Annotated in this window: 43 protein-coding genes (2 of these 43 only partly in view); 22 read left to right on the forward strand and 21 right to left on the reverse strand. The window is 67.5% G+C overall.

Annotated elements, in window-relative coordinates; genetic code table 11:
- The 3 genes in view from BVG12_RS15000 to BVG12_RS15010 are tightly spaced (at most 10 nt apart) and all read left to right on the forward strand, a layout consistent with a single transcriptional unit that may run on beyond the window.
- Positions 1-890, forward strand: partial view of a glycoside hydrolase family 13 protein gene (locus BVG12_RS15000; RefSeq protein WP_075793096.1) — the 3' end only. Its footprint begins 967 nt before the window's first position; only the last 890 of its 1,857 coding nucleotides appear in the window; its start codon lies beyond the left edge, outside the window; it ends in the stop codon at positions 888-890.
- A gap of 10 nt (positions 891-900) precedes the next feature.
- The gene (locus BVG12_RS15005) at positions 901-3,831 is read left to right on the forward strand and encodes an alpha-L-rhamnosidase-related protein (protein ID WP_075793097.1); all 2,931 of its coding nucleotides are present in this window, start codon (positions 901-903) and stop codon (positions 3,829-3,831) included.
- Positions 3,828-4,904, forward strand: a complete 1,077-nt coding sequence (locus tag BVG12_RS15010) for an alpha/beta hydrolase (RefSeq protein WP_075793098.1) — start codon at positions 3,828-3,830, stop codon at positions 4,902-4,904. Before BVG12_RS15005 ends, BVG12_RS15010 begins: the two co-directional genes overlap by 4 nt.
- Positions 4,905-4,967: 63 nt before the next feature.
- Here BVG12_RS15010 and BVG12_RS15015 read toward each other — a convergent pair whose 3' ends face one another.
- The 4 genes from BVG12_RS15015 to BVG12_RS15030 all read right to left on the reverse strand — a co-directional run bounded on the left by BVG12_RS15015 (position 4,968) and on the right by BVG12_RS15030 (position 9,196).
- Positions 4,968-6,560: a methyl-accepting chemotaxis protein gene (locus BVG12_RS15015; RefSeq protein ID WP_307189115.1), complete on the reverse strand. Its 1,593-nt coding sequence runs from the start codon at positions 6,558-6,560 to the stop codon at positions 4,968-4,970.
- A gap of 162 nt (positions 6,561-6,722) precedes the next feature.
- Positions 6,723-7,247: a GNAT family N-acetyltransferase gene (locus BVG12_RS15020; protein ID WP_075793100.1), complete on the reverse strand. Its 525-nt coding sequence runs from the start codon at positions 7,245-7,247 to the stop codon at positions 6,723-6,725.
- A complete protein-coding gene (locus BVG12_RS15025; protein ID WP_179966269.1) occupies positions 7,247-7,729 on the reverse strand; it encodes a GNAT family N-acetyltransferase in 483 nt (160 codons plus the stop codon). The genes BVG12_RS15020 and BVG12_RS15025 overlap by 1 nt, the downstream gene beginning before the upstream one ends.
- A 177-nt stretch (positions 7,730-7,906) precedes the next feature.
- On the reverse strand, positions 7,907-9,196 hold the full coding sequence (locus tag BVG12_RS15030; protein ID WP_075793102.1) for an amidohydrolase family protein: 1,290 nt from the start codon (positions 9,194-9,196) through the stop codon (positions 7,907-7,909).
- A gap of 211 nt (positions 9,197-9,407) precedes the next feature.
- Between BVG12_RS15030 and BVG12_RS15035 the strand changes: the two genes are divergently transcribed.
- The 4 genes from BVG12_RS15035 (at position 9,408) to BVG12_RS15050 (ending at position 16,254) form a co-directional block, all read left to right on the forward strand.
- Positions 9,408-10,238, forward strand: coding sequence for a phasin family protein (locus BVG12_RS15035; RefSeq protein WP_075793103.1), 831 nt, complete (start codon positions 9,408-9,410; stop codon positions 10,236-10,238).
- Positions 10,239-10,449: 211 nt separating this feature from the next.
- Positions 10,450-12,201: an ABC transporter ATP-binding protein gene (locus tag BVG12_RS15040; protein WP_075793104.1), complete on the forward strand. Its 1,752-nt coding sequence runs from the start codon at positions 10,450-10,452 to the stop codon at positions 12,199-12,201.
- Positions 12,191-14,002, forward strand: coding sequence for an ABC transporter ATP-binding protein (locus tag BVG12_RS15045; protein ID WP_075793105.1), 1,812 nt, complete (start codon positions 12,191-12,193; stop codon positions 14,000-14,002). The genes BVG12_RS15040 and BVG12_RS15045 overlap by 11 nt, the downstream gene beginning before the upstream one ends.
- Before the next feature lie 269 nt (positions 14,003-14,271).
- A complete protein-coding gene (locus tag BVG12_RS15050; protein ID WP_229503883.1) occupies positions 14,272-16,254 on the forward strand; it encodes a diguanylate cyclase in 1,983 nt (660 codons plus the stop codon).
- Between the two features lie 40 nt (positions 16,255-16,294).
- Here BVG12_RS15050 and BVG12_RS15055 read toward each other — a convergent pair whose 3' ends face one another.
- From BVG12_RS15055 to BVG12_RS15070, 4 genes are all read right to left on the reverse strand, one after another.
- On the reverse strand, positions 16,295-16,648 hold the full coding sequence (locus tag BVG12_RS15055) for a hypothetical protein (RefSeq protein ID WP_156895647.1): 354 nt from the start codon (positions 16,646-16,648) through the stop codon (positions 16,295-16,297).
- Entirely contained in the window at positions 16,645-17,898 is a 1,254-nt protein-coding gene (locus BVG12_RS15060) for a cytochrome-c peroxidase (RefSeq protein ID WP_229503884.1), read from the reverse strand. The genes BVG12_RS15055 and BVG12_RS15060 overlap by 4 nt, the downstream gene beginning before the upstream one ends.
- Positions 17,888-19,297 (reverse strand): metallophosphoesterase family protein, encoded by a 1,410-nt coding sequence (locus tag BVG12_RS15065; RefSeq protein WP_075793107.1) that lies wholly within the window; start codon positions 19,295-19,297, stop codon positions 17,888-17,890. Before BVG12_RS15065 ends, BVG12_RS15060 begins: the two co-directional genes overlap by 11 nt.
- A 61-nt stretch (positions 19,298-19,358) precedes the next feature.
- The gene (locus BVG12_RS15070; RefSeq protein ID WP_075793108.1) at positions 19,359-20,246 is read right to left on the reverse strand and encodes a LysR family transcriptional regulator; all 888 of its coding nucleotides are present in this window, start codon (positions 20,244-20,246) and stop codon (positions 19,359-19,361) included.
- Between the two features lie 88 nt (positions 20,247-20,334).
- On the opposite strand from BVG12_RS15070, the gene BVG12_RS15075 reads away from it, so the two are divergent.
- From BVG12_RS15075 to BVG12_RS35140, 3 genes are all read left to right on the forward strand, one after another.
- Positions 20,335-20,772 carry a PACE efflux transporter gene (locus BVG12_RS15075; RefSeq protein WP_075793109.1) on the forward strand — a complete coding sequence of 146 codons (438 nt, stop codon included), beginning with the start codon at positions 20,335-20,337 and terminating at the stop codon, positions 20,770-20,772.
- A gap of 99 nt (positions 20,773-20,871) precedes the next feature.
- Positions 20,872-21,528 carry an FAD-binding protein gene (locus BVG12_RS35135; protein WP_229503885.1) on the forward strand — a complete coding sequence of 219 codons (657 nt, stop codon included), beginning with the start codon at positions 20,872-20,874 and terminating at the stop codon, positions 21,526-21,528.
- A 902-nt stretch (positions 21,529-22,430) separates the two neighbouring features.
- Entirely contained in the window at positions 22,431-22,646 is a 216-nt protein-coding gene (locus tag BVG12_RS35140; RefSeq protein WP_229503886.1) for a BBE domain-containing protein, read from the forward strand.
- A gap of 6 nt (positions 22,647-22,652) precedes the next feature.
- Here the strand turns inward: BVG12_RS35140 and BVG12_RS15085 are convergent, their stop codons facing one another.
- From BVG12_RS15085 to BVG12_RS15110, 6 genes are all read right to left on the reverse strand, one after another.
- The gene (locus BVG12_RS15085) at positions 22,653-23,507 is read right to left on the reverse strand and encodes a hypothetical protein (RefSeq protein WP_075793110.1); all 855 of its coding nucleotides are present in this window, start codon (positions 23,505-23,507) and stop codon (positions 22,653-22,655) included.
- A gap of 9 nt (positions 23,508-23,516) precedes the next feature.
- A complete protein-coding gene (locus BVG12_RS15090; protein WP_075793111.1) occupies positions 23,517-27,242 on the reverse strand; it encodes a tubulin-like doman-containing protein in 3,726 nt (1,241 codons plus the stop codon).
- An 18-nt stretch (positions 27,243-27,260) separates the two neighbouring features.
- Complete coding sequence (locus BVG12_RS15095; protein WP_229503887.1) at positions 27,261-27,767, reverse strand: hypothetical protein; 507 nt, start codon at positions 27,765-27,767, stop codon at positions 27,261-27,263.
- A gap of 5 nt (positions 27,768-27,772) precedes the next feature.
- Positions 27,773-29,263: a hypothetical protein gene (locus BVG12_RS15100; protein WP_229503888.1), complete on the reverse strand. Its 1,491-nt coding sequence runs from the start codon at positions 29,261-29,263 to the stop codon at positions 27,773-27,775.
- Positions 29,260-30,756 carry a hypothetical protein gene (locus tag BVG12_RS15105; RefSeq protein ID WP_075793113.1) on the reverse strand — a complete coding sequence of 499 codons (1,497 nt, stop codon included), beginning with the start codon at positions 30,754-30,756 and terminating at the stop codon, positions 29,260-29,262. Before BVG12_RS15105 ends, BVG12_RS15100 begins: the two co-directional genes overlap by 4 nt.
- Before the next feature lie 135 nt (positions 30,757-30,891).
- The gene (locus BVG12_RS15110; RefSeq protein WP_169926819.1) at positions 30,892-31,413 is read right to left on the reverse strand and encodes a DUF3828 domain-containing protein; all 522 of its coding nucleotides are present in this window, start codon (positions 31,411-31,413) and stop codon (positions 30,892-30,894) included.
- Between the two features lie 113 nt (positions 31,414-31,526).
- Between BVG12_RS15110 and BVG12_RS15115 the strand changes: the two genes are divergently transcribed.
- The 3 genes from BVG12_RS15115 (at position 31,527) to BVG12_RS15125 (ending at position 36,958) form a co-directional block, all read left to right on the forward strand.
- Positions 31,527-32,558 carry a M29 family metallopeptidase gene (locus BVG12_RS15115; protein ID WP_075793115.1) on the forward strand — a complete coding sequence of 344 codons (1,032 nt, stop codon included), beginning with the start codon at positions 31,527-31,529 and terminating at the stop codon, positions 32,556-32,558.
- Between the two features lie 84 nt (positions 32,559-32,642).
- Positions 32,643-36,044, forward strand: a complete 3,402-nt coding sequence (locus BVG12_RS15120) for a hybrid sensor histidine kinase/response regulator (RefSeq protein ID WP_075793116.1) — start codon at positions 32,643-32,645, stop codon at positions 36,042-36,044.
- A complete protein-coding gene (locus BVG12_RS15125) occupies positions 36,041-36,958 on the forward strand; it encodes a response regulator transcription factor (RefSeq protein WP_075793117.1) in 918 nt (305 codons plus the stop codon). The genes BVG12_RS15120 and BVG12_RS15125 overlap by 4 nt, the downstream gene beginning before the upstream one ends.
- Before the next feature lie 3 nt (positions 36,959-36,961).
- Here BVG12_RS15125 and urtE read toward each other — a convergent pair whose 3' ends face one another.
- The 6 genes from urtE to BVG12_RS15155 form a co-directional block, all read right to left on the reverse strand.
- Positions 36,962-37,660, reverse strand: coding sequence for an urea ABC transporter ATP-binding subunit UrtE (gene urtE / locus BVG12_RS15130; RefSeq protein ID WP_075793118.1), 699 nt, complete (start codon positions 37,658-37,660; stop codon positions 36,962-36,964).
- 2 nt (positions 37,661-37,662) lie between these two features.
- Complete coding sequence (urtD, locus tag BVG12_RS15135) at positions 37,663-38,451, reverse strand: urea ABC transporter ATP-binding protein UrtD (RefSeq protein ID WP_075793119.1); 789 nt, start codon at positions 38,449-38,451, stop codon at positions 37,663-37,665.
- A complete protein-coding gene (gene urtC / locus BVG12_RS15140; RefSeq protein WP_075793120.1) occupies positions 38,448-39,572 on the reverse strand; it encodes an urea ABC transporter permease subunit UrtC in 1,125 nt (374 codons plus the stop codon). Before urtC ends, urtD begins: the two co-directional genes overlap by 4 nt.
- Positions 39,569-41,176 carry an urea ABC transporter permease subunit UrtB gene (gene urtB, locus BVG12_RS15145; protein ID WP_075793121.1) on the reverse strand — a complete coding sequence of 536 codons (1,608 nt, stop codon included), beginning with the start codon at positions 41,174-41,176 and terminating at the stop codon, positions 39,569-39,571. The genes urtC and urtB overlap by 4 nt, the downstream gene beginning before the upstream one ends.
- Positions 41,177-41,248: 72 nt before the next feature.
- Entirely contained in the window at positions 41,249-42,505 is a 1,257-nt protein-coding gene (gene urtA / locus BVG12_RS15150) for an urea ABC transporter substrate-binding protein (RefSeq protein WP_075793122.1), read from the reverse strand.
- Positions 42,506-42,529: 24 nt separating this feature from the next.
- Positions 42,530-43,639, reverse strand: coding sequence for a porin (locus tag BVG12_RS15155; protein WP_075793123.1), 1,110 nt, complete (start codon positions 43,637-43,639; stop codon positions 42,530-42,532).
- A gap of 156 nt (positions 43,640-43,795) precedes the next feature.
- Here BVG12_RS15155 and BVG12_RS15160 point away from each other — a divergent pair, with 156 nt between their 5' ends.
- From BVG12_RS15160 to BVG12_RS15170, 3 genes are all read left to right on the forward strand, one after another.
- On the forward strand, positions 43,796-44,635 hold the full coding sequence (locus BVG12_RS15160) for a phytanoyl-CoA dioxygenase family protein (RefSeq protein WP_075793124.1): 840 nt from the start codon (positions 43,796-43,798) through the stop codon (positions 44,633-44,635).
- Positions 44,636-44,732: 97 nt separating this feature from the next.
- Entirely contained in the window at positions 44,733-45,602 is an 870-nt protein-coding gene (locus BVG12_RS15165) for an NmrA family NAD(P)-binding protein (protein WP_075793125.1), read from the forward strand.
- 209 nt (positions 45,603-45,811) lie between these two features.
- Positions 45,812-47,089, forward strand: a complete 1,278-nt coding sequence (locus BVG12_RS15170; RefSeq protein WP_075793126.1) for a glucan 1,4-alpha-maltotetraohydrolase domain-containing protein — start codon at positions 45,812-45,814, stop codon at positions 47,087-47,089.
- Positions 47,090-47,239: 150 nt separating this feature from the next.
- Here the strand turns inward: BVG12_RS15170 and BVG12_RS15175 are convergent, their stop codons facing one another.
- Positions 47,240-48,445: a GGDEF domain-containing protein gene (locus tag BVG12_RS15175; protein WP_075793127.1), complete on the reverse strand. Its 1,206-nt coding sequence runs from the start codon at positions 48,443-48,445 to the stop codon at positions 47,240-47,242.
- 143 nt (positions 48,446-48,588) lie between these two features.
- On the opposite strand from BVG12_RS15175, the gene lplT reads away from it, so the two are divergent.
- The 6 genes from lplT to BVG12_RS15205 form a co-directional block, all read left to right on the forward strand.
- Positions 48,589-49,803, forward strand: coding sequence for a lysophospholipid transporter LplT (gene lplT, locus BVG12_RS15180; RefSeq protein ID WP_075793128.1), 1,215 nt, complete (start codon positions 48,589-48,591; stop codon positions 49,801-49,803).
- A 174-nt stretch (positions 49,804-49,977) separates the two neighbouring features.
- The gene (locus BVG12_RS15185; RefSeq protein WP_075793129.1) at positions 49,978-52,368 is read left to right on the forward strand and encodes a M1 family metallopeptidase; all 2,391 of its coding nucleotides are present in this window, start codon (positions 49,978-49,980) and stop codon (positions 52,366-52,368) included.
- 71 nt (positions 52,369-52,439) lie between these two features.
- On the forward strand, positions 52,440-54,788 hold the full coding sequence (locus tag BVG12_RS15190; RefSeq protein ID WP_075793130.1) for a M1 family metallopeptidase: 2,349 nt from the start codon (positions 52,440-52,442) through the stop codon (positions 54,786-54,788).
- Positions 54,785-55,282, forward strand: a complete 498-nt coding sequence (locus BVG12_RS15195; protein ID WP_229503889.1) for a DUF6702 family protein — start codon at positions 54,785-54,787, stop codon at positions 55,280-55,282. Before BVG12_RS15190 ends, BVG12_RS15195 begins: the two co-directional genes overlap by 4 nt.
- On the forward strand, positions 55,282-57,270 hold the full coding sequence (locus tag BVG12_RS15200) for a TonB-dependent receptor (protein ID WP_075793131.1): 1,989 nt from the start codon (positions 55,282-55,284) through the stop codon (positions 57,268-57,270). The genes BVG12_RS15195 and BVG12_RS15200 overlap by 1 nt, the downstream gene beginning before the upstream one ends.
- Positions 57,271-57,317: 47 nt before the next feature.
- On the forward strand, positions 57,318-57,671 hold the beginning of the coding sequence (locus tag BVG12_RS15205) for a 2OG-Fe dioxygenase family protein (protein ID WP_075793132.1). 399 nt of this gene lie beyond the right edge of the window; only the first 354 of its 753 coding nucleotides appear in the window; its start codon is at positions 57,318-57,320; its stop codon lies off the right edge, out of view.

Genomic DNA, 57,671 nt, shown 5'->3' on the forward strand with positions numbered 1-57,671 from the left:
TCCAGAACAACATCTGGTGGACCGAGTATGCGGGCCTGTCCGGCCTGCGCATCGACACGTTCGGCTATTCGGACGGCGCCTTCCTCGCGCAATTCACGCACCGCCTGCTGGCCGAGTACCCGCACCTGACCATGGTGGGCGAGGAATGGAGCAAGTTACCGCCCGTCGTCGCGCACTGGCAGCGCGCCCCGACCTCGATGCCCAGCATGATGGACTTCCCGCTGACGGAAGCGATGCGCACGGCGCTGGCCGACAAGAACAACGGCAACACCTTCAACGACGTGTACGAGATGCTGTCGCTGGACACGCTCTACCCCGATCCGTCGAAGCTGGTGCTGTTCGAAGGGAACCACGACATGGCGCGCCTGTTCAGCGTCGTCGGCGAAGACGTCGCGCGCTGGAAGATGGACCTCGCCTTCGTGATGACGATGCCGCGCATCCCGCATTTCTACACGGGCGACGAACTCCTCATGACGAGCACCACCGACCGGCGCGACGACAGCAGCTACCGCCGCGACTTCCCCGGCGGCTGGGCCGGCGACAAGGTCAATGCGTTCACCGGCGCGGGCCTCACGCCGCGCCAGCGCGAGGCGCAGGACTTCGTGAAGAAGCTCGTCAACTGGCGCCGCGGCGCGGACGTCGTCCACCACGGGAAGCTGATGCAGTACGGGCCGGAGAACAATACGTGGGTCTACTTCCGTTACGACGGCCGCCACAAGATCATGGTCGCGTTCAATGCGAACGAGAAGGAGGCCGTGCTGCCCGCCGCGCGCTTCCATGAGATGCTCTCCGGCGTCGTGGCCGGGACCGATGTGCTGACGGGCCGCCGCCTTGACCTGAGCAAGGAAATCCGGTTGCCGGCGACGTCCGTCGTCATCCTCGATATTTAATGTTGGTGACATGAATAAACTTACGATCCTCGCAGCCGCCCTGTTCGCGCAATCCATGACCGCCATCGCAGCGGAGTCTCCGCCGCTGCGCTACGACATCTACGTGCGCGGCGCCTTCAACGGCTGGGGCACGGACAACGTCCTCGCCTACCAGGGCAAGGGCGTCTACCAGGCCGACATCCTCGTCAGCCCCGGCAACCACGCCTTTAAGATCGGTAGTAAAGACTGGGCCGCGGAATGGGTCGCGGATCCCGCGGCCAGCGTCACCGTCAAACCCGGCGACGCCTATCCGCTCGCGACCGGGGCGGGGCCGGAAGACTATCTGTTCACGAAGCGCACGGCCACGTTCCGCTTCCGCGTCGACGTGTCCGATCCCAAGCGTCCCGTGCTGACCGTGTCGCCAATCGAGACGCCGTCCGCCGCGCAGGCCGCGGACCCGCACGCGGGCGCGGGCGCGACGGCCGCGCTGACCTTCCCGACCTGGGACGGCAAGGAAGAAACGGCGCGCTTTTCCGTGCGCGACCCTATGGCGCTGCTGCGCAGCTATGCGCACTCGACGACGATGCAGTTGCGCGATCCCGGCCCGCAATCGACGACCTATGAAGAAGATGCGTCACTGCCCGTGGTCCGCAGCGGCAACCTCGCGTTCGACGCCCTGTTCGCGCTGGCCGGCCACGAGATGAAGCTGGATTCGGTCAAGGAGATCCGCGACGGGAACTACAACGGCGGCGCCGCGATCCCGTGCGACTGCTTCGAGACCGGAGAGAAGTGGCATTACGTGTGGACGCGCGACCTGTCGTACGCGGCGGACCTGGGCCTCGCCATGCTCGATCCTCAGCGCGTGCGCAACTCGCTGATGTTCAAACTGTCCGGCTGGCGCGCCGGGGTGACGAAAGCGCCGCACGTCGCGGGCAGCGCGGACGGCTTGCAGATCGTGCAGGACACGGGCAGCGGCGGCAGCTGGCCCGTCAGCACGGACCGCATCACGTGGACCTTCGCGGCCGAGCAAGTCTTGAACACACTGCCGGCGAACGAGCGCGCCGCATTCGCGGCCAAGGCGCTGCAGGCATTGTCGAACACGATCGAGAACGACCGCATCGCCGCGTTCGACCGCGCGGCGGGCCTGTACACGGGCGAGGAATCGTTCCTCGACTGGCGCGACCAGACGTACGCGAAGTGGATCCCGGACGACCTGGCATCGATGGCCAGCTCGAAGGCGCTGTCGACCAACGTCGGCCACTACAAGGCATTGACGGTGGCCGCGATGCTGGCGCGCGAACAGGGCGACAAGCAGCGCGCCGCGCGCTACGACGGCTGGGCGCGCGACCTGAAACACGCCATCAATGCACGCCTGTGGCTGCAGGATGCCGGCATGTACAGCAGCCTCACGGCCGCGCATTTCGACGGCGCGCCGATGCACAAGTTCGACTGGCTGGGCCAGTCGCTCGCGATCGTCACGGGCGTCGCCGACGGCGCCCGCGCACAATCGATCCTCGCCAGCTATCCGCACGGGACTATGGGCGCGCCCGTCATCTGGCCGCAGCAGCAGGACATGCCGGTCTACCACAACCGCGCGATGTGGCCGTTCGTCACGGCGTACGGCCTGCGCGCGGCTATTCTGGGACGCAACGTCGCCGTGGCCGATGCGGCCTACGACTCCCTGATGCGGGGCGCGGCGCTGAACCTGTCGAACATGGAAAACCTGGAATGGTTGTCCGGCCAGCCGCTGCTGCTGGACGAGGCGCATCCGAACCTGATCGGCCCCGTCATCAATTCCAAGCGCCAGCTGTGGTCCGTCGGCGCCTATCTCGGCATGGTGATCCGCGATGTGTTCGGCGTCTCCGCGACGCGCGACGGCATCGAGGTGCAGCCGTTCGTCACGGCCAGGCTGCGCGGCGGCGTGTTCGCGGCCGGCGACACCGTCGCGCTGTACAACCTGCGCCTGCAGGGCCGCGCCGTCGACGTCAAGCTGCACCTGCCGCCCGTGCCGGCCGGCGGCAGCAACGGCTATTACGCGGTCGAACGCATCCTCGTCGACGGCAAGCCGGCAGGCAGCAAGATTCCCTGGAGCGCGCTCGGCGAGCATAGCGACGTCGACGTCCGGCTGGGCAAGCTGGTGGCGGGCGACATGGCCATCCATCGCGTGAACGCCGATCCGTACGACGAGGCGCCGAGCGTATTCGGCCCGCGCGAGCCGCGCATCGAGACGCTCTCCCGCGCCGGCAGGGCCACGACCTTGACGATCGCGCCGGCCGACCGGCAGTCCGGCATCACCTACAACGTCTACCGCGACGGCAAGCTGGTCGCGTCAAGACTCCAAGCCGGCGCGTGGACGGACAGCACGGGCGGCGCCGCGTCGTGCTACGCCGTCGAAGCGCAATACACGGCATCGGGCAACCGCAGCCATCACAGCGTGCCACGCTGCGTGGACGCGGGCGTGGCGATCGCCGCGACGGACCCGCGCGTGCAGGCGGGCGTCGCGCTCGCGCCGGCCAATGCGCGTTTCGCCGAGCCGCATCTCGCCGACTGGGGCCAGCCGGCGGACCGCTTCACGGTGCGCGACGTGCGCGTGCCGGCGGCGGGCGATTACGCCGTACAGATCCGCTACCACAACGGCGCCAACCAGGTGAACCTGGGCATCAGTGGTGGCGTAAAATGGCTGGCGCTCAAGGATGAGTCGGGACGTATCGTCGCGCAAGGCGTCGTGCAACTGCCGCACGCGCGCATCGACAAGGCGAACACGCCGACCGTGTATTCGACCCCGCTGGCGGCGCGCCTGAAGGCGAACATGCCGTACCGGATCGAGATGAGCGATTTCTACAATATGAGCTATTTGGACAGCAACGCCACGTTCAGCGCGGCGGGCGGCGTCGACGGGCCGTCGAACCGCTTCGACATCTACGGCGTGCGGCTGCTGGCCACCCACGGAACGACACAATGAAACGAATCGCAATCGCCGCGGCAAGCCTGCTGCTGATGCAGGCGCAAGCCGGCGCCACCACCGTGCGCGTGCACTACGCCGCGGGCAAGGAAAGCATCCAGATCCGGGCCGACAAAGGCGCCGCCGGCTGGGCGCAGGGCGTGCCCGCCACGCCGGAGGGTGGCCCGCTGAACGTCTGGACCTTCACATGGCCGGACGCGCTGGGCGACATCCAGATGAAGCCCACGCTGGGCGCGGACAAGGTGTCGATCGGCGGCGTCTACAAGGTGCCCGCGGGCGCGACGCTCGACATCTATCCGTTCTTCGGTCCGCCGTTCGGCAAGGTGACGATCGTGAAGGACGTCGCGTCGCCGCAGCTGAACAACAAGCGCGCGCTGCGCATCTATCTGCCGCCCAGCTACGGTGAGAACGCGGCCAAGCGCTACCCCGTGCTGTACATGCACGACGGCCAGAACCTGTTCGATGCGAAGACGGCGTCGTACGGCGTCGAATGGGGAATCGACGAGACGGTCAACCGCCTCGTCGCGACGGGCGTCATGGACGAGGTGATCGTCGTCGGCATCGACAACACGCCGGACCGCATCCCCGAATACACGCCCTGCTGCGATCCGAAATACGGCGGCGGCAAACTGAATGCCTACGACGCGTTCATCGTGGAGACGGTGAAGCCCTACGTCGACCGCACATACCGCACGCTGCCCGGCAAAGACACGACGGCGATCATGGGTTCGTCGCTGGGCGGCCTGGCCTCCGTGCTGATCGCGCAGCGCCATCCGGACATCTTTTCGAAGGCGGCCGGCGTCTCCAGTTCGTTCTGGTGGAACGGCGGCGCGACGATCGCGAAACTGCCGGAGCGCGTGCCCGTGAAGTACTACATCGACGCCGGCACCCGCGACGACGGCCTGGACGATACGACCAAAATGCGCGACGCCATGCTGGCCAAGGGCTGGCGCGATGGCGAAGACCTGATGTTCTACAAGGCCGAGGGCGGGCGCCACAACGAGGCGTCGTGGGCTGCCCGCGTGGACAAGCCGCTCACGTGGTTCTTCCCGTGGGGCTCGACCAGGCAGTAGGGTGGGCGTCCCTGTACCCCCGCGCGACGTGCGCGGTTTATCCGCGCCAACCTGGTTGGACTCTTAAAACGTTTCCCAAGCCTCGGCGCGGGCCGGCGCCGCCAGCGTCTTGCGCACGGACGCGCGCGGCGCGGGCGGCGCATCGTCCGCCAGGCGGAACACGCCGACCGCCTCGGCCAGCGCCAGTGCCTGCTGCTGCAGGGCGTCCGCGGCGGCGGCCGCTTCTTCCACCAGCGCGGAATTCCGCTGCACGACCCCGTCCATCTGTCCCATCGCATCGTTGACCTGGGTGATGCCTTCGCTCTGGTGCGTGGCGGTGGCCGTGATCTCGGCGATGATGCCGGCCACGCGCTGCACGCTGTCCACTACATCCTGCATCGTGCCGCCGGCCTCGCCCACGAGGCGCGTGCCGGTCTGCACCTTCTCGACCGTGTCGCCGATGAGGGCCTTGATCTCCTTGGCCGCGCCGGCCGAGCGCTGGGCCAGACTGCGCACTTCGGACGCCACGACGGCGAAACCGCGTCCCTGCTCGCCGGCCCGCGCCGCTTCCACGGCAGCGTTGAGGGCAAGGATATTGGTCTGGAACGCGATGCCGTCGATGACGCCGATGATGTCGACGATCTTGTGCGAGGCCGCGTCGATCTCGCCCATCGTGCTGACCACCTGTGCCACGGCCGCGCCGCCGCGGGTGGCGACGCCCGACGCGTCGTCGGCCATGCGCTTGGCGCGGTCGGCGCTGTCGCGGCTGCTGCGCACCATCGACGTGAGCTGGTCCATCGACGCCGCGGTCTCCTCGACCGTGCTGGCCTGTTCCTCGGTGCGCGCGGCCAGATCCTGGTTCCCGAGGGCGATCTCGCTCGTGGCCGCCGAGATCGTGTCGGTACCGCTGCGCACACGCGCCACGATGCCGGCCAGGCTGTCCTGCATGTGCTTCAGCGCCTCCAGCAGCATGCCGATTTCGTCCTTGCGGTCGACGACGATGGGATGCGTGAGGTCACCCGCCGCGACGTTGCTTGCGATGGCCACGGCATCGTGCAACGGCCGCGTGATGCTGCGCGCCAGCCAGACCGTCACGCCGACGGCCACCAGCAGGACGGCCGCGAACGTGGCGACCGCCACGCGGCGCTCGGCCTGTTCGGCGGCTTCCTTTTCCTTGCGCATCGTGGCGATGGTCGTCTTCGCGTAATCCTGGATGCCGTCGACGATATCGTCGATCTGCTTCGTCGGCGCGCGGTCCATGCCCTTGACCTGGCGGTCGAGCAGTTTATAGCTCTCCGGATTGGCGCCGTCGTAGGTCTTCAGCGCGGCGTGATAGCGCTCGTCCAAGTCGCGCAGCGCCGCCTGGGCCTGGGCCACCTTATCCGTCGGCACGCCCTGCGCCGTCAGGGTCGCCGTGAGTTTATCGAACTCGGCCAGCGTCTTCGCCGCGCTCTTTTCGAAACCGTCCTGGTATTTCTTGAAATCGGCCGGATCGCTGCCACGGATCAGGATGTTCTTCCACTCCTGCACCTGGATCTTGAACTCGACCTGGGCGCTGCGCGCCGTGTCCGCCGCAAGGGCGAGCGACTCGACCTTGGCCAAGGCGGCGGACGCGCGCTCGTTGACGGCCGTCTGCGAACGCCAGCCATTCAGGCTGACGACAAGGATGGCGAGCAAGAAAAAACCGCCCAGCAAGCCCAAGCGTATCGAAATTCTCAAATTTACAAGTTTCATGGTGGTCGCAACTATCCCGGAGTGATAGTCGAATCATGACCAAAAGAAACCCGAAAACCAATCATCTTGTTACATTTCGTGAATATTCGTATCCACACAGCAACGTTATATGGTTTGTTCGATATCGAGACTGTACAAATTACTACCGGCGTCGTCCGGCACGAGGTGCACGAAGCGTTCGAAGCGCATGCCCATCTTGCGCAGCAGACCGTTCGACGCGGCATTGTTGGGCGAGGTGATGGCCAGGACGCGCTTGAGGCCCAGCCTCCTCGCGTGGTCCAGCACGGCCATGCCGGCTTCGTAGGCGTAGCCGCGGCCGCAGTAGGGCGCCAGGTAGGCATAGCCGATGTCGACGCCGTCCAGCGTCTCGCGCTTGATCAGGCCGCACATGCCGATCAACGTGCCGCTCCCCTTCAGCTCGACGACATAGAGCGAGTGGCCACGCGTTTCCTGCATCGCGATCGGGCCGTCGAGCAGGGCTTGCAGCGCCTCCTCGCGCGTGCGGATGCCGCGGTCGCCGATATGTTCGAGGAAGCCGGGATCGTTGACGAGCGCCAGGTAGAAATCGGCGTCGTCCGGGTGCGCGGTGCGCAGGCGCAGGCGCGGGGTCGCGAGAACTTGCCGCGACATCAGTCTTCCTCCGGCAGCGGCCAGCGCGCCGGGTCTTCCAGGAGCTTGTACATCACGTAGGCATCCACATAACCGAGGCGGCGGTGGCGGTAAGCCTTCGGCAATGTGCCGACGATGGAAAAGCCGAGCCGCTTCCACAAGTGGATCGCGGGATTGTTGGTGCTGACGACGAAGTTGAACTGCATGGCGAGGTAGCCCTGGCGCCGCGCCTCGCCGATGCTGTGCTCGCCGAGCAGGTTGCCGACGCCCACGCCCTGCGCGTTCGGACTCACCATATAGGACGCGTTCGCCACGTGCGCGCCGCGTCCCACGTGGTTCGGCTGCAGCTTGTACATTCCGAGAACGCGCTCCCCGCCACGCACGGCGACATACGTCGACGACTCGGGCGCGAACCAGTAGTCGTACGTTTCTTCGCGGCTCGTGCCGGCGTCCTGGGCATAGGTCTCGCCCTCGGTCGCGTGCGCCTGGAAAATGGTCCACATCGCATTGAAATCAGTTTCAGTAGCGGGACGAATCTGGATGTCTTTCACTGCGTGGCCTGCTGGATGTATCGAAAGCGCAAGATTCTACCTAAGGATTCGTCTGCACGGCTGCGAATCCGGTAACTGTGCGTAGAAAATTTCCGTTGAATAAAGGTAGGAAAGACTTTATGCCGTGGGTTACTGCCCGGCCCGTCTAGAAGTTCCCAAGCGGAAATCCACCGTGGCCGGCCGGTCCGGCAGATGCAGGGTGGCACGCGCGGGCGGCGCCTCGCTGACGACCTGGCCGGCACGCAACACGAGCCGGCGCGCCGCGCGCAGGCGGATCGCCTCGACCGGGTCGGCCGCGTCGAGCCAGACGAGGTCGGCGCGGCAGCCCGGCGCGATGCCATAGCCCTGCAGACCAAGGATGCGGGCGGGCGTCTCGGTGATTGCCTGGAAACACTGGCGCATCGCGGCCTGCCCCGTCATCTGCGCGACGTGCAGCCCCATGTGCGCCACTTCCAGCATGTCGCCGGAACCGAGGCCATACCATGGATCCATCACGCAATCGTGGCCGAACGCCACCGGCACGCCGGCCGCGAGCAGTTCCGGCACGCGCGTCATGCCGCGCCGCTTGGGATACGTGTCGTGGCGGCCCTGCAAGGTGATATTAATGAGGGGATTGGCGATCGCGGCCACGCCCGCTTCCGCGATCAACGGCAACAACTTGCTCACATAATAATTGTCCATCGAATGCATCGACGTCAGATGCGATCCGGCCACGCGGCCCTGCAAGCCGAAGCGCAAGGTCTCGGCGGCAAGGGTTTCGATGTGGCGCGACAATGGATCGTCGCTTTCGTCGCAATGCATGTCGACCATCAGGCCCTGCTCCGCCGCGAACTCGCACAGCAGGCGCACGGACTCGGCGCCGTCGGCCATCGTGCGCTCGAAATGCGGGATGCCGCCGACGACGTCCACGCCCATGCGGATCGCGCGCTTGAGGTTGGCGAGGGCCGTCGGACTGCGCAGCAGGCCGTCCTGCGGGAACGCGACGAGCTGCAGGTCGATGTAGGGCGCGACGCGGCCCTTGACGTCGAGCAGCGCTTCCACGGCCAGCAGGCGGTCGTCGCAGACGTCGACGTGGGTGCGGATGGCCAGCAGTCCGCGCGCGACGGCCCAGTCGCAATAGCGCAGCGCCCGGTCGACGAGCGCGTCCTGCGCCAATTGTGGCTTCAGTTCGCCCCACAGCGCGATGCCTTCGAGCAAGGTACCGGATTCGTTGACGCGCGGCAGGCCGTAGCTGAGCGTGGCATCCATGTGGAAATGGGCGTCGACGAAAGGCGGCGTCACGAGGTCCCCGCCCACGTCGATCTCGCGCGTGCCGCGCTGCGGCAAAGCAGGCTCGACAGCGGCAATGCGGGCACCGTCGATGGCGATGTCGACCCGGCGGCCGTCCGGCAGCGTGGCGTTGCGAAGGACGAGATCCATGCTGATGTCTCCTGATGGGTTGGAATCACATCAGATTACCACGATGTCTATTTTGTCAATGATCTATGTCAAAGGCTAATGCTGCATTGCAAGATTTCCTTATAAAAACAACATAAAATTCCCTTTTCATCCCGCATAAACACCTTTACACTCATCTTATTGCAGTGCGTCATAAACCATACGGTTATAACCTGAAAGACAAGGAACTCAGATGACTTCACTTTCCGAACAGTTGTCCGCCGTCCGCAAGTCCCAATGGGAAGCCCAACTCGACGTGTTCCGCGCCTTCAGCCAGCGCGCACTCGACAGTGCCGAACAGCTGATTGCACTCAACATGAAGACGTCGCGCGCTTCGGTCGAACAAGCCGCGGGAACGTTTAAGCAATTGCTCGAAGCGAATAATCCCCGTGATCTGTTCACGATCGGCACGACGGCCCAGGGCCAGTGGCAACAATTCTTTTCCTACGGCCGCGAACTGCTGGGCATCGCCGCCGGCAACCGCGAGCGCAGCTGGACCACGCCGGCCTCGCCCCTGCAACTGGTGCCCGCCGCGACGGCGAACGTCCCGACGTCCGTGCCGCAGATCCTGGAGCAGGCCGCCATCGCGACGGCCGATGCCACCACGGTGAGCACCGAGATCGCCCACGCCGCCGTCGACACGGGCGCCGCGCTGGCCGAAGCCGCGCTGGATGCGGGCAAGCAGACCGTGGCCCGCGCCACGGAGACCCCGGCCGCGCCGGCCGAACCCGTGACGATCACCGTGACCGAGGCGGTCGCCGCGGAACCGCCGGCACCCGCCCCCGATCCGGTCGAGACGGCCATCGCCGACGAGGTGCCGCGCGCCAAGGCCAAGCCGTTGGCCAAGGCCCTGAACGAGGTCGCGCCGAAGCCGGCCGCCGCCGAGCACCCGATCGCCTCCACCGTGCCGCTGGAAGCGGGTCCGCACGTCGACCTGCCGATCGTCACGCCGACCGAAAGCACGCCGCCGCTGCGCGTCGTGACGCAGGGCGGCAAGGGGTCGCGCACGCAGCGCAAGAAGTAAGACGCCGCGGCAAAAGGTAGGTGGGGTAATTGATGCCGGGGCATCAATTACGCGCCCACGCGTGACGCATGCATGATGCGGACGTCCGCGTGGGCACGTTCATTTGAGGCCCGGCCTCAAATGCCCCCAACGCATGAAAACGGCAAAAATAGTACAGTAGCGGGCTGCGGCCCGCTTTTTCTTTTTCACGCACAACAAGACAGGATCTTCAATGGGTTTGGCAAGGCTCATCGGCGGCTTCGTGCGCCGCCACTGGCGCTCCTATGCGTCGTCGGCGGTGATGCTGTTCGGCGTGGCCCTGTGCACCGTGCTCGTGCCGCGCAAGGTCGGCGCGATGATCGACGGCCTCGCGGCCCACCGTCTGGGCGGGCACGATCTCGTCATCCAGCTCTGCCAGCTGCTCGGGCTGGGCCTCGCGATCTACGGACTGCGCGTCGCGTGGCGCCTGCGCCTGTATTCGGCGTCGTACCGGCTCGGGGTCGAATTGCGCACGAAGCTGTACGACCGCCTGTCGGCACAGGGTCCGGCCTTTTTCCAGCGCCAGCGCACGGGCGACCTGATGGCGCTCGGCACCAACGACATCGACGCCATCGAGCAGGCCGCCGGCGAAGCGATGCTCGCCGGCTTCGACGGCACGCTGACCCTCGTCATGGTCCTGGGCATCATGTTCCTCGGCGTCGACTGGCGCCTGACCCTCATCGCCCTGCTGCCTTTCCCGTTGATGGCACTGGCGTTCAAGCGCATCTCGAGCCACATCCACACGGCGTCCACGGATTCGCTGAAGCGCTTCTCGGCCCTCAACGACCATGTGCAGGAAACGCTGTCCGGCGTGCGCACGCTGCGCGCGCTCGGCCTGGAACAACGCAGCGCCGACCAGTTCGCGCAACTGGCCGCGCACGCCGCCGAGGCGAGCCTGTCGGCGCAGAAGTGGGAAGCCGCGTACGAGCCGGCCGTCGGCCTCACGCTCACCGCCGCCACGGGCCTCACGCTGGGTCTCGGCGGCTATCTCGTGTGGCAGGGCCAGATCACGATCGGCAGCCTCACGAGCTTCACGATGTATCTGGGCCAGCTGATCTGGCCGATGTTCGCGGCGGGCTGGGTGCTGTCGCTGATCGAGCGCGGACGCGCCGCCCTCGCGCGCCTGCAGCCGCTGCTGGACGCGCCGCTCGCCGTCGACGACCACGGCACGCTCGAACATCTGGAACGCGGTCCGCTCGTGCTGGACCGCGTGCGCTTTTCCTACGGCGGCGACGCGCGCGCCGCGCTGGACGACGTCTCGCTGCGCCTGGAACCGGGCAAGACGCTGGGCCTCGTCGGCGCCACCGGCGCGGGCAAGTCGACCCTGCTGCGCGTGCTGCTGCGCCAGGCCACGCCGCAGCACGGCACGGTCACGTGGGGCGGCCACGCGCTCGACGAATACACGCTCGCGACCTTGCGCACGCACATCAGCTGGGTGCCGCAGGAATCGTTCCTGTTCTCCGCGTCGATCGCGGAAAACATCGCTCTCGGCCGGCCCGGCGCGTCGCGCGCGGAGATCGAGCACGCGGCGCGCATGGCCGCCATCCACGACGACATCCTGCGCTTCCCGGACGGCTACGACACGCCCGTCGGAGAAAAGGGCATCACCCTGTCGGGCGGGCAGCGCCAGCGCGTGGCGATCGCGCGCGCGCTGCTGGGCACAAGCGCCCTGCTGCTGCTCGACGACGCGCTGTCCGCCGTCGACACGGGCACGGAAACGAATATCCTCGACCACCTGGACGACGTGCGCCGCGAGCGCCCCGAGCTGTCGGCCATCATCGCGAGCCACCGCCTGTCGGCCGTCGTGAAGGCCGACCTGATCGTCGTGCTGCGCGAAGGCCGCATCGTCGAACGCGGCACGCACGACGAACTGCTCGCCCTGGACGGCTGGTACGCCAGCCAGTGGCGCTACCAGCAACTGGAGGCCAGCCTCGATGCCATCTGAGACCGACAACCCGACCGTCAAAAGCGTAAAAAAGAGTGTAAGCGCGGCCCAGGCGCGCCAGGCCGCGGGCCTGCTGCGCCGCGCCGCGCATCCGGACCGCGGCCACCTCGCGTGGGCGACCCTGTGGCTGATCCTGGCCGCCGCCCTGGAAGTGCTCGGCCCCCTGCTGGGCAAGAAGCTGATCGACGAGCACCTGCTGCCGCACCATCTGGACTGGACGCGCATGGCGTGGCTGCTGGCCGGCGTGGTCGTCACCGGCTGGGCCGCGTCGTGGCTGCGCTTCCTGCAGCTGGTGCGCCTGTCCGGCCTCGCGATGCGCGCCGTGCAGCGCCTGCGCGAATGGGTCTACGGCCACGTGCTGCGCCTGCCGATGGCGTTCTTCGACCGCGCGATCACGGGCCAGCTCGTGAGCCGCGTCACCAACGACACCGAGGCCGTGAAGACCCTGTACATCCAGGTGCTGTTCGTGATCCTGGATTCCAGCATCGTCCTCGTCGGCACGTCGATCGCGATGGCCTGGCTGGACTGGCATCTGATGGTGATCGTGCTGGCGCTCGTTCCCGCGGTGGTGGGCATCGTGTGGCTGTACCAGCGCCTGTCCGCCCCCGCCGTCACGCGCGCGCGGGCGCTGCGCAGCGACATCAACGGCCAGATGGCGGAATCCATCGGGGGCATGAGCGTGCTGCAGGCGAACAATGCGCAGCACCGCTTCGGCCAGCGCTTCGCCCACACGAACGACCAGCACTACACGGCCCGCGTGGCCGAACTGCGCGCCAACGCCTTCCTGCTGCGCCCCGCGCTCGACTTCCTCAACGTGATCCTGCTGGCCGTCGTCATCTTCAACTTCGGACAGCGCAGCATGAATGCCGTCGAAGTCGGCGTGCTGTACGCGTTCATCAGCTATATCGCGCGCGTCGTCGAGCCGCTCATCCAGATCACGATGCAGTTCTCCGGCCTGCAGCAGGCCGTCGTCGCGACGGCGCGCGTGGCCGCGCTGCTCGACGAAGCGGGTGCGGCGGAACACCAGACCGGCCGCGTCACGTCCGAACGCCAGACCGTCGCCAGGGACGTTCCCGCCGTGCGCGTGCGCGACCTCTCCTTCGGCTACAACCCGGCCCAGACCGTGCTGCACGACCTGTCGCTGGACATCCCGCAAGGCGCCTTCTTCGGCATCGTCGGCCACACGGGCAGCGGCAAGTCGACCCTGCTGTCGCTGCTGCTGCGCTACTACCCGGTCGAACACGGCACCATCACCCTGTTCGGCGAACCGCTGGCGACCATCGGCAACGAACGTTTCCGCGCCGAGGTGGGCCTCGTGCCGCAGGACCCGTTCCTGCTCGCGGCATCGGCGCGCGAAAACATCGACATGGGACGCGGCCTGTCGCAAGACGCCATCGAAGCTGCCGCGCGCGCCGCGCACGCGCACGAATTCATCGCGCGGCTGGAGCAAGGCTACGACACGCCGCTGGGCGAAGGCGGTTCGCGCCTGTCGTCCGGCCAGAAGCAGCTGATCGCGATCGCGCGCGCGCTCGCCGGCCGGCCCCGCATCCTGCTGCTGGACGAGGCCACGTCGCGCATCGACAGCCAGACGGAGCAGATCGTGCAGCAGGCGCTCGACGAGTTGCGCGGGCGAGTCACGATCATCGCCATCGCGCACCGCCTGTCGACGATCCGCGACGCCGACCGCATCGTCGTGCTGAACCACGGCCGCATCAGCGAATCCGGCAGTCACGACACGCTGATGCGCATCGAAGGCGGCCTGTACCAGCGGCTCTACCTGCTGCAACAGTTGAGCGTGTGACACCGTTAATCTTTAGATAATTTTATTATCGCAACATCATTTTCCCTAAGGCGCGGCTTTTTCGATACGAATCTGTGTCTTTTCCGCATACACTGCTCTAAAAGTTGATCTTTCTCAATTGCAAGAGCCTATAATCTGCCTATACAAATGTCCCGATTTAAGGGACCACACTTCCTCGGGGAGCTATGTTGGCAGGCCTTTACCGTGCATCGCAGCACCGACGCAGCCGTGCGCCGCTGGTCCTGTTATTGCTCGTTTCCGGTGCTGCCATGGCCGCGGACGCCGCGCCCGTGCGCGACCGCTATGCCGAACTCGAGGAAGTCATCCGCGTCACGCCCCAGCGCGCCGTACCGCTGCTGGCCGGCATGGAAGCCGAGGCGAGCCGCACGCCCGCCGAACACGCCCGTTTCCTCACCCTGTCCTGCGACCTCAGCCACCGCCTCGGCAAGCACGAGGAAGCCGTCCAGCTGTGCGAACAAGCCCTGCAACTCGGCCGCCAGGCACATGACAACGGCATCGTCGCGCGCGCCCTGCTGTCCAAGGGCTATGCCGTATTCGGCCTGAACGAGTCGAACCAGGCGCACCAGCTGGTCTGGGAAGCCGAGCGCCTCGCCGCGGGCACCACCGACACCGGCGTGCACATCCTCGCGCTGATCTCGTCGGGCGAATCGTTCGCCGAGGAAGGCAACTTCCCCGTCGCGCTGAACAAGCTGCAGAGCGCCGTGACGCTCGCGCGCCAGGCCGGCGACCCGCTGCAGGTCGCCATCGCGCTCAAGTCGCTGGCCTATCTGTACAACCAGATGCGTGAATTCGACAAGGGTTTCGAGGCGATAGTCGAAGCGGAACGGCTTGCGGAACAAATCGATTCGCCGGGCCGCCTGGCCATCTTCAAGACGACGGAATACATCCTTTCGGTAACCAGCGGCGACACGGCACGCGGCACGAAGGCCCTGCTGTCGGCGCTCACGCTGGAGCGGGGCATCGGCGCCGACGCGATGGTGTCCAACACCCTCGTCAACCTGTCCGATTCCTACCTCAAGCAACAGGACTGGCGCCGCGCCCTCACCTACGCCCAGCAGGCGCTGGAGCAGGCGGAGAAGCTGCACGACGACGGCCTCGCCGCCACGGCCCGCGTCAACGCGGGGCAGGCCTATCTCGGCATGGGCCGCCTGGCCGAGGGCAAGAAGCACATCGAAGAGGGCATGGACTGGTACCAGCGCTCCGGCAACAAGCCCGACCAGCAGGGCGTGCTCGTCGAATACGGCGACGCCCTCGAACGCGCCGGCGACCTGGCGGGCGCGCTGGCCGCGTATCACCGCGAGCGCGCGCTGTCGAACGAATTGTTCGAGACGCGCCGCCAGAAAGCGATGATGGAGCTGCAGGAACAATACGAGGCCGACAAGCGCAAGCGCCAGATCGAGATGCTGCGCCAGGAAAACCAGGTCAAGTCGACGGAACTCGACAACCGCCGCCTGCAGCAGCGCATCTGGTGGCTGCTGGCGCTCGTGTTCGCGCTCGCGTCGGTCATCGTCGGCATCCTGTACCGCAAGGTGCGGCACGCCAACGCCCAGCTCGAGGTCAAGAACCAGGAACTCAAGCAGCAGAGCGCGCGCGATCCGCTGACGGCGCTGTACAACCGCCGCCACTTCCAGGAATTCATGCGTTCGCACCAGGAGATCGAACGGCGCGGTGCGGGCACCAGCGGCGAAGAGATCGTCAGCGCCATGTTCCTGCTCGACGTCGACCACTTCAAGAACATCAACGACACCTACGGCCACGGCGCCGGCGATGCGGTGCTGCGCGAGATCGCGGACGCGCTGCGCGAGATCCTGCGCGAGACCGACATGATCGTGCGCTGGGGCGGCGAGGAATTCCTCGCCTTCCTGCCGGCCGTGCCGAGAGGCAGCCTGGACGAGGTGGCGCGCCGCCTGCTGGCCGGCATCCCGCAACGGTCGATCGACTACCAGGGCACCCGGCTGTCGGTGAACGTCTCGATCGGCTTCGCGCCGTTCCCGCTGGTGCAGGGCGGAGGCAACATTTCGTGGGAGCGCGCGATCAACATCGTCGACATGGCGCTGTACCTGGCCAAGGGCCACGGCCGCAACCGCGCGTACGGCGTGCGCGGCCTTGTCGGCCTCGATCCGGCCGCGATGGACGAGATCGAGCACGATATCGAAAAGGCGTGGCGCGCGGGGCTCGTCGATCTGTCGATCGTGACGGCGCACATGCCGGAATTGCGGATGGCGTCGTAAAAAGCCGTCGTCCCCGCGAAGGCGGGAACGACGGTTGCGGTCACTTCGCCGCCTGCTGCATCTTCTCCCCGGCCTCTTCCACCTTCTCACCGACCCGCTCGGTCGCTGCCTTCGCACCTTCGCGCGCCTCGCGCACGGCCTGGTCCGCCTTGTCGACCTGCGCCTGCACCTTGTCCGTCACCTTCTCGTTGATCCGGTCGATCTTGTCGTTCACGTGGTCGAGCTTTTGCTGCACCCGGGCGCCGGCTTCGTCGACCTTCGCCTGTGCGCGCGCGCCCGCGTCGTCGATGGCCTTGCCGGCCTGCTGGGCGGGACCCACGCCGTCGCTTCCTCGGTTGCACGCGGCCAGGAGACAACCCGCCAGCAGCGCGCCGATGATGGATATCCGGTTCATCTCTTGCCCTCCTTGGTCGCCGAATATACACCTGCGCCATCGGCCGCGGCGGACGCTTCGAACGGCGCATCCGTCAGCGTGCGCAGGAAGGCGACGATAGCGTCGATGTCGGCATCGTCGAGCGCCGGCCTCATCCCCTTGCGGCGGTTGTACGGCATGGTCGCCACGTTGACGTTGCCCTGGTGGCGCGGGGCCACGTCGTCGAACAGGCGGCCGTCCTTGTACCAGCGCTCCGGCTCGATGGCACGGGTGGCGTAGAACGCGACGACGTCGCGCAGGTTGGAGAAGACGCCGTTGTGCATGTAGCGCTGGCGTGCCGCCACGTTGCGCAAGCTCGGCGTGCGGAAGTAGCCGCACCACTGGCCGCTGTCCCGCCAGCCTTTGGCGCGCCCCGTCGCGCACAGGCCCTCGTCGAAGTGGCGCGGATCGCGGTTGGCGGGAATGGCGCGGTTGCGCGGCACGGCGATGGCGTCGTAGCCGAAATCCGTGAACAGCGAACGGGCCGGATTGCTCGACGTCTCGTTGAACTTGTGGCAGCTCGCGCAGTTGCCGCGGTCCGGGTCCTTGAACAGCTTCAGGCCGCGCAGTTCCTGCGGGCTCAAGTGCGCCCTGCCCTGCACCCAGGCGTCGTAGCGCGACGAGAACGGGGCCATCTCGCGGCTTTGCAGGAAGGCATCCATCGCGGCGCCGAGCGCGGCCAGACTGCTGGCCGTCGTGGCGAAGACGTCCGGGCCGAAGGCGCGCTTGAAACCGTCCGCATACGGCGCCGTGCGCAGCTTGCGCGCGATGTCGGCCTCGCTCCGGTTGTGCATCTCGAGCGGGTCCAGCAAAGGATGGCGCGCCAGTTCCGCGACCGTGTCGACGCGGCCGTCCGTGAACAGGCCGCCGAACGGCGTCGGCGCGGGGGCATCGTCGTCCTGGTAAAAGAACAGCGGCGGGATATAGGCCGCGTACAGCGCGGACGGCACGTTGCGCTTGCCGACAAGATCGGGCCGGCTGCCCAGCGCCACGCCGATGCGCGATCCGTGGTTGCCGGCGAAGCCCTGCCTGGGGTCGTGGCAGCTGGCGCAGCTGGTGCCGGCCGGTTCCGACAAACGCGTGTCGAAGAACACCTGCCGGCCCAGCGCGACGCGTGCGGGCGCCGGCGCGAACGGGCCGGCCACGTCGGGCATCGCGGACAGTTGCGGCGTCGCGGCGCATGCCGCCGATGCCGCCAGCACGCCCGCGACGATGAGCCCTTTAGCCAGCAACGAAGCCCGCCTTGTCGCAATTGAGGCGGTTGTTGGACAACGCGCACGTCGCCATCAGGGTGCCCGTCTTCGTGTACGCCTTATAGGTCCAGCCGCTGCCCGCGCGTTCCATCAGCAGGAAGCCGAACGTATTGCTGTGCGTGATGCGGTCGACCGTGACGCCGGGCGCCGGCGGCACGTTCGCCGGGAACGGGTCCGGCAGCGCGACGTCGAGATTATCGCCGCCGTTGCCGCTCACGAACGTGGCCGGGTGGTTCGACGCGAAGCTGATCGCCTGGAAGTCGTGCACGTGGCCGTGCAGCGCGAGCGACACGCCGGCCGGATAATACGCCGTCGCGTTCAGCTGCTGCATCACCGAGAGCAGCGCCGCATTGCCGCCCAGCGGCGCACCGCCCGCCACGGGCGTGTAGGCCAGGATCGGATGGTGGTTGACGAACAGGCTCGTCGTCTTCGCCTTGCCGGCCAGCTGGGCCACCGTCTTGAACGCGTCCTGGTAGGCGAGGAATTGCGGATCGGTCGTCGCCAGCGCCGCCTTGCCGGCCTTGGCGGAATCGAACACGATCACCTGCGTGTCGGCGCCGAGCGGCACCGCGTACGGCGCCGTGTAATTGGCGACGGCGTCGTTGGCCGGATCGTCGCAGCTACGTTTCGCGCTGTAGGCTTGCGTGTCCAGCAGGCGGAACCAGCCCTGGCCGGCGCGCGCGCATTCCTCGTGGTTGCCGCGCACGACGATCCACGGCGCGGCGCTCAAGAGCGGCGCGGCGGGCTTGAACAGGTCCGCTTCCCACGTGTCCCAGCCATAGCCCCACGGGCTGTCCTTGCAGCCGGCGATGTCGGACGGGCACGCGTTCTCGCGGTAGTGGTAGTCGCCGATGTGCAGCACCAGGTCCGGCTGCAGCTTCGCGGCCGTGGCGGCGATCTGCGCGAGCGGCCACGCGTCGGCATCGTTGCACGACTGCCAGGCGTTGTCGGCCTTCTTCATGCGGCAGCCCGTGTCGGCGAGGATGACGATGCGCTGCGGCGCCGCTTTCGGCAGCGGCAGCGTCCTGCTGCCGACCTGCGCCTGTTTCGCGTCGCTTGCCACCGTGGCTTCGCAGATGTTGAGCGGGAAGGCGGACGGCTTCGAATCGGCGGCGCTGCTCGCGGTCGTGCGCTGGGCCGGCGTGCCGGCGGCGGCGCGCAGGGTCATGCGCGTGTCCGCGCCGTCGACGGTGATCACCGGGCAGGTGCCGTAGGTCGTGGCCGCGCGCGCGACGGGCTTGCCGCCGTCGCCCATCACGACCCACGCATACTTCACGTAATCGTCCTTGGTCGCCTCGTCGACGCGCGTGGAACCGCAGCTGGCCAGCAGGCTTGCAAGCGCGATGGCGCCGAGCGCCCGGCCTTTCGATCCGATCATCGTGTGCTTCCCTTCGTGTGTGGTTGGAATCGCAACACGATAGGGAGTCAATGTGACCCGGCTATGACATCCGCCACTCCGCCCGCATCAGTTCGACGTAGCGCCGCGCGCCCAGCCCCAGCGGCCGCTCGCGCGACCATACGACGTCGACCCACAGGCGCAGCTGGTTGCTGATGTTATCGAACGGGATCTCGACGAGGCTGCCCGCCGCCACCAGCGGCTGCACGAGCGCGCGCGGCAGGTAGGCCCAGCCGAGACCCGCCTGCACGAGGTTCAAGGTGGCGAGGTGGCTGTCGACGCGCCACACGTCGCGCGCGTGCACGAAGCGTGGGTCGCGGTCCGGGCTGTCGCGTCCCGCCACGACGATCTGGCGCGCATCGATCAGGTCTTCCAGCCGCGGCGCGCCGTCCGCCAGCAACGGGTGACCCGGCGCCAGCACGGCCACCAGCAATTCGCTGCCGACTTCCTGGAACGCCTCGCGGTCGTCCAGCCGTTCGCGCTCGAACACGAGGGCCAGGTGCACGCCGCCGTCGTGCAGCAGGCGCAGCGCGTCGGCCTGCGGCGCCGACAGCACCTCGACTTCGAGCGACGGGAATTCGCGTGCCAGCACGGCCAGCGGCGCGCTCCAGCGGCCCGCGATCAGCTCCGGCACCACGGCCAACGTGAGGCGGCGTTCCAGGCCGCCGTGCAGCGCGAGCGCGTCCGCCTGCAGCCGGCGCAGCTGGCTGGCGACGTGGCGGGCGCGTGGCTCCAGCGCCCGCGCCGCATCCGTGGGCCGCGGGTCGCGGCCGGACCGGTCGAACAGGGTCAGGTCCAGCTCCGCCTCGAGCTGGGCGATGGCCATGCTGACGGCGGACGGCACCCGCCCCAGCGCGCGCGCCGCGGCGGAAAAGGAACCGTGGTCGAGCACGGCCAGGAAGATGCGCACACTGTCGCTGGAAAACGCCATGGCCTGTCAATAAAATTGAAAGATCCTGACTTTATACATCAAACCAGTCGACATATCATCATGCCATCGGAATGTTGAGGAAGCAGACATGCAAGGCATCAAACGCAGGATCGTCTACGTCGCGCTGTACGAAGCCATCGCCATCGCGTGCACGACGGCGGGCCTCACGGGGCTGGCCGACCACGACGCCGGGGACGCCGGCCTCGCCGCCGTCCTCGCGTCGGCGACGGCCGTGGCGTGGAACGTCATCTACAACACGCTGTTCGAAGCGTGGGAAGCGAAGCAGACCAAGGGCGGCCGCAGCCTCCTGCGCCGCATCGTCCACGCCATCGGCTTCGAGGGAGGCCTCGTGCTCGCCATCGTGCCCATGTTCGCGTGGACGCTGGGGACGTCGCTCGTCGACGCCTTCCTGCTCGACCTCGGACTGGTCGTGTTCTTCACTGTCTACAGCTTCGCGTTCAACTGGGCGTTCGACCTCGTGTTCGGGTTGCCGACGGCGGCGCTGGGCCGGGCCGGCGACGCCTAGATCCGGTTCGCCCCGCCCGACTCCCGGTTCGCCACATTCCCCTGGTCCGTATGTTCGCGCCGGCGTAGCCTGACGGACATCGATCCTCCAGGAGACACCGTGAAACGACGTTCCCTTCTCAAGACCGCGGCGGCGCTACCCTTCGCCCTCACGGGCCTATCGATGGCGGCACCGCTGCGCCGGCGCGTGCGTCCGGGCGATGCGGGCTGGCCATCCGCCGACGCGTGGGATGGCCTGCAGCGCAGCGTGGGCGGGCGCCTCGTCAAGCTGGACGCGCCGTTCGCCGGCTGCGCCGCAGGATCTGATTCTCCGGCATGCACGGCCGCGCTGGCGCGGTTGCACAACGGCTTCGACATGGGCGACCAGCCGAACTTCACGCACACGAGCGGCTGGCTCGATGCCTGGTCGTCGCAGCCGAGCGCCTACGCGGTCGCAGCAACCACGACGGCGGACGTCGTCGCCGCCGTGAATTTTGCGCGCACCCACGACCTGCGCCTTGTCGTCAAGGGCGGCGGCCACAGTTACCAGGGCACCTCAAGCGCGCCGGGCTCGCTGCTGGTCTGGACCCGGCACATGAACGACGTGCGCCTGGAACCGGACTTCGTCGCGCGCAACTGCGGCACCGCACCGCAGCCGGCCGTCACGCTGGGCGCCGGCGCCATGTGGATCGACGCCTACGATGCCGTGACGACGCGCGCCGGCCGCTATGTGCAAGGCGGCGGCTGCACGAGCGTCGGCGTCGCCGGCCTGGTCTAGAGCGGCGGCTTCGGCAACTTCTCGAAGCGCTACGGCACGGCGGCGGCCGGCCTCTTGGAGGCGGAAGTCGTGACCGCCGATGGCCAGGTCCGCATCGCCAACGCCTGCACGAACGCCGACCTGTTCTGGGCGCTCAAGGGTGGCGGTGGCGGTAGCGTCGGCATCGTCACCCGGCTCACGCTGCGCACGCGCGAGCTGCCGGCCACGTTCGGCGGGGTCTTCTGCAAGGTGCGCGCCGTCGACGACGCGGCGTTCCGCGCCCTGCTCGGCAAACTGGTCGAGTTCTATGCGAGCGACCTGTTCAACCCGCACTGGGGCGAACAGATCGGCATCCACGGCGACAACACCGTCGACGTCTCGATGGTGTTCCAGGACCTCGACGAAGCCGGCGCCGCGCGGACCTGGGCGCCGCTGCTCGACTGGCTACACGGGCAGTCCGGCTACACGTTCGAGAAGCCGTTCCAGGTGTTGGCCCTGCCGGCACGGCACATGTGGGACGCCGCGTTCTTCCGTGAGCACGCGCCGGGCTTCATGGTCGCCGACCCGCGTCCGGGCGCGCCCGCGCACCACGTGATCTGGAAGGGCGACACGGAGCAGGAAGGCTGGTTCATCCACGGCTACAAGTCGGCGTGGCTGCCGGCGCAGCTGCTCGACGCGCGGCGCCGGGCCGGCCTCGCCGATGCGTTGTTCCAGGCCAGCCGGCACTGGAGCGTGGGGCTGCACTTCAACAAGGGCCTGGCCGGCGCGCCGCCGGCGGAGCTCGACGCCGCGCGCGCCACCGCGACCAACCCCGCCGTGCTCGACGCCTTCGCCCTCGCGATCATCGCGGGCGGCGACGGGCCGCACTTCCCCGGCATGCCGGGCGGCGCGGCCGCGCACGCGCGCAGGCGATCGGCCGGGCGATGGATGCGCTGCTGGCGGTGGCGCCGCGTGCCGGCTCGTATGTCTCCGAAAGCGATTACTTCCAGCGCGATTGGCAGGATGCGTTCTGGGGTGCCAACTATCCGCGGCTCGCGCGGATCAAGCGCCAGTACGATCCGGACGGGCTGTTCTTCGTGCGTCACGGCGTAGGCAGCGAAGCGTGGAGCGAGGACGGCTTTACGCGCCTGGGGACATAAAGCCTGTTACTCCGCCGGCGGCACGGCCAGCGGGTGTTCGCCACGGGCGGCGTCGACGCGGATCTTAAGCGCGCGCGTGTCGTCGTCCTCGCCCCAGCGTTTCGTGAACGCCTGCAGGCGCGAATGCGCCCGTTCGGCGTTGCCGGCCGCCAGCGCGGATTCGACGGCGCCGCGCGCCTCGCTCCATGCGCTCGCGCGCTGGCGCTTGCGCGTGCAGGCGTTCGACGCCTCGTTCAGCGCGCGCTGCAGCCGTTCCAGCTGCGCCGGCGTGGCGCGGCTGGCGCGCAGCGCGATCAATTCGTCCTGCGCCTGCTTGCCCTGGCATGACTGCGCCAGCGCGATGGCGGCGTCGATGCGCCGGTCGATCTTCTGCGCCGACGGCTTCGCCCACAACCACACGCCCCACAGCACGGCCAGCGCGACGATCCACCAGCGCAGGCGGATCGGCTGGCGGCCCGGCGGTTTGTCCGGCGGCGCCGGCGGCGGAGGCCACGGGATGCCGCGGCCGCGCTCGGGCGCAGCCGTCGCCGCCTCGACCGGGCGGCCGCTGTGGCCGAAGGCGGTAGCGGATGGCGTCGGCGCGGGCTTTGCCGCCGCCGGCGGCGTGGCGGCCCGCGCCGTCTCCGGCGCGCGTCCGGCGGTCGGCGCATCCGACCAGCCCGGTAATCCGGCCGCCGCTTCCGTCCCGGCCGCGGCGGCGGTGGCGACGGCGCCATCGCGGCGCACGCGTCCGTCGTCCTGCGCGGGCGCGGACGCGCCCGGCTGCTGGGCCGTCCCGCAATACGGGCAGTAATTCACGCGGCGCGGCATGCCGCGCGCGCAGGCGGCGTTGATGCAGCGGTAGATCGCTTCGTCCTGCACGGCGCGTCCTTATTCCGGATCCGGGACGCCGTCGTCGTCCGGATCGGGAATCGCGGTATCGACGGCCGTCATCACTTCCGGGATCTCGGCCACCAGCTTCCATTTATCGATGCGCGGATTCCACTGCATGTTCCAGATGCGCGTGCCTGGCTCGATCTCGCCGCGCGTCAGCTGCTGCACGACCTCCTCCAGCGCGAACGGTCCACGCTGCACGCCACCGACGAACAGCTTGTAGCGCGCGCCGATGGGCGTCGCGCCGACGACGTACGCGGACGGGCCGAGGCTCGGTCCCGGCACCGCGTCCGACGCGCCCGGCGTGGGGGCGACGACGGCAGGCGCGGCCGGCGCATACTGCGCCGACGGCATCACCGGCGAGGCTGCCCGCCGTTCCAGCGCCTGCGCGGCGCGCGCGTCGGCGGACAGGAACTCGGGCCGGATCACGCGCTTGTCGGCCGGGCGCTCCACTTCCCACGCGTACGCATCGGATGCCGAATCAGGCACGACTTCCGTCCACGTATCCAGCTGCGCCAGCGCCGCTTCCACCTGCGCCGGCGACAGCTGCGGATCGATGGCGACGGCGCGCCGCATCCACTGGTCGTACAGCCGCCGCGCCGTGATGTACGGCAGCGACGGCGACGGCAACTGGGCGCCCGTCTCGTCCACTTCCAGCTTCGGTTCGTACACGCGCAGCTGGTAGTGGCGCATCAGCGCGGCCAGCAACGCCAGCTGGTGCGGGCCCATCGCGGCCAGGCGCTGGCGCGTCGCCGCGATCACCTGCTCGCGGTAGTACGCGGGCAGGCCGTTCGAACGGATCGCGTACTCGTTGCCGATCTGGAGCCACTCGCCCGATCCCGGCTCGACCTCGAACAGGTATTGCCCGCGCGGCTGAAACGCGGTCTCGCGGTCCCCCGCGTCGTGCTTGCGGCGCAGCACGCCCAGCGCGATCGCGGCGAGGAAGAATTCATAGTCGTCGGCCAGGCGGTTCAGCTCGTCCATCGATGGCGAGATCGGATGGCGGAAACGCGTCGAATCGAAATGCAGGTGCGTGGGGATCTTCGGGTTCTCGATCTGGTAGCTGGCGCGCCACGTCGGCAGGCCGCGCAGCACCGTCATCGGATAGCCGGACAATTCGATGTAGCACACGGCCCGTCCCGGCACGCCCGTGTTCACGACGGAGACGAGGTCGCCGTGGAAGAAGCCGGTGGGCACGGCGGCGCGGATCTCCGGCTCCAGCCGGCGCCATGCGGCCGGATCGCCCACGCCGATGAAGCATTTGAACTGGTCGGCGCTGGGCGTGAACTCGGCCGAGAAGCGTGCGTTAATCCACGGCATGGCGCTCTTGATCCACTCGGAGAAGATGCGGTGGCGCTCCTGGGGCGACATCGCACCGAGGCGCTCCACGAGCGGATCGGGCAGCTCGGCCACGGCCTGCTCGCCGGACAGCTGCAGCTGCGCGCGCCGGAACAGTTTCAGCAGCAGGTCGGCACGCAATCTCTCGTCGCCCAGCTGCGGGAACAGGCGCGCGGAGCCGCCGAATTCCAGCAGCACCTCTTCGCTCCACGCGCTCACGTCGCCCGTCAGGCGCACGGGTTCCGGCAGCACGTCGCTCGCGAGCTTGATGTAGGTGGCATGCTCCTGGCGCGCGTCGGCGCGGAGCTGCCCGATGCGCTGGTCGACCGCCGCCAGCATCGCCCCCACGTTCCTCCGTCCTTCCTGGAATTCACCCGCGACGCCGCTCCAGCGCACTTGTCCATGTTCGTCCGGCGCCTGCGGTTCGCCCAGCCAACTCGACAGGCTTTGCATCACCTCGACGGATTGTCCCGCCGCGACGGCCAGCAGGTGGAAGCGCAGGTAGTCGGCGATGTCGCGCTTGAGGTGATTCATGATCTCGCGCGCCTGGGCATCCTTGCCGAACAGCCGGCCCGCGGCCTGCGTCAGGTTGTTCAGCGATTCCTCGACCTGGCGCGTGCGCAGCGCGTCGCGCACGTCGCGGTAACGCTTGCCGTTGCGCTGGACGCTGGCCAGGTCGCGCTGCGCCAGCCGCGCCTTGACCTGCTCCAGCAGCGACAGCACGAATTCGAGGCCGCCCTGCTTGCGGTCGTCCAGCAGCATGTACAGCCGCCCGCGCACATTCAGGCGCAGCTGGGCGAGCAGTTCGCCCGTATGCCGCTTGATGCGGTCCTCGCTCGTCTCGGCCGTGGCGCCGGCTTCGCGGATGGCGTCGCGCTCCAGGTTCGGCAGCAGCTCGACGACCTTCTCGCGCCAGAGCTTCAGGTCGTACGAGGCCATGATGCGGTCCATCTCCAGCTGTACCTTGCTCTCGACCCGTTCCAGCAGCGAGCGCTGGTCCTTGTCCAGCAGGAGCATGTCCGTCAGCGCATATTCCGGGAACGGCGTGACGTCGACGGTGCCCTTGCGGAAGTCGGGGAATTCCGTGAACGGGTGCTCGGCCATGCCCATCTGCTCGCGCATGAAGGCGTCCCGTTCCTGGTCCGTCGCGCGCCGCGCGGCCGTGCCGTCGGCGGCGACAAGGCCGAAGAACGCCTTCACCATCAGCGCCGCCAGCTCGTAGGCGCGGATGTCTTCGCGCAGGCTTTGCTGCGTGTCGAGCACGGCCTGGCCGAACGCCGAATACACCTTCGAGTACGACAGGCGCATGTCGCCGAAGCGCTGCTCCGGCACGCGCGGGTTGTAGGGCCCCAGCTTGTGTTGCTGCTGGTTGACCGCGACGGAGCGCTTGCGGTTGGCGAAGTCGGCCGACGCGAAGTCCTCGAACAGCGTGTCCGCCACCATCTGGTAGACGTCCTTGACGTCCTGCGTGGCCTTGTTCGCGAGGTTGGCGGTGTCGACGAAATAGACGTCGTCGAACGGCGTGCCGCGGCCGACGATGCTGTCCGGCTCCATCCACTGCACTCGCGCGTTCATGTCGCGCATGCTCGTCTCCAGCTCCATCAGGGTGGCGTACGCGTTCGCCTCCGTGCGCTCCTTGTTCGCCTTCGCGTAGCCGGACGGCAGGAACATCACGAGGTCGACCTGGCTGTCCGACACTTCCTGGCGCGCGACGGCCTTGGCGATCCAGCCCAGGTCGATGGCGCTGCCCGCGCCCGTGCCGCCGGCGTTCGACGCGATGACGACGATGCGGAATTTCGACGTATCGACCTGCAGGCCGAGGCGCTGGTAATTCTCCTTGCGCTCGATGCCCGCGTTACTGCTCAAGAAATTCAGCGCGCCCTTGATGCGGCCGCGCAGCTTGGGGTATTTGTCGAACAGGTACAGCCGCGCGAGCGCGCGGATCTGGCCCGCGCCCTTGGACGGATCGATGCCCAGCGAGCGCAGTTTTTTCGGGCGCAGCGGCATCCAGTTTTCGATCAGCGGGAACCTCGCCAGGCTGTCGTCCGACTCGTGGTATTGCGGCAGGTCGAGCGGTTCGACGAGGCGTTCTTCATCCGAGAGCTTGACGAGCTCGAACCACGGGTCCGTGCGCTGCGACTTGCCTTCGTCGATGACGGCGTTCGCGTCGAGGTCGAAGTGGAGAAAACGCGCGACCGGGAAGTCGGCGATGGATTCGACGCGGGTCGGATGGCGGCGGTTCCACACGGCCGCGAGGATGCGGCGGCGGATGCGCATCATGACTTCCATGCCGGTGCCGCCGGCGCCGATGAACAGCGTGGGCCGCAGGTCGACCTTTAACTCTGCTTTGTTGCCGAGGGATGCGGGATCGGGAAAATCTGCCATGGTGTTCTCTGTGAAAAGTCAGCGGCGGCCGACGAAGAAGGCCGCGACCAGCGTGACGACGCCGACGACGACCAGCGGTCCGGTGATCGCCGGGGTCAGGTATTTGCTCGCGTTGACGATGGCCAGCACGACGGCGGCGGACAGGAAGCCCATGCCGACGAACAGCAGCCAGCCCGCGCTGCCCGCGGACGACGGCGCCACGCGCTTGACGACGAGGTGGTGCACGTACGCGTTACGCACAAAAAAGTAAATCACCAGCAGGACGACGAAGGCCACGGCGCCGATCGCCATGTCGCGCCCGGCCGTGTCGCGCAGCGGCGCCGCGCTCGTGTTGGTGGCGCCGCCGGGCGCGATCTCGACCGGTTGCGTCGCGGTGTCGGGCATCGTCTTCGGCAAGCCGTCCTGCGGCGTGGTCGCGGCCTGGCCGGGCAGCTTGAACCCGGGGTCGGTATTGGCGGTGTCGGGGGCGGGCTGGCTCGCTGGCTGGCTCGGTTTGGTCTGGGCGTTCTGCATGGTGGGTTCCATCGGGTTCATCGGCCGAGCCGCACCTGCGCGCCTTCGCGCAGGTCGAGCAACTGGTGGCCGAACAAGGTTGTCTTCAGGCGGGCGACTTCGTTGCCCGCCTTGTCGTAGATCGGTTGCGTGGCCCCGGCGCGCGTGTGCACGGTGCGCAGTTCGTCTTCCACGACGAGCTGCACCTTGCGCGGCCGTCCGTAGGCATAGACGGCGCCCGCCGCGGCGGCCAGCAGCGCCAGGCCGCCGCCGAGGAGCGCCACGAGCGGACCGGCGCCGTAGTGCACGTGCACCTCGACGGGCAGCACGGCCGTCGACGCCTGGATGTCGGCCGGCGGCGTGAAGATGTCCGGCAGCGGATCGCCCGGGAACAGCGCCGCCATGCGCTCGCGGAACGCCTGCGACAGCTCCAGCTTCTGCCCCTGCAGATGCAGTTCGATCCGGCCCGGCAGCACGTACGCGGAGCCGGCCGACTTCAATGCCGCCAGCGACCACTTGCCCGGCAGCTGCGCCACGGGCAGCTGCACGGTCGACGTCAGCGGTTCCGCGCGGCCGGGCGCCAGCCGCGTCACGGTGTTCGTGCGGAGCAGAATCGGGCGGTTCTCGCCGCCGAGCATGGAACGCGCGGAGAGGGCCGCGCCGGCGATCGTGTACGGGTACATCGTGTTCTCCAGCTGCCACAGGATCGTGGCGCTGGGCGTGCGCGCATCGGGTGCGACGTCCGCGCGCAGGCGGCCCGCCGCATCCATCGAGAACTCGACGCCGGGCGCATTCTCGACCTTGCGCGACACGAGGCGCACCGTGTCGCGGTCGAGCGGTTTCAGGCGCGCGGGCGGTTCCGTGATCACGCGCTGGACGCGTCCCGCCGCGAGTAGCGCGTCGAGGGCGCGCGCGCCGTCCTGCCCGACGGCGAACACGTAGACCATCAGGCCGTTGGCGCGATAATGCTGGCCCTGGACCGGCATCCGCAGCGGGAACGCGAGCGCCTTCGTGATGGCGGCCCCTTTGTGGATCAGTGCATAGAATTCGCGGTTGCGCTGGGCGGTCGCCTGGTCGTTGTTGGGGCTGTTGCGGTTGTTCGTCACGAGCCAGACGAGCCCGCCCTTCCCGTCCAGCACGCGGCTGATGGTCGTCTCGACGGCCTCGCCCAGGTCCGTGTCGGCCAGCGCGGCACCGCCGGGCTTCTTCGCCGTGTCCAGCCCCGCCAGCGCGGCCTGCACGTGCGTGGGCGTCGCATTCGTCACCTGCTCGGACAACAGCGCCCGCGGCGACGGCGCGCCCGGCAGCGACTGGTTGAACGCGGCCAGCACGAGCGCGTCGCCCGGCTGCGCGACGCTGCCGGCCAGCGCCGCCACCAGCGGCTTGAATTGCGAATGCGGGTCGGTGTAGAACGGCTCCATCCAGCCGGAGTTCTGCACGAGCACGACCTGCGGCACGGCCCAGGCGGAACGCAGCATGAACAGCGCGCACAGGCCCAGGACAAAGCCGAAGAGGCGTGCGGCCCTCACGTCGGCGCGTCCAAATTCCAGCCGCGGATCCGGTTCCAGTCTGGGTGGTGCAGCCACAGGCGGTTGGCGTAGACGAAGGGCACGCACTCCAGCGGCCGCGCGAGGCGCGCCACTTCGTCCAGGATCACGTTGCGCCGGCCGATCCACTCCACCGTGGTGCGGGCGATCACGCGGTTGGCCAGCGCCTCTTCGGCGCGGCCGGTGTATTTGTGGAAGCGCAGCACGAGCCCGCTGGGCTGGCTGCGGTTGTTGTTGAAGCTGCGCAGCAGCGGCAGGACGAGGGAATCGTCCTCGTGCTGGTCCTCGACGTGCTCGCCGGACCACGGCTCGTCGACGACGGGATGGCCGCGCCGGAACAGCAGGTTCGCGAAGCCGAGGCGCGCGCCGTCGATCGGCTCGCGCTGCGGGCGCTCCACGCCCAGCTCGAGGAAGGAGTAGGACTGGCCGTCGTGCCCGATCAGCCACATGCGGCCGTCGCGGCTCAACGTCGGGCCGCCGAGATCGAGGCTGGGCAGCCACGTGTCCGGCCACGCGAGCCAGCGCGGCGCTTCGCCCGGACGCCACACCAGCTGGCCCTCGCCGTGCAGCCAGAACAGCTGACCGTCGTAGCCGATGGGGCGCGTCCAGCCGGTCAGCGGCAGCGCACCGCAATCGGATTGCGGCCCCGGGGACAAGTCGGCGCCGAGCGCGCACAGGCCCAGCGTGCCGCCCGGATTGCGCACCAGGACGCCCAGCTGGCGCCGCATCAGGCCGGGCGCGGCGACGATGGGCGCGGCCAGCACGGCTTCCGTGCGGCACGTCTCGCTGACGGGATTGATGGCGAGCCGGTACAGGCCGCGCGCGGTGGGCACGAGCGCCACGTCGCCGCGGCGCGCGGGCACCTGCAGCAACGACGTGGGCAGCCAGCCGTAGTCGGACGCGCCGAACGCGAGATCGGCCGCGCCCTCTTCGGGCATCATCACGTGCCAGACTTCGGCCAGCGGATCCCAGTACTGCAGCACGCCGCGCCCCGGCGCGAGGGCGAGCAGGCGCTGTTCGGGAAAGCCGTAGGTGGCGGCTGCGAACACGCAGTGGGCGTTCGGCGGCGGCGGCATCGCGGCGTCGAAGCGGCCGACCTCGGGCGCGGGCGGCCGTTCCTCGAGGCTGTCGCCCAGCGCCAGCGACGTCACGGGCAGGCCATGCGGCACGTGGCGGGGCAGCAGCGCGTCCGCATACGGCCCCCACCAGTCGGGCCGCCGCTCCTGCGCGGCGCCCAGGCGTTCGAGCGGCCGGCCGCACGTGGGACAGAAGGCGAACCCCTCGGGATAGATGGCCGCGTGGTCGCACGACAGCGGCAGAGACGCGCCGAGCAGGTGCGCGCAATCGGCCAGGCGGCCGCGCGCCTGCGCCTGCCAGTCGATCCGGCCCAGCCCGTCGCTGGACGCCAGTTCGAACTGCCCGCTGTGTTCATCCTCCAGCCAGACGCTGGTCGGCGTTTCCCATCGGTATGCCATGCGCTCCACCGTCGATTCGTCAAAAGGGATCGCGGCCCACGCAAACCTGGGGCCGTTATCGTTTTGGAATCATAGCGCCGGGATCAAGCCGACGGCGCGCTGTTCACGGAATAGCGTGTGGCTGTGCTTCAGGGATCAAATTACGGCGCGAGAAGGGGAACTTTCGGTCGCATCGAGTGCCGCGCGGTTCACCTGGCGGACCTTCCAGATGCCGTTATCCAGCACCATCGTGAGCACCAGCTCGTGCTTCGCGTCGCCGTCGCGATCGAGCGTGACGAGGACATCCGCCGCGCGGGCCTGCCGCCGCAGCGTGACGGCCTGAACGCGTCCGCGCAGCCATGCGGCCTGGATGCGGGACGACTGCAGGAAGTAGTCGCCCGCCGCCTTTTGCTCCCGCAGGCGTTGCAGCAACTGGTCGACGAGGGGCCTGGCGACGTAGGCATTCAGGCGGTCGTAGCGGTCGCTGAGGGGATCCTGGTCGGCGTCCAGCGTCTGCAGGTACCAGTCATAGAATTCCGCGGCGACGGCCTCCGGCGCGCGGATGGCCGCCGTGGCCGGCGTGGCGCGGGAGGGCGCCGCCGGCAGCGGTCCCGCGAGACCGGCCAGCAGCAGTCCGGCCAAAGTAAGTTTGAGAAAATTTCCTTTATGAATCAACATGATGGCACTCCTGACAATCAGACTGTGCGGCATTCCGGCCAATCGGACCCTGCGCTGCCGCAAGCGCACGGTCGACGTATAATGTCGGGTTGTCCTCCCTATCGATCCGCGCCATGACGTCCTTCGACACCCTGCCCGCCGCCGCCATCGCCGCCGCCACCGCGCACCTGCGCGACGTGCTCGCGATCGCGCTCGAACACACCCGCGAGCGGCGTGCGCTGGTCGTCTTCGATACCCGCACCGCGCTGGCCGGCGGCCTCGCCGAGGCTTACCGCCGCAACCTGCCCGAGGCGACGTTCATCGACTTCGACACCGTCGCACCTGGCGATGTGCTCGCGGCGTTCCGCACGCTGGCGCCGCAGGATCTCGTCGTGCTCGTGCAGTCGACGAACTTCCGCCTGGACGGCTTCCGCCTGCGCGTGGAACTGTTCAAGCTGGGCCTGAAGGTGATCGAGCACGTGCACCTGTCGCGCATGCCGGGCACGCAGGGCGAGCACTACATCGAAGCGCTGGCCTACGATCCCGCCTATTTCCGCGGCGTCGGCCACGCGCTGAAGGCGCGCATCGACCGCGCCCGCCGCGCCGAGGTGCATGGCGGCGGCGACGTGCTGACATTCGCTTCGCCGCTGGAAAGCGCGAAGCTGAACGTGGGCGACTACAGCGCCATGAACAACGTGGGCGGCCAATTCCCGATCGGCGAGGTGTTCACGGAAGCGCGGGACCTGGAAGCCGTCGGCGGCCGCGCGCAGGTGCACGTGTTCGGCGACACCTCGTACCTCGTCAACCGGCCGGAGGCGCCCATCACGCTGGTCATCGACAAGGGACGCGTCGTCGGCGCGGAGAACGCCACGCCCGCTTTCCGGGAAGTGCTGGACATCATCCGCCGCGACGAAGGCGAAGTGTGGGTGCGCGAACTGGGCTTCGGCATGAACCGCGCCTTCACGCGCGAGCGCCGCGTGGACGACATCGGCACCTACGAGCGCATGTGCGGCATCCATTTGTCGCTGGGCGCCAAGCATGGCGTGTACGCCAAGCCGGGCTTCAAGCGCAAGGACGCGCGCTATCACATCGACGTGTTCGTCGTGACGGACGCCGTGTACCTGGACGACGAGCGCGTGTACGCGGACGGGGCGTGGACCCTCTGAGCGTTACGCGTCGGCACGGGGTGCCCACCCTACCCGGCTGATTCCGGCCGGGTAGCGGGCCCGGATCTTGCTTAAGTTTTTGGCATGGACACCGCCACCCCGCCCCCGGCCCGCGACACCGAACCGCCCCTCAGGATCGTCAAGATCCGGCGCGACTACAACACATGGGTCGCCGACGAAACCATCGAGGATTATGCGCTGCGCTTCACGCCGCGCTCGTTCCGCAAATGGTCCGTGTTCCGCGTCGCGAACACGGCGTTCGGCGCCATTTCCTTCCTCGTGCTGGAAGCGATCGGCGGCACGATCGCCGTCAACTACGGCTTCGAGAACGCGTTCTGGGCCATCGTCGCCATCGGCCTGATCATCTTCGCCACCGGCCTGCCGATCAGCTACTACGCCGCCCACCACGGCGTCGACATGGACCTGCTCACGCGCGGCGCCGGCTTCGGCTACATCGGCTCGACGATCTCCTCGTTCGTCTACGCGTCGTTCACGTTCATCCTGTTCGCGCTGGAAGCGGCCATCATGGCCTATGCGCTGGAGCTGTACTTCGGGCTGCCGCTGTATGTCGGCTACCTCGTCAGCGCGCTCGCCGTGATCCCGCTCGTGACGCACGGCGTGACGCTCGTGAGCCGCATCCAGATGCTCACCCAGCCGGTCTGGCTCGTGCTGCTCGCGCTGCCCTTCGCCGCCATCGCCGCCAGGCAGCCGGACCTGATCGCGCAACTGGGGCATTTCGCCGGCCAGCCCGGCACGCACGGTTTCGACATCCTGCAGTTCGGCGCCGCCACCGCGGTCGGCGTCGCGCTCATCACGCAGATCGGCGAACAGGTCGACTTCCTGCGCTTCATGCCCGAAAAGACGCCGGCCAACCGCGTGCGCTGGCACCTGGGCGTACTGGCGGCCGGCCCGGGCTGGATCGTGCTCGGCATGGCGAAGATGCTGGGCGGCGCGCTGCTGGCGCTGCTCGCGATCGAGGGCGGCGCCACGCTCGCGCAGGCCGCCAACCCGAACCAGATGTACCTCGCCGGTTTTCTCCAGGTGTTCGGCGGCGGCAGCCTGGCCGTGGCGGCGACGGCGCTGTTCGTCATCGTCTCGCAGGTCAAGATCAACATGACGAACGCGTATGCCGGCTCGCTGGCGTGGTCGAACTTCTTTGCCCGCCTCACGCACAGCCACCCGGGACGCGTCGTCTGGGCCGTGTTCAATGCGCTGATCGCCGTGCTGCTGATGGAGCTGGACGTGTTCCAGGCGCTGGAGCAGGTGCTCGGCCTGTACTCGAACGTCGCGATCGCGTGGATCACGGCCGTCGTGGCCGACCTCGTGATCAACAAGCCGCTGGGTCTTTCGCCCAAAGGGATCGAGTTCCGCCGCGCCTACCTGTACGACATCAACCCGGTCGGCGTGGGCGCGATGCTGCTCGCGTCGACCTTGTCGATCGCCGCCTTCGCCGGCCTGTTCGGCGCGCGCGCCCGCGCGTTTTCCGCCTTCATCGCATTGGCGACGGCGCTGCTTGCCGCGCCGCTGATCGCCTGGGCCACGCGCGGCAAATACTATCTCGCGCGCCCGGTCGCGGGCTCGCCGGCCTCGGCGCGCACGCAGACCTGCTGCATCTGCGAAAAGGAATACGAGACCGACGACATGGCGCACTGCCCGGCCTACCAGGGGCCGATCTGCTCCCTGTGCTGCTGTCTCGACGCGCGCTGCGGCGACGCCTGCAAGCCGCACGCGCGCTTCGCGCAGCAGTGGGAATCGGCGGCGAAGACGCTGCTGCCCGCGTCGATGTGGCCCTACATGACGAGCCGCCTGGGCCACTACCTGCTGCTGATGCTGACGACGGCGTCATTTCTCGGCGGCCTGCTCGCCCTGCTGTACGTGCACGAACGGGGCGCGCTCGGCGCCGCGGCCAGCCCCGTCCTGGTGGACGCGCTGCGCCTGACGTTCGTGAAGGTCTTCGGCGCACTCGTGCTGGCCAGCGGCATCGTCGCGTGGTGGCTCGTGCTGACGAGCGAGAGCCGGCGCGTGGCGCAGGAGGAATCGAACCGCCAGACGAGCCTCCTGCAGCGCGAGATCGAGCTGCACGGCCGCACGGACGCCCAGCTGCAGCAGGCCAAGCGCCAGGCCGACCAGGCCAACCAGGCCAAGAGCCGCTACATCGCCGCCATCAGCCACGAGATCCGCACGCCGCTGAACAGCATCCTCGGCTACGCCCAGCTGCTCGACAACGACGCGACGATTCCCGAACCGCGCCGGCAGGCGATCCGCGTGATCCGGAGCAGCGGCGAGCACCTGCTGTCGCTGATCGAAGGCTCGCTCGACATCGCCCGCATCGAGGGCGGCAAGTTCAGTTTCGACATCCGCACGCTCGCCTTCCCCGACTTCCTTGGCCAGATCGTCCGCATGTTCGAGCAGCAGGCGCGCGACAAAGGCCTGGCGTTCCGCTACGAGGTCGACGGCCCGCTGCCCGACTGCGTGCGCGCCGACCGCAAGCGGCTCGGCCAGATCCTGATGAACATCCTCGGCAACGCCGTCAAGTTCACGGCGCGCGGCGAGGTCGTGCTGCGCGTGCGTTACGCGCGCGAGATGGCGTCGTTCGACGTCCAGGACAGCGGTCCCGGCATCCTGTCCGACGAGATCGAAAAGATCTTCGAGCCGTTCGTGCGCGGCAGCGCCGGCGGCAGCCCGGGCGCGGGTGGCACCGGCCTGGGCCTGCCCATCAGCCGCATGCTCGTGCAGTTGATGGGCGGGCAGCTGGCGGTCGACACGACGCCCGGCATCGGCAGCACGTTCAAGGTGCGCCTGCAGCTGCCGCGCGTGCATGCGCCGGCGCGCGCGCAAGCCGTTCCCGCCTTCGCGCCGGCCGGCTATGCGGGTCCGCGCCGCCGCATCCTCGTCGTGGACAACGAGCGGAACGACCGTGAACTGCTGGTGAACATCCTGGCGCCGCTCGGCTTCGACACGATACAGGCCGAGACGGGCGCCGAATGCATAGCCCGCTACGTGCGCGCCGAGCCGCACCTGATCCTGATGGACCTCGCGATGCCCGTGATGGACGGCTGGGAAGCGAGCCGCATCCTGCGCCGCGAACTGGGCTCGGACGTGCCGATCCTGATCGTGTCCGCCAACGCCTACGACAAGGGACTCGAGAACCCGGCCGGCATCGCACCGGAAGACTTCATCGTCAAGCCCGTCAACGTGGGCGAGCTGCTGGAACGGATCGGCGCCCGGCTCTGCCTCGACTGGGTGATGCAGGGCGCGCCCGCGCCGGCGCTCGACGGGCCCGCGCTGCGCTTCCCGCCCGCCGCGCAGCTGGCCGCGCTGCGCGAACAGCTGGCGCTGGGCTATGTGCGGGGCATCACCCGCCAGCTCGACGCCATCGCCGCGCTCGACCCGCAATACGGCCCCTTCGCCGACATCCTGCGCAAGTTCGCCGCGCGCTTCGACCTGGAAGCGATGTCGGCCTTCCTCGAACAAGGAACGCCATGAACGACAAACCCTTCGACCGCCATGCCGCCCAGGTGGTCCTGATCGTGGACGATGTGCCGGAAAACCTCGCCGTGCTGCACGACGCGCTGGACGAATCCGGCTATACAGTACTCGTCGCGAACAACGGCGCCGCCGCGCTCGAACGCGTGCGCCAGGTCGTGCCCGACGTGATCCTGCTCGACGCCGTCATGCCCGGCATGGACGGTTTCGAAGTCTGCCGTCGGCTGCGCGCCGACATCGCCACGCGCGCCATCCCCGTCGTCTTCATGACGGGCCTGACGGAGACCGAACACGTGGTCGCCGCGTTCGACGCGGGCGGCACGGACTACGTGACGAAGCCCGTGCGCCAGAGCGAGGTGCTGGCGCGGATCGCGTCCCACCTGCAGACGGCGCGGCTGATGAACCAGGCGCGCAGCGCGCTGGACGCGTTCGGCAACGCCGTGCTGGCGGTGACGCCGCACGACGGCCGCATCGTCTGGCAAACGCCGCTGGCGCGCCAGTGGATGCAGCGCTACTTCGGTGCGGACGACGACGGCATCAAAGGCACGCCGCCTCAACTGGCGGCCTGGCTGGCGACGGCGGCCGCGCAGCCGCTGGCCGTGATCCGCGGCGCGGCGCGCCTGATCTTCACGGCGACCGACGTGCGCTCGCCCGAACAATGGATGATCGCGCTGCGCGAGGAATCGGACACGGCGCGCGTACAGGCGCTGATGGCCCTGTTCCGGCTGACGCAGCGCGAGTCGGAGGTGCTGCACTGGGTCATCCAGGGCAAGACCAACCGCGACATCGGCGACATCCTCGGCATGAGTCCGCGCACGGTGAACAAGCACCTCGAGCACGTGTTCGAGAAGCTCGGCGTGGAGACGCGGACGGCCGCGGCGACGTTGGCGACGAACCGGATCCGCGCGGCGTAGGCCTCACACGGCCAGGTGACGCCTGACGTGCTCACCATCCATCTCGTCCGCCGTCCCGCTCGCGACCACTTCGCCGCGCGACAGCACGACGAACCTGTCCGCCAGCGCCCGCGCGAAATCGAAATACTGCTCGCACAGCAGGATGCCGATGTCCCCGCGCCCGCGCAGCAGCCGGATCACACGTTCGATGTCCTTGATGATGGACGGCTGGATGCCCTCGGTCGGCTCGTCGAGGATGATCAGCGCGGGCCGCTGCAGCAGCGCGCGGGCGATGGCCAGCTGCTGTTGCTGGCCGCCCGACAGGTCGCCGCCGCGCCGGCCCAGCATCTCCTTCAGCACGGGAAACAGTTCGTAGACCTCGCCGCTGATCCGTGACGCTTCGCGGCCGGACAAGGTGGCCATCCCCATCATGAGGTTTTCCTCGACCGTCAGGCGCGCGAAGATGTCGCGGCCCTGCGGCACGTAGGCGATGCCGCCCGCGGCACGACGGTGCGGTTTCATGCGCGTGATGTCGCGCCCGTTCCACGTGACGGTGCCGCGGGCGACGGGCAGCACGCCCATCAGGCATTTGAGCAGCGTGGTCTTGCCCACGCCGTTGCGGCCCAGCAGGGCCATGCACTGCCCCTTTCCCACCGTCAGCGACACGCCGCGCAGCGTGTGCGACGAGCCGTAGTACTGGTTCAGGTGTTCGACCTGCAGCATGCTTACCTCCCCAGATAGACTTCGATGACGCGATCGATGGCCTGCACGTCGTCCATGCGGCCCTCGGCCAGCACCGATCCCTCGTGCAGCACGGTGACCTTGCCCTGCTGCGCGATCTCGGCCACGAAACCCATATCGTGCTCGACGACCATGATCGAATGCTTGCCGCGCAATTCGTTCAGCAGCTCCGCCGTGCGTGCCGTCTCCGCGTCGGACATCCCCGCGACCGGCTCGTCCAGCAAAATCAGCTGCGGTTCCTGCATCAGCAGCATGCCGATCTCGAGCCACTGCTTCTGGCCGTGCGACAGCAACCCGGCCAGCCGGTCCTCGTGACCGTGCAGGCGGATCAGGCGCAGGATCGCGGCGATGCGGTCCTCCTGTTCGGACGTCAGGCGCGCGAACAGGGTCGGGCGCACGCGCTTGTCCATCTTCATCGCCAGTTCCAGGTTCTCGAACACCGTGTGCTGCTCGAACACGGTCGGGCGCTGGAACTTGCGGCCGATGCCCGCGTGGGCGATCTCGTATTCCGTCATCTTCGCCAGGTCGAAGGTCTGGCCGAAGAAGGCGCTGCCGGACGTCGGCCGGGTCTTGCCCGTGATGACATCCATCATCGTCGTCTTGCCCGCGCCGTTCGGGCCGATGATGCAACGCAGTTCGCCGACCGAGATGTCCAGGGTCAACTTGTTCAGCGCGCGGAAGCCGTCGAACGAGACGGTGACGTCGTCCAGGTACAGGACGGCGCCGTGGCGCGTGTCGACGCCGTCGCGCTTCATGGTCACGCCTGTGCTCATGCCGTTTCCTCCTTCGTTGCCACGGCCGCCCGGCGGCCCGGCAGGATGCGTGCGATGGCCGGCAGCGTACCGAGTATCCCGCGCCGCATGAACAGCGTCACGAGGATGAACAGCAAGCCCAGTGCGAACAGCCACAGGTCGGGGAACGCCGCCGTGAACCAGCTTTTCAGGCCATTCACGGCGAACGCGCCGAGGATGGGACCGACGAGCGTGCCGCGGCCGCCGATCGCCACCCAGACGACCATCTCGATCGAGTTCGCCGGCGACATCTCGGACGGATTGATGATGCCGACCTGCGGCACGTACAGCGCGCCGGCGATGGCGCACAGCACGGCGGACAAGGTCCACACGAACAGCTTGAACGCGAGCGGGTCGTAGCCGATGAACATCAGGCGCGATTCCGCGTCGCGCACGCCCTGCAGCACGCGGCCCAGCTTCGAGCGAACGATCCAGCGGCACAGCAGCAGCGCGCCGGCGAGCAGCGCCAGCGTGGCCAGGTACAGCACGACGCGCGTGCCGGGTGCCGTGATCGGGTGGCCCAGGATGCGCTTGAAGTCCGTGAAGCCGTTGTTGCCGCCGAAGCCGGTGTCGTTGCGGAAGAACAGCAGCATGCAGGCGTAGGTCATGGCTTGCGTGATGATGGAGAAGTACACGCCCTTGATGCGCGAGCGGAACGCGAACCAGCCGAACACGAACGCCAGCAGGCCGGGCACCAGCACGACGAGGAGCATGCAATACCAGAACCGGTCCGTGAACGCCCAGTACCACGGATAGTCCTTCCAGTCGAGGAAGACCATGAAGTCGGGCAGCACGCTGCCGTAGCTGCCGTCGCGGCCGATCGCGCGCATCAGATACATGCCATGGGCGTAGGCGCCCAGCGCGAAGAACGCGCCGTGGCCCAGCGACAGGATGCCCGTATAGCCCCACACGAGGTCCAGCGCCAGCGCCGCCAGCGCGTAGCACATGAACTTGCCGACGAGGCCCAGCGCATAGCCGGAGACGTGCAGCGGATGCCCGTCCGGAAACGCCAGGTGCAGCACGGGCAGCAGGATCGCGGCGAGCGTGCACGCGGCCAGCACGGCCCACGCGCGGCGCGGGAATAGCGATGAGGTACGGTTCATTCGACGCTCCTGCCCTTCAGCGCGAACAGGCCCTGCGGGCGGCGCTGGATGAAGACGATGATGAAGACCAGGATGCAGATCTTGGCCATGACGGCGCCCGCCAGCGGCTCCAGGAATTTGTTGATCTCGCCGAGGCCCAGTGCCCCCAGCACGGTCCCCGCCAGCTGGCCGACGCCGCCCAGCACGACGACCATGAACGAGTCGACGATGTATGACTGGCCGAGGTCCGGTCCGACGTTGCCGAGCTGCGACAGCGCCACGCCGCCGAGGCCCGCGATGCCGGACCCGAGGCCGAACGTCATCATGTCGATGCGGCCGGTCGGCACGCCCACGCAATCGGCCATGCGCCGGTTCTGCATGACGGCGCGCACGAACAGCCCGAGACGCGTGCGGTTCAGCACCAGCCACACGGCCGCCACGACGATCGCGGCGAACACGATGATGGCGATGCGGTTGTACGGCAGGACCAGGGAGCCGAGCACCGTCACGCCGCCCGACATCCAGGCCGGATTCGCGACCTCGACGTTCTGCGCGCCGAACACGGTGCGCACGGCCTGCATGAGCATCAGGCTGATGCCCCAGGTGGCGAGCAGCGTTTCCAGCGGGCGCCCGTACAGCCAGCGGATCACGCTGCGCTCCAGCCCCACCCCGACCGCGAACGCGACGAGGAACGCGGCCGGTAGCGCGGCGGCGAGGTACCAGTCGGCGGCGCCGGGCAGGTAGTGGCGGAACAGCGACTGGCACACGTACGTCGTGTACGCGCCGATCATGAGCAGCTCGCCGTGCGCCATGTTGATGATGCCCATCAGGCCGAACGTGATGGCCAGGCCCAGCGCGGCCAACAGCAGCACGCTGCCCAGCGACACGCCGTAGAACAGGTTGCCGATGATGTCGTTGCGGGTGCCGCGCCGGTCGATCGCCCGCAGCGCCACCCCGGCGGCGGCGCGCAGGGCGGCATCGGATTCGACATGGCTGCCGTCCGGATTCCGCGCCAGCATCGCTTGCAGTTGCGGACGCAGGGCCGCATCGCCGCTGTCGGCGAGCGACGCCACGGCCGCCAGACGGCGGGCCGGGTCGGGCGAGCCCAGGTCGGCGCGCGCGACGAGCCGGCGCAGCGCGACTTGGATGTCCGCATCCGTTTCGCGCGCGAGCGCCTGGCGTAGCAGCGGGGCCTGGGCCGGATCGGCATCCTGCGCCTGCAGCGCGCGCACGGCGGCGAGCCGCTCATCGCGCGCGGGCGCGAGCAGCGACAGGCCCGACAGCGCGGCCTGCACGGCGCCGCGCAGGCGGTTGTTGACGACGATGCCGTCCACGCCGTCGGGCACGGGCAGCGCCGCGCCGGTGGCGGCATCCAGCGCGCTGCCGTCGTGGACGATCAGGACCTGGCCGGATGGCGTCGCGGCCAGCTCGTCGTCCAGCAGCGCCTGCAGCACGCGGCGCGCATCGAGGCTGCCCGTCGCCGCGATGCGGGCGACGGCGGCGACGCGGGCATCGGGATCGTCTCCCGCGAGCGGCTGCAGCAGGGCCGGGTCAATGGCGGCGTGCGCCAGCGCGGGCAGGCACAGCGCCAGCGCGGCCAGCAGGTGTTTGAAAGTGGGCTTCATGGCATATCCAGTCAAATCAACACGCCGCTCCCGCTTTCGCGGGAACGACGGCTTTTGAATGCGGGGGCGACCCTAGAGGTTCTGCTTGCCCTCGTTACCCTTGATGTACGGGCTCCACGGCTGCGCGCGGATCGCCTCCTTGCTCTTCCAGACGACGGAGAACTGGCCGTCGCCCTTGATCTCGCCGATCATCACCGGCTTGTGCAGGTGGTGATTGGTCGGATCCATCACGAGCGTGTAGCCGGACGGCGCCTTGTAGGTCTGGCCGCCCATCGCCGCGATGACCTTGTCGGTGTCGGTCGATTTCGCCTTCTCGACGGCCTGCGCCCACATGTGGATGCCGACATAGGTCGCTTCCATCGGGTCGTTGGTGACGGCCGTCGCGGCGTTCGGCAGATGCTTGGCCGCGGCGTACGCCTTCCACTTCTTGACGAAGTCGGCGTTGGTCGGGTTCTTGACGGATTCGAAGTAGTTCCAGGCCGCCAGGTGGCCGATCAGCGGCTTCGTGTCGACGCCGCGCAGCTCTTCCTCGCCGACGGAGAACGCCACGACCGGCACGTCCGTCGCCTTCAGGCCCGCGTTGCCCAGCTCCTTGTAGAACGGGACGTTGGAGTCGCCGTTGATGGTCGAGATGACGGCCGTCTTGCCGCCGGCCGAGAACTTCTTGATGTCGGCGACGATGGTCTGGTAGTCGGCGTGGCCGAACGGCGTGTACAACTCCTTGATGTCGTCGTCCTTCACGCCCTTGCTGTGCAGGTAGGCGCGCAGGATCTTGTTGGTCGTGCGCGGATACACGTAGTCGGTCCCGAGCAGCACGAAGCGCTTGGCACCGCCGCCGTCCTTGCTCATCAGGTATTCGACGGCGGGAATCGCCTGCTGGTTCGGCGCGGCGCCCGTGTAGAACACGTTTTTCTCGAGTTCCTCGCCTTCGTACTGCACGGGGTAGTACAGCAGGCCGTTGAGCTCCTTCACGACGGGCAGCACGGACTTGCGCGACACCGACGTCCAGCAGCCGAAGATGGCGACGACGTGGTCCTTCGCGATCAGCTGGCGCGCCTTTTCCGCGAACAGGGGCCAGTTCGACGCCGGGTCGACGACGACGGGCTCGATCTTCTTGCCGAGGACGCCGCCCTTGGCGTTGATCTCGTCGATGGCCATCAGGGCGACGTCTTTCAGCGACGTCTCGGAAATCGCCATCGTGCCGGACAGCGAGTGCAGGATGCCGACCTTGATCGTGTCGGCGGCGTGGGCGGACAGGCCGCTCGCCAGCAGGGCGGCGCCGGCGGCCACGCGGGTGAGGGACGAAATGAAGTTGCGACGGGTGGACATGGTTGCCTCGCGATGAGTGGTTGATCAGTACTGGAGCTGGAGGGTGACGGAGAATTTCGACTGGTCGGCCGTGCCAGTCATCTTGGTGCGCGAATACAGCGCCGCCAGCTGGGCGTTGTACCCGTCGATGATGTAGTTGACGCCGACGTCGCCCTGGCGCGTGTCGATGCCGGTATCGGCCGCGAACTTCTGGTAGCGCACAAACGGCTGCAGGCGGTTGACGATGTAGCCGACACCCACCAGCCACGCCCTGCCCTGTTCGGACTTGACGACGTTGTCCGTGTCGTAGTCGTACCACGCGCCTTCCAGCGACACGGCGCCCGCGCCGGACAAGCGCTTCTCGAGCAGGAAGTCGATGTTCCACGAGCGGTAGTCGCCGACGGCGGTGGGCAGAAGCACGCCGTCCTTCTGCGTGCGCGCCGCGAGGCCGATGGCGAGGATGTCCTTGGTGCCCAGGTAGTTGCCGGTGCCGTAGTAGCCCGGCTCGGCGTCCCAGAAGTCGTACTGCAGGCGGCCCGCGACCATCGGCTTGTCGGATGCCTTGACGCCGGCGGCCTTCGCCTCGTTCTGCGTGAGCGAGCCGATGCCGAAAGTGTGGCCCTCGAACGCGCCGATGGAGTAGCCGAGCTTCCCGTCCAGCAGGTTGCCCCACACGACGGCACCGTCGTCGCGGCCGCGGAAGATGCCGCCGTTATAGCCGTAGCGCGACGCCACGCCGGCCCAGTAGCCGCCGCCCAGCGAATAGTACGGCCCGGCCATGTTGGCGCGGTCGCTCGGCGACAGCAGGCGCCCGGCCCAGACGTTCAGCTCGGGAGAGAAGGCGAACTGCCCGGCGGCATCCAGCACGCGGATCTTGTCGCCGTCCCACTCGGTGTTGAACATGCCCTTGACCTGCTGGTTCAACGACGCGCCTAGATAGATGCGGGCGCTGTCCAGGTGGAAGTCGTTCGACCGCGAGCCGTCCGGCGCACCGTGTTCGGCGTTCGTATAACTGGTGCGCATGCCGAAGCCCACGCTCACCGACTGGTCCGGCCCGATGTTCACGGTCGCGCCGGCCCGCGCTTCCAGTGCGGCTAAACTGCCCGCGATCCCGATCAGTGCGATCAGTGCGGCCTGGTTCCCTAGTGACGCCATTCTTGTCCTCCGATGCGTGGTTGTCGTGTGGACATCATCGCCAGCGGACGGCCGCAGGAACATACGTCAGGTTACGTAGTCGCATTTGCGGTACGGCGGTTGCCACCGCCGCCGTGATCCTGTTTTAAGATGTGTCGAAAAAGGAGAAAGGACACCATGCTCACGACCGAACAACGCGACCAATACCAGCGCGACGGCTACATCGTCATCCCGGATTTCAAGTCAGAGAGCGAGATCGCACGCCTGCGCGCCCGCGCCGGCGAGATCGTCGACGCGTTCGACCCGGCGGAATCGCGCGCCGTCTTCACGACGCGCGACCAGGCGGCCGCCTCCGACGCCTGGTTCCTCGGCTCGGACAACACGATCCGCTGCTTCTTCGAAGAGGAAGCCTTCGGCCCCGACGGCCAGCTGAAACAGGCCAAGGCCCTGTCGATCAACAAGATCGGCCACGCGATGCACGACCTCGACCCCGTGTTCCAAGCCTTTACGCGCGACGCGAAGCTGGCCGCCGTCGCGCGCGGCCTCGGCCTCGAACAGCCGCAGGTCTGGCAGTCGATGTACATCTTCAAGCAGCCGGGCATCGGCGGCGAGGTGCGCTGGCACCAGGACGCGACGTTCTTCGATTCCACGCCGATCAGCGTGACGACGTTCTGGTTCGCGCTGGAAGATGCGACCATCGAGAACGGCTGCCTGTGGGTGGAACCGGGCGGCCACCGCGGCCCGCTGCGCGAACGCTTCCTGCGCGACGGCGACGCCATCACGATGGAAAAGCTGGACAGCACGCCGTGGCCGGACGACAGCACGGCCGTGCCGCTCGAAGCGAAGGCCGGGGACCTCGTCTGCTTCCACGGACTGCTGCCGCATTACAGCGCGCCGAATCGGTCGAAGGTATCGCGGCATGCGTTCACGTTGCACGTGACGGATGCGCGGACCACGTATTCGCCGCGGAACTGGATCCAGCGGGATGGGAACTTGCCGGTGCGGGGATTCGACTGATCCAGGCACCATCGCTCCTGACAAAACCTGTCAGGAGCACCCCGTACCATCTTCCCTTTCGCAAGCGCCCACGCAGCGACCACGAAAGGAGAACGACATGCACATCATCATCGGCGGAACAGGACGGGTCGGCTCGGCCACGGTCCGCGCGCTGCTGCGGCGGGGCGAGCCCGTCACGGTCGTCACGCGCAATTCCGGCCACGCGTCCGACCTCAGGAATGCCGGCGCAAGAATCGCCGTGGCCGACGTGCGCGACGTGCCGGCGCTGCGCGCGATCCTGCGCACGGGCACGACCGCGTTGCTCCTGAATCCGCCGGCCGCGCCGTTCACCGACACGGATGCCGTCGAGCGGGCGAACGCCGCGGCCATCGTCGACGCCGTGACGGGCTCCGGATTGTGCAAGGCCGTCGCGGTCTCCACCTTCGGCGCGCGTCCCGGGGAGCCGTGCGGCGATCTCACCGTGCTGTTCGAGTTCGAAGAGAAGTTGCGGGCGCAGCCGGTTCCGGTCGCGGTCAATCGCGGCGCCTACTACATGAGCAACTGGGCCGACATGCTCGATACCGTGCGCCACCGCGGCAAGCTGCCGAGTTTCTTTCCGGCGGACGTCGCCATCCCGATGGTCGCACCAGGCGACCTGGGCGAAGCGGCCGCGCGCAGGCTGATGGAGCCCGGCGACCAGGCTGCCATCTGCTACATCGAGGGGCCGCGGCGGTACACGCCGCGCGACGTCGCCGACGCGTTCGCGCACGCGCTGGACCGGCCCGTCGACGTCGAGGTGATCCCGCGTCCCGCTTGGGAGCGAACGTACCGCCAGCTCGGGTTTTCCGCGGCGGCCGCGCGCTCCTATGCCTGCATGACGGGCACCGTGCTGGACGAGCAGGACCGTTGGCCGGACACGCCCGTCCGCGGTCCGACGACGCTCGGGGACTTCATCCGGGACGTCGTCGGGCAACGCCGGGGTGGTTGATGCCGCACAAGCGCATAGTATTAAAACTACACACACCATGCGAATTGCATTGACATGAAAATTCGCATAGCCAACAATCTCTCTCGTCGGGCCCAACAAATACACAAAACGATGGCCCGATACGTAGTAAAAGTACCTGGCTGACGCGGACTTTTGCACGACCTCCGTTGCCCGCCGGGACCTTACCCGTATCACATCGGAGGAAAAGCATGAAGAAGAGCACTATCGTCGCCTTGCTGGCGGCGGGCATGATGACGTCCATGGCGGCCGCAACCCACGCGGCCACGCCCACCCAGCAGGCCGGCGGCAGCACGGCCATCGTCCTGCAGGGTTTCCACTGGAACTCGGCCAGTTATGCCGGCCCGGACTGGTACAACACCTTGCTGAACAATGTCGGCGACTTGAGCACGATGGGATTCACCCACGTGTGGTTCCCGCCGCCATCGGATTCCGGCGCCAAGGAAGGCTATCTGCCGCGCCAGCTGAACAAGCTCGATTCCAGCTACGGCAGCGCGGCCGAACTGACGAACGTCGTTTCCGCGTTCAAGAACAAGGGGGTGAAATCGATCGTCGACGTCGTCGTCAACCACCGCGTGGGCACCACGGGCTGGTCCGACTTCACGAACCCGAACTGGACCACCTACACCATCGTCAACAATGACGAATGCAACTGCGGCCTGGGCGCGGCCGATACGGGCCAGGGCTTTTCCGGCGGGCGCGACCTGGACCACACGAACGTGGGCGAGGTCCAGAACGGCATCATCAACTGGCTCAATTACACGCTGAAACCGGTGGGCTTCTCGGGCCTGCGCTTCGACTACGTGAAGGGCTTTTCCGCCAGCTACGTCGGCCAGTACGCGAACGCGTTCGCGCCCGACTTCTGCGTCGGCGAGATGTGGCCGGATTCGTTCGACCTGAACAATCTGGACGCCAACCGCCAGGCCATCATGAACTGGATTAACGGCACCAGCAACAGCTGCGGCGCGTTCGACTTCACGACCAAGGGCATCCTCAACGACGCCCTCGCCAACGGCAATTACTGGCGCCTGAAGGCGACCGACGGCAAGCCGCAGGGCGCCATCGGCTGGTGGCCGGCGATGTCGGTGACCTTCGTCGACAACCACGACACCGGCCCCGCCGAAAGCTGCGGCACGGGCCAGAACCTGTGGCCGGTGCCGTGCGGCTCCGTGATGGAAGGCTATGCCTACATCCTGTCGCACCCGGGCATCCCGACCGTGTTCTACCCGCACATCTACAACTGGAACCTCAAGACGCAGATCGCGGCGCTGATGGCGGCCCGCAAGAATGCGGGCGTGACGTCGACGTCGGCCGTCGCCATCCAGCAGGCGACGCAGGGCCTGTACGCGGCCATCATCACGGGCACGACGCACCAGCTGGCCATGAAGATCGGCCCGAACAGCTGGAGCCCGGGCACCGGCTGGACCTTGCAGACCTCCGGCAACAACTACGCCGTCTGGATGAAGTAAAACGGACACGTCGAAAAACCTGCTACGCGTTGCATTGCCGTTCTGCGATGCTCCGCTACGGCGGACCGGCTGGACTGCTCGTACAGCTGCGCTTCTCAAACGGCACTGCTGCCGCTCGCGACGATTTTTCGAGGTCTCCTACGAAGCGGCTCAGGCGCCCACCGCCTGCAGCCACATGCCATGGCCGCGGTCCGCGAGGTCGCGGCCATGCACGCTGACGCGGTTGCGGCCGTGCTGCTTGGCGTGGTACAGCGCCTCGTCCGCGCGGCGCAGGATGTCTTCCCATTTGTGGTCCTGCTGGTCCAGCGCGGCCACGCCCACGCTGACGGTCATCGCAACCGTCGCCCCGTCGGCCGCCAGCGGCGCGCCCGCCACCACCTCGCGCAGGCGTTCCGCGATGCCGCACACCGCGCCCAGATTCTCTCCGACGACCAGCATGGCGAATTCCTCGCCGCCGATGCGGAACAGGGCATCGTAGCCGCGCAGCACGCGCGCCGACAGCGCCGTCACGTGGCAGATCGCCGCATCGCCCACGCCGTGGCCATAGCGGTCGTTGATGGCCTTGAAGTGGTCGATGTCGAAGGTGATGAAGAACATGGCCGAACCGGTGCGGCGGCAGCGGCGGAAGTCGCGCGTGGCGATGTCGTGCAGGGCGCGCCGGTTCAGCCAGCCGGTCAGCACGTCCGTGAGCGACGCGCGGCGCAGGGCCAGCGTCTGCTGGTGGGTGACGATCAGCGCGGAGCACATCGTCGCCAGCGACAGATACACGAGCATCGCCAGCGCGCCCGACGTGCGGTAGAAGTGGTCGCCCAGGAAGCCCGGCGGATCGCCATCGTATGCGATCACGACCGCCACGCGCCCGATCTGCTGCAGCGCGGACAGCACCTGCAGCACGATCAGCGGCAGATAGGACGCGCGCGCATCGAAGTCCCGCTGGCGCCACAGCAGCCAGGCCGAGGCGAGGTTGATCGCGCCGATGACGGGCATCAACGCGATGCGCCGGGCCAGCGCCGCGTCGTGCAGGACGGGCAGCATATGCGCCGCCAGCACGGCGGCGACGAGAACGGCGCCCCAGCGCCACCCGGGCGCAAGATGCAGGTGGCGCCGGATCCCGGCCAGCATGCCGAAGTGGCCGCCGATGTGGAGCGCGTTGACGCAGGCGATGACGATGATCGGACTCGTCTGCGTGTGCAGAGCGATTGCGCCCATCATGTTACTGACGGCAAGGAAGACGGCGGCCAGCGACCAGTCGACGAGGCAGGTCTGGCGCGCACTGGCGAGGTAGAGCAGCCCCATGCTGGCCGCCATGGTCAGCGCCGCGAGTGCGGCGGCCACCGTGAGTGTGAACGCATCCATCTTTTCCCCTCGGCCAACGACGATGTCGTCACTTCAACTTTAATTCCTTAAGTATAAGACTATTGTTCATATGTAAATCTATCCAATTATTGCAATCGAAACGAAACCGGCGCAGATAGCGGCTGTGATATAAGGATGGCCCCATGAATGCTGCCTTCTTCGCAATCGTCGGCGCCCAGTTCTTTTCGTCGCTGGCGGACAGCGCCCTGTTCATCCTGTGCGTGTCGCTGATCGCCACACTCTCTTTTCCGCAGTGGATGACGCCCTTGTTGAAGATGGGCTTCGTCCTGTCGTACATCGTGCTGGCACCGTTCGCCGGCGCCTTCGCCGACCGCTTTCCCAAGGGCCGCGTGATGCTGCTCACGAACACCGTCAAAATGATCGGCTGCTCGCTGATCCTGGCCAAGGCCAATCCCCTGCTCGCGTACGGCATCGTGGGTCTCGGTGCGTCCGCGTATTCGCCGGCCAAGTACGGCATCCTGGCCGAAGTGTTGCCGCCGCGCCGGCTCGTGGCGGCCAACGGCTGGATCGAGGGGACGACAGTGCTGGCCATGATTCTCGGCACCGTGCTGGGCGGCGTCATCTCCGCCAATCCGCGCGCGATCGCGTGGCTGCTGCATCTCGCGCCGCCATGGCAGGCCACGCCCGTCGGCATGGCGGTGGCCGTGATCGTCATGACCTACCTGCTCGCGACCCTGCTGAACCTGCCCGTGATGCACGCCGGCGCCCGCCCGGCCGACGCGCGGCGGACGCTGCCCGCGCTGCTCGGCGATTTCTACCGCTGCAACCGCACGTTGTGGCAGGACCGCGAAGGCCGCATCTCGCTCGGCGTCACGTCGCTGTTCTGGGGCAGCGGCATGGTGCTGCAGGTGCTGCTGCTGACGTGGGCGCAGAACGTCCTCGGCCTCACGCTCGACCGCGCCGCCGCGCTGCAGGGCGTGTTCGCGCTCGGCGTCGTACTGGGCGCCGCCATCGCCGGCAAGGCCGTGCCGCTCGTGCGCTCGCTGGCCGTGATGCCGCTGGGCGCCGTGATGGGCGCCGGGCTGTGCGCCATGGTCTGGGTGCATTCCGTGCAGGCGGCGCTGCCGCTGCTGCTGGCGATCGGCATCCTGGCCGGGCTGTTCGTCGTGCCGATGAACGCGATCCTGCAACATCGCGGCCACCGCCTGATGAGTGCGGGCCAGTCGATCGCCGTGCAGAACTTCAACGAGAACCTGGCCATCCTCGCGATGACGTCGAGCTACGCGCTGGCCCTGGAAGCGAAGCTGCGGCTCGATACGGTGCTCGTGTTGCTGGGCATGCTGATCGTGCTCGTCACGGTGGCCTTGCGCCGGATGTCCGGGGCGCGCGGCGACTGACGGTGTCCGCCGGGAGTGTCCGTTTCGTGTCCGTTCACGTGTCCGCCTGTCCGACCGTATCGAACGCGCCACGCCCAACCGTATGTATCAATCTTGTTACAAATCAAACGGCGTAATGGCTGAAAGGCAAGACTAGAATATTTTCCTTCTTTCAACCATGAATGCAGGGTAAATATGATACGTTTCCCGATCGGACTGGCGGCGCTATGCCTCACCATGTCGGCAATCGCGGCGGAACCTTTCGACGACAAATTCCGCCAGCTCGACGAATTGCTGCCGACGCCGACCACCATCCGCACCGCTTCCGGCGCCCCGGGGCACGCGTACTGGCAGCAGCGCGCCGACTACGCGATCCGCGCCACCCTGGACGAAGGCCGGCGCGCCATCAGCGGTGTTGAAACGATCACGTATCACAACAATTCGCCCGACACCCTGTCGTACCTGTGGGTCCAGCTCGACCAGAACATCTATAAACGCGATTCCGACGCGCGCATGACGGCCACCGTCCCCTCGCGCGACGCCTGGGCCAAGGCGCGCGGTCCGGAAGACGGCTATAAATTCGACGCCCTGCGCTCCGTGCTGGAAAAGAGCACGTTCGACGGCGGTTTCAAGATCGCCGGCGTGAAGGACGCGGGCGGCCGGCCGCTGCACGTCGTCATCAACCGCACGATGATGCGCATCGACCTGCCGCAACCCCTGAAGCCGGGCGCGAAGCTCGCGTTCTCGATCGAGTGGAGCTACAACATCAACGAGCAGAAGGTGCTCGGCGGCCGCTCCGGCTATGAAAAATTCGACGAGGACAAGAACGATCTGTTCGAGATCGCCCAGTGGTTCCCGCGCATGGCCGCGTATTACGACGTGACGGGCTGGCAGCACAAGCAATTCCTCGGCACCGGTGAATTCACGCTGGAATTCGGCGACTACGACGTGCAGCTGACCGTCCCGGCCGACCACATCGTGGCCGGCACCGGCGAGCTGCAGAATGCGGGCGACGTGCTGACAAGCGCCCAGCGCCAGCGCCTGGAGCAGGCGCGCACCGCGACCAAGCCCGTGATCATCGTCACGCAGGCGGAAGCAGAAGCGAAGGAAAAGACGCGCGCCAGCGGCACGAAGACGTGGCACTTCCGCGCGAAGAACGTGCGCGATTTCGCCTGGGCGTCGAGCCGCAAATTCATCTGGGACGCGCAGGGCTTCAAGAAGGATGCGACCAATGTGCTGGCGCAGTCGTTCTATCCGAAGGAAGGCAACCCGCTGTGGGAAAAATACTCGACGGCCGCCGTGATCCACACGATCGCCGAGTACAACAAGTATTCGTTCGACTACCCGTACCCCGTCGCGATTTCCGTGAACGGCCCGGTGGGCGGCATGGAATACCCGATGATCTGCTTTAACGGCCCGCGTCCGACCAAGGACAAGAAGACGGGCGAGCTCACGTACTCCAGCCGCACCAAGTATGGCCTGATCAGCGTCGTGATCCACGAGGTCGGCCACAACTACTTCCCGATGATCGTCAACTCCGACGAGCGCCAGTGGACGTGGATGGACGAGGGCCTGAACAGCTTCCTGCAATACCTCGCCGAGCAGGCCTGGGAAGAGCACTACCCGCAATCGCGCGGCGAACCGCGCGCCATCGGCGACTACATGAAGAGCACGAACCAGGTGCCGATCATGACGAACTCGGAATCCATCGCCGCCCTCGGCTACAACGCCTACGCGAAACCGACGGCCGCGCTGATCGTCCTGCGCGAGACGGTGCTGGGCCGCGAACTGTTCGACTTCGCCTTCCGCGAGTACGCCCAGCGCTGGAAATTCAAGCGCCCCACGCCCTCCGACTTCTTCCGCACGATGGAAGACGCGTCCGGCACGGACCTCGACTGGTTCTGGCGCGGCTGGTTCTACACGACCGACCACGTGGACGTGAGCGTCGACGGCATCAGCGAATACACGGTCGGCACGAAGGATCCGGAAATCGAAAAGGCGTGGAAGAAGGCGCAGCACGAGCTTGCTCCGATCTCGATCACGGACCAGCGCAACAAGGGCACCTTGCCGCGCCGCGTCGACGCGCATCCGGAGCTGAAGGACTTCTACAACGAGCATGACGAGTTCACGGTCACGAACCACGACCGCAACAAGTACAACGAGGCGATCGGCGACCTGGAAGACTGGGAAAAGAACCTGCTCAAGGAAGGCAAGCACCTGTACCTCGTCGACTTCAGCAACCTCGGTGGCCTCGTGACGCCGCTCGTGCTGGAGATCACGCTTGCGAGCGGCAAGAAATACGTCGAGCGCATCCCGGCCGAGGTGTGGCGCTACACGCCGAAGAAGATCACGAAGCTGATCATCACGGACGAGCCGATGGTCGCGCTGACGCAGGACCCGTACTGGGAAACGGCGGACACCGACACCAGCAACAATTCCTGGCCGCGCAAGGCGACCCCGTCGCGCCTGGAGCTGTACAAGACCGAGCATGACAAGGACAACCTGATGAGAGACTTCAACGAAAAACTGAAGACCAAGGACGAGAAGGCCGACGCCGAGAAATCGGTGACGCCGAAAGCGGAATAACACAACCGCGCGTCCATGAGCGGCAACGGCGCCCACAAGGTGCCGTTGCCGTTTTCACGCCCGACATCGACATGACACGCCTACCTATCATCGCCCTGCTCGTCCTGGCCTCGGCCACCCACGCCCGGACCTTCGACGACCCGTTCCGCCAGCTGGACGAACTGCTGCCCACACCCACCGGCACCCGCACCGCGTCCGGCGCGCCGGGCCACGCGTACTGGCAGCAGCGCGCCGACTACCGCATCCGCGCCACGCTGGACGAGGCGACGCGCGCCGTCGCCGGATCGGAAACGGTCACGTACCACAACAATTCGCCGGACACGCTGTCCTACCTGTGGGTGCAGCTGGACCAGAACATGTTCCGCGCCGATTCGGACAACCGCCGCATTGCCAGCTACCCGTCGCGCGAGACGTGGAAGTCAGGCGGCACGCCGTTCGAAGCGGCCCGCTTCCTCGTCGAGAGCGCGAAGTTCGACGGCGGTTTCGACATCGCTTCCGTCACCGACCGCAACGGCCGCCCGCTGCGCCACACGATCAACAAGACGATGATGCGCATCGACCTGGCCGAGCCGTTGAAGCCGGGCGCGCGCTTCGCGTTCGACGTCAGCTGGCGCTTCAACGTGCCGGAGACGAAGGTCTTGGGGCGCCGCATGGGCGTCGAACGGTTCGATCAAGAAGACAAGAACGACCTGTTCGAGATCGCCCAGTGGTTCCCGCGCATGGCCGCGTACTACGATGCCCACGGCTGGCAGAACAAGCAATACCTGGGCGACGGCGAATTCACCCTGGAATTCGGCGACTACGACGTCGAACTGACGGTCCCGGCCGACCACATCGTGGCCGCGACGGGCGAGCTGCGGAACGCGGACGCGGTCCTCTCCACCGTCCAGCGCGACCGCCTCGCGCGGGCGCGCACGGCGGACAAGCCGGTCGTCATCGTCACGCAGCAGGAAGCGGAAGCGAACGAAAAGCAGCGTGCAAAAAGCACGAGCATCGCGACGAAGACGTGGCGCTTCAGGGCGTCCAACGTGCGCGACTTCGCGTGGGCGTCGAGCCGCAAATTCATCTGGGACGCGCAGGGTTTCAAAAAAGACGGGACGAACGTGCTGGCCATGTCGTTCTATCCGAAGGAAGCCAACCCGCTGTGGGAACAGTATTCGACGCAGGCCATCATCCACACCATCGGCGAGTACAACAAGTACGCGTTCGACTATCCCTACCCCGTCGCCATCTCCGTGAACGGCCCGGTGGGCGGCATGGAATACCCGATGATCTCGTTCAACGGCGGCCGGCCGACGAAGGATAAAAAGACGGGTGCGCTCACGTATTCGAAGAACACGAAATATGGCCTGATCAGCGTGATCATCCACGAGGTGGGCCACAACTACTTCCCGATGATCGTCAACTCCGACGAGCGCCAGTGGACGTGGATGGACGAGGGCCTGAACTCGTTCATGCAATTCCTCGCCGAGCAGGCGTGGGAAGAGCACTACCCGTCGCGCCGCGGGGAAGCGCGCAACATCGCCGACTACATGAAGAGCCGCAACCAGGTGCCGGTCATGACGAATTCGGAATCCGTCACGCAGCGCGGCAACAACGCCTATGCGAAGCCGGCGACGGCGTTGAACATCCTGCGCGAGACGATCCTCGGGCGCGAGTTGTTCGACTTCGCCTTCCGCGCATACGCCCGGCGCTGGAAATTCAAGCGCCCCACCCCGGCCGACTTCTTCCGCACGATGGAAGACGCGTCCGGCACGGACCTCGACTGGTTCTGGCGCGGCTGGTTCTATACGACGGACAACGTGGACGTGAGCGTGGACGGCATCACCGAGTACACGATCGCGACCAAGGATCCCGGCATCGAAAAGGCGTGGCGGAAGGCGCGCCGCCAGCTCGATCCGGTCTCGATCACCGACCAACGCAACGCGGGCACGCTGCCGCGCCGCGTCGACGCGCATCCGGAACTGAAGGATTTCTACAACGCGCACGACGAGTTCACCGTCACGAATCACGACCGCAACAAGTACAATGAAGCGATCGAAGGCCTGGACGACTGGGAACGGAACCTGCTGACGGAAGGCAAGCATCTGTACCTCGTCGACTTCGGCAACGTGGGCGGCCTCGTGACGCCGCTGATCCTCGAGATCACGCTTGCGAGCGGCAAGAAATACGTCGAGCGCATCCCGGCCGAGGTGTGGCGTTATTCGCCGAAGAAGATCACGAAGCTGATCGTCACGGACGAGCCCATGGTCGCGCTGACGCAGGACCCGTACTGGGAAACGGCGGACACGGACACGAGCAACAACAGCTGGCCCCGCAAGGCCACGCCATCGCGGCTGGAGCTGTTCAAGACGCAGAAAGCACAGGACGACATGATGAAGGACTACCAGGAAAAGCTGAAGACGAAGGTGGATGAGTGAAGCTGCCCCGCATCCTGATGCTGGTGTGCGCGTGCGCGTGCGTGTGTGTCAACATGAGCGCGTCGGCACATCGCTTCCACGCCGGCCTCACCGACATCAGCTACAACGAGCGCACGGGCAGCACGGAAGTCGTGCACACGTATATGGCGCACGACGTCGAAGCGATGCTGACGGAGCTATACCAGCGCCAGTTCGACCTGTCCGATCCGGACGACCAGGCCGTGCTGCGCAACTACATCGAAAAACAGTTCTGGCTGGCCGACAAGGACGGCCGCCGCCTGCCCCTGAACTGGGTCGGCGTGACGGCTGACACGGACAGCGTCGTCGTGTTCCAGGAAGCCGTGCGCACGGCCGCCGTGAGCGTCGAGACCATCCACGACGCCGTGCTGAGCGACTTCCTGCCCGACCAGCAGAACACCGTGAACCTGACGGCGAACGGCAGCCTGCGCACGTTCGGTTTTTCCAGCAACCGCGTCGAACTCCCCGTCCACTGATGCGCGTACGCCTCTTCATGCTCGCCGCGCTGTGCGGCCACGCCAGCGCCTGGGCCGACGATCCCGTGATCCAGCGCGTGCTCGTCGAGGGCGCGCGCGCGAGCCAGCTGGGCATCGCGGATTCCGCCAACGCCGGCACCGTCAACCAGAAAGAGCTGGCGATGCGCACCGTGTACCGGCCCGGCGAACTGCTGGAAGCGGCGCCGGGCCTGATCGTCAGCCAGCACAGCGGCGAGGGCAAGGCGAACCAGTTCTTCCTGCGCGGCTTCAACCTGGACCACGGCACCGACCTGGCCACGTACCTGGACGACATGCCCGTCAACCAGCGCAGCCACGCGCACGGCCAGGGCTGGACGGACTTGAACTTCCTGATCCCGGAACTGACGGCGCGCCTGGACTACAAGAAGGGACCGTATTCGGCGAGCGAAGGCGATTTCGCGTCGGCCGGCGTTGCTTCGATCACGTACGCGAACCGCCTCGCGCGCAACGTGGCCACCGTGAGCGCCGGCCGGAACGGCTACGCGCGCACGGCGCTGGCCGCGTCGAAGGAGATGGACGACGGCGTGCTGACGTATGCGCTGGAAGCCTTGCACAACGACGGGCCGTACACGCATCCGGACGACTATCAAAAACTGAACGGCGTGCTGCGCTACAGCCGCGGCTATGCGAACAACGGCTGGAGCGTGACGGCGATGGCGTATCGGGGCCGCTGGAATGCGACGGACCAGATCCCGGAGCGCGCCGTGGCGGCCGGTCTCCTCGATCGCTTCGATGCCGTCGACCCGACCGACGGCGGGGAAGCGAAGCGCTTCAGCCTCTCGGGCGTCTGGCGGCGCACGGGGCAGGATTCGGCGTCGAAGGTCAGCACCTACGTCATCCGCAACCAGCTCGACCTGTGGTCCGACTTCACCTACTTCATGAACGACCCGGTGCACGGCGACCAGTTCGCCCAGCCGGACCGGCGCGTCACGAGCGGCTTCAATGCCACGCACAGCTGGCACGTGCATCGCGGCGAAACGACCGAGTCCGACGTCACCGTCGGCGTGGAAGCGCAGAACGACAATATCTTCAACGGCCTGTATCGGACAGCCGCGCGCCGTACGCTGTCGGTGACGCGCGCGGATCACATCGTCGAGACGAGCGCCGGCGCCTTCATCGAGACCGCGACGCGCTGGAATTCCTGGCTGCGCTCGAGGGTGGGCGTGCGCGCGGACGACTACCGGTTCCGGGTACGCAGCGGTGGCGTGGACAATAGCGATTCGCTGGCCAGCCCGTCCGCCAACCTCGTGTTCGGACCGTGGCGCCAGACCGAGTTCTACGTGAACTATGGCGAAGGCTTCCACAGCAACGATGCGCGCGGCACCATGACGGCAGCGGGTCTCGTGCGCTCGCGCGGCATGGAGCTGGGCCTGCGGACGGAAGCCGTCCCGAAAATGCAGACGGCGGTCTCGCTGTATCGCCTGGACTTCGACTCCGAGCTGACGTACGTCGGCGACGAGGGCACGACGGAAGCCGGGCCGCCCAGCCGTCGCGTCGGCATCGAATTCTCGAATTACTATAAACCGTATAAATGGTTGTCGGTCGATTTCGACGCCGCTTACGCGCATGCGCGCTCGCGCGGCGTCGCGCCCGGGCGGGACCGTATCCCCGAAGCGATCGAAGGCGTGGGCCAGCTCGCGCTGACGGTGAGCCAGTTGGGGGCCTGGGAAGGTGCGCTGCGTCTGCGCTACTTCGGCCCGCGGCCCCTCGTCGAAGACGACAGCGTGCGCTCGCGTGCCAGCACGACCCTCAACGGCCGCCTGGGCTACCGCGTGAACCGCGACCTGCGGCTGGAACTGGAAGGCTTCAACCTGACGAACCGGCGCGCGTCGGCAATCGATTATTACTATGCGTCGCAGTTGCGAGGCGAAGCGGCGGCGCGCGAGGACGTGCACTTCCACCCCATCGAATCGCGCTCGTTCCGCCTCACGCTCGTCAAGAACTGGTAATGGCGGGCGCCGTCACGACCGCGCTGAAAAAGTGCTAGGCTAACGGGATGACAACACCGCAACCACCTTATACCGATCCGGCCCGCATCGTCGACGCGCTGCGCGGCGACGGCTACGCCCTGCTGCGCCCGGCCGACGTGGCGCAACTGACCGGCTGCTCGCTCGACGAACTGATGGCACTGGCGCCGAGCTGGGAACGCCTGGAACTCGACAACTACCTCAAGGACGGCGGCCGCTATCGCCGGCGCCGGCATTCCTGCTTCGTCGACAGCGGCGACACCCTCACGCAAAGCCCGCACCGCGCGCACTGGCAGCCGGTCGAGTACAACGCCCTGCACGGCGGCATGCACCGCCTGTTCGTGCCCATCGAGCCCTCCACCGTCGAACAGCCGGCGTGGACC

The organism is Massilia putida, assembly GCF_001941825.1.
GTDB classification, from domain to species: domain Bacteria; phylum Pseudomonadota; class Gammaproteobacteria; order Burkholderiales; family Burkholderiaceae_D; genus Telluria; species Telluria putida.

Bases quoted from the DNA above. Each gene is read 5' to 3' on its own strand.
- urtA (WP_075793122.1), bottom strand. From the start codon at position 42,505: ATGTCCACCCGTCGCAACTTCATTTCGTCCCTCACCCGCGTGGCCGCC.
- BVG12_RS15160 (WP_075793124.1), top strand. From the start codon at position 43,796: ATGCTCACGACCGAACAACGCGACCAATACCAGCGCGACGGCTACATC.
- BVG12_RS15115 (WP_075793115.1), top strand. From the start codon at position 31,527: ATGACGTCCTTCGACACCCTGCCCGCCGCCGCCATCGCCGCCGCCACC.
- BVG12_RS15155 (WP_075793123.1), bottom strand. From the start codon at position 43,639: ATGGCGTCACTAGGGAACCAGGCCGCACTGATCGCACTGATCGGGATC.
- BVG12_RS15055 (WP_156895647.1), bottom strand. From the start codon at position 16,648: ATGAACCGGATATCCATCATCGGCGCGCTGCTGGCGGGTTGTCTCCTG.
- urtB (WP_075793121.1), bottom strand. From the start codon at position 41,176: ATGAAGCCCACTTTCAAACACCTGCTGGCCGCGCTGGCGCTGTGCCTG.
- BVG12_RS15045 (WP_075793105.1), top strand. From the start codon at position 12,191: ATGCCATCTGAGACCGACAACCCGACCGTCAAAAGCGTAAAAAAGAGT.
- BVG12_RS35140 (WP_229503886.1), top strand. From the start codon at position 22,431: ATGGATGCGCTGCTGGCGGTGGCGCCGCGTGCCGGCTCGTATGTCTCC.
- BVG12_RS15170 (WP_075793126.1), top strand. From the start codon at position 45,812: ATGAAGAAGAGCACTATCGTCGCCTTGCTGGCGGCGGGCATGATGACG.
- BVG12_RS15190 (WP_075793130.1), top strand. From the start codon at position 52,440: ATGACACGCCTACCTATCATCGCCCTGCTCGTCCTGGCCTCGGCCACC.
- BVG12_RS15030 (WP_075793102.1), bottom strand. From the start codon at position 9,196: ATGGATCTCGTCCTTCGCAACGCCACGCTGCCGGACGGCCGCCGGGTC.
- BVG12_RS15125 (WP_075793117.1), top strand. From the start codon at position 36,041: ATGAACGACAAACCCTTCGACCGCCATGCCGCCCAGGTGGTCCTGATC.
- BVG12_RS15075 (WP_075793109.1), top strand. From the start codon at position 20,335: ATGCAAGGCATCAAACGCAGGATCGTCTACGTCGCGCTGTACGAAGCC.
- BVG12_RS15025 (WP_179966269.1), bottom strand. From the start codon at position 7,729: ATGTGGACCATTTTCCAGGCGCACGCGACCGAGGGCGAGACCTATGCC.
- lplT (WP_075793128.1), top strand. From the start codon at position 48,589: ATGAATGCTGCCTTCTTCGCAATCGTCGGCGCCCAGTTCTTTTCGTCG.
- urtE (WP_075793118.1), bottom strand. From the start codon at position 37,660: ATGCTGCAGGTCGAACACCTGAACCAGTACTACGGCTCGTCGCACACG.
- BVG12_RS15095 (WP_229503887.1), bottom strand. From the start codon at position 27,767: ATGGAACCCACCATGCAGAACGCCCAGACCAAACCGAGCCAGCCAGCG.
- BVG12_RS15035 (WP_075793103.1), top strand. From the start codon at position 9,408: ATGACTTCACTTTCCGAACAGTTGTCCGCCGTCCGCAAGTCCCAATGG.
- BVG12_RS15120 (WP_075793116.1), top strand. From the start codon at position 32,643: ATGGACACCGCCACCCCGCCCCCGGCCCGCGACACCGAACCGCCCCTC.
- BVG12_RS15040 (WP_075793104.1), top strand. From the start codon at position 10,450: ATGGGTTTGGCAAGGCTCATCGGCGGCTTCGTGCGCCGCCACTGGCGC.
- BVG12_RS15175 (WP_075793127.1), bottom strand. From the start codon at position 48,445: ATGGATGCGTTCACACTCACGGTGGCCGCCGCACTCGCGGCGCTGACC.
- BVG12_RS15070 (WP_075793108.1), bottom strand. From the start codon at position 20,246: ATGGCGTTTTCCAGCGACAGTGTGCGCATCTTCCTGGCCGTGCTCGAC.
- BVG12_RS15090 (WP_075793111.1), bottom strand. From the start codon at position 27,242: ATGGCAGATTTTCCCGATCCCGCATCCCTCGGCAACAAAGCAGAGTTA.
- BVG12_RS15165 (WP_075793125.1), top strand. From the start codon at position 44,733: ATGCACATCATCATCGGCGGAACAGGACGGGTCGGCTCGGCCACGGTC.
- BVG12_RS15020 (WP_075793100.1), bottom strand. From the start codon at position 7,247: ATGTCGCGGCAAGTTCTCGCGACCCCGCGCCTGCGCCTGCGCACCGCG.
- BVG12_RS15110 (WP_169926819.1), bottom strand. From the start codon at position 31,413: ATGTTGATTCATAAAGGAAATTTTCTCAAACTTACTTTGGCCGGACTG.
- BVG12_RS15200 (WP_075793131.1), top strand. From the start codon at position 55,282: ATGCGCGTACGCCTCTTCATGCTCGCCGCGCTGTGCGGCCACGCCAGC.
- BVG12_RS15185 (WP_075793129.1), top strand. From the start codon at position 49,978: ATGATACGTTTCCCGATCGGACTGGCGGCGCTATGCCTCACCATGTCG.
- BVG12_RS15010 (WP_075793098.1), top strand. From the start codon at position 3,828: ATGAAACGAATCGCAATCGCCGCGGCAAGCCTGCTGCTGATGCAGGCG.
- BVG12_RS15105 (WP_075793113.1), bottom strand. From the start codon at position 30,756: ATGGCATACCGATGGGAAACGCCGACCAGCGTCTGGCTGGAGGATGAA.
- BVG12_RS15065 (WP_075793107.1), bottom strand. From the start codon at position 19,297: ATGATCGGATCGAAAGGCCGGGCGCTCGGCGCCATCGCGCTTGCAAGC.
- urtD (WP_075793119.1), bottom strand. From the start codon at position 38,451: ATGAGCACAGGCGTGACCATGAAGCGCGACGGCGTCGACACGCGCCAC.
- BVG12_RS15005 (WP_075793097.1), top strand. From the start codon at position 901: ATGAATAAACTTACGATCCTCGCAGCCGCCCTGTTCGCGCAATCCATG.
- urtC (WP_075793120.1), bottom strand. From the start codon at position 39,572: ATGAACCGTACCTCATCGCTATTCCCGCGCCGCGCGTGGGCCGTGCTG.
- BVG12_RS15050 (WP_229503883.1), top strand. From the start codon at position 14,272: ATGGCCGCGGACGCCGCGCCCGTGCGCGACCGCTATGCCGAACTCGAG.